The sequence below is a fragment of the Streptomyces sp. NPDC096136 genome, assembly GCF_044763325.1.
GTDB lineage: Bacteria > Actinomycetota > Actinomycetes > Streptomycetales > Streptomycetaceae > Streptomyces.
This window is the reverse complement of record NZ_JBIWFZ010000026.1, coordinates 55,804-100,202: the sequence shown is the minus strand read 5'-3', so window position 1 is coordinate 100,202 and position 44,399 is coordinate 55,804. Positions and strand designations below refer to the sequence as shown.

The following is a 44,399-nucleotide window of genomic DNA, read 5'->3' as shown; positions in this document are numbered from 1 at the left end:
CAAGGGTGGCCGAAGGCCATCGCGCAGCGACGCGACCGAAGGGAGCGCCCTTGACAGGCCGGCCCGACACGGAAGGACGATGAGACTGGCGGGAAACCCCCAACCCTCCCTGAGACCGCCCCGCCCACGTCCCGACCACCCCCGGTCCCGATCGGCTTCTGTCGACCGCCCCGCCCATGTACCGGCGACCCACCACACCCGGGGAGGCGGGGCAGAAAGCAGTCGGGGCCGGACACCCTGTGGTGTCCGGCCCCGTCTGGATGGCTGCGGCTACTTCTCCGTCACGCCCGCCGCGTCGAAGGTGGCCACCTCGTGCATCGCGCGGGCCGCGCTCTGGACCAGGGGGAGGGCCAGGAGGGCGCCCGTGCCCTCGCCGAGGCGGAGGTCCAGGTCGACCAGGGGGCGCAGGCCCAGCTTGTTCAGGGCGGCCACGTGGCCCGGTTCCGCGCTGCGGTGGCCCGCGATGCACGCCGACAGGGCCTCGGGGGCGATGGCGCGGGCCACGAGGGCGGCCGCGCCGGCGCTCACGCCGTCCAGGATGACCGGGGTCCGCAGGGAGGCGCCGCCGAGGATCAGGCCGACGATCGCGGCGTGCTCCAGGCCGCCGATGGCCGCCAGGACGCCGATCGGGTCGTTCGGGTCCGGCTGGTGGAGCTCCAGGGCGCGGCGGACCACGTCGATCTTGCGGGCGTGGGTCTCGTCGTTGATGCCCGTGCCCCGGCCGGTGACCTCCACCGGGTCGACGCCCGTGAAGACGGAGATGAGGGCTGCCGACACCGTGGTGTTGGCGATGCCCATCTCGCCCGTCAGGAGCGCCTTGTTGCCCGCGGCGACGAGGTCGCGCGCGGTCTCGATGCCGACCTCGATGGCCGCGATCGCGTCCTCGCGGGTCATCGCGGGACCCGCGGACAGGTCGTCCGTACCCGGGCGGACCTTGCGGGGCAGCAGGCCGGGGGTGGCCGGCAGTTCGCCCTTCACGCCGACGTCGACGACGCAGACCTCGGCGCCGACCTGGTTGGCGAAGGCGTTGCAGACGGCCCCGCCGCCCAGGAAGTTGGCCACCATCTGCGTGGTGACCTCCTGGGGCCAGGGGGTGACGCCCTGGGCGTGGACGCCGTGGTCGCCGGCGAAGATCGCGACGGCGGCCGGCTCCGGGATCGGCGGCGGGCAGACCCGGGAGAGGCCCGCCAGCTGTGCGGAGATGATCTCCAGCATGCCGAGGGCGCCCGCGGGCTTCGTCATGCGCTTCTGACGCTCCCAGGCCTCACCGAGGGCCTTGGCGTCGAGCGGGCGGATGCTGGCGACGGTGTCGGAGAGCAGGTCGTGCGGGGCCTCGCCGGGCAGCGCGCGGCGCCCGTACGTCTCCTCGTGGACGACCCAGGCCAGCGGGCGGCGCTGGGCCCAGCCCGCCTGCATCAGCTCCGGCTCCTCGGGGAACTCGTCGACGTAGCCGACGCACAGGTAGGCGACGACCTCCAGGTGCTCGGGGAGCCCCAGCGCGCGGACCATCTCGCGCTCGTCGAAGAAGCTGACCCAGCCCACGCCGAGGCCCTCGGCGCGCGCGGCGAGCCAGAGGTTCTCGACCGCGAGGGCGGAGGAGTACGGGGCCATCTGCGGCTGGGTGTGCCGGCCGAGGGTGTGGCGGCCGCCGCGGGTGGGGTCGGCGGTGACGACGATGTTCACCGGGGTGTCGAGGATGGCCTCGATCTTCAGTTCCTTGAACTGCTTCGCCCGGCCCTTGGGCAGCGACTTGGCGTAGGCCTCGCGCTGGCGCTGGGCGAGCTCGTGCATCGTGCGGCGGGTCTCCGCCGAGCGGATGACGACGAAGTCCCACGGCTGGGAGTGCCCGACGCTCGGGGCGTGGTGGGCGGCCTCCAGGACGCGCAGCAGCACCTCGTGCGGGATCGGGTCGGTACGGAAGCCGTTGCGGATGTCGCGGCGCTCGCGCATGACGCGCAGGACGGCCTCGCGCTCGGCGTCGGCGTAGCCGGGGGCCGGCTCGCCGACGGAGGGCTGGGGCTCCGCGGGACCCTCGGCGGCGGCTTCGCCGTCGGCGGGGGCCTCGTCGCCGGTGGCGGGCCCGGCCTCGGCGGCCGGCTGCGCGGCGGCGGGCTCCGCCGCCTGCTCGGCCGGTACGTCGGCCTGCGCGGCGGGGTCGGCCTGCTCGGCCGGGGCCTCGGCGGAGGGCTCCGCCGGGGTCTCGGAGGCGGGGGCCTGGGCGGGCTCCGGGGTCCCAGGCGCGGCCTCGACGGCCTGGGCGGCCTCGGGGGCCGGCGCGGGAGCCCCCTCGGCAGCGGCGACGGCCTCGGCGGCCGGGACGCCCTCGGGGGCGGCGGGGGTCTCGGCGGCGACGGCCTCCGGGGCCCCGGCCGCCTCGACGGCCACAGCACCCTCGGGAGCCGCGGCGGCCTCCGTGGCCGGAGCGGCCTGCTGCGCCTCGGCGCCCTCGACCACCGGCGCAGCCTGGCCTTCCACCACGGGCTGCACCGCGGCCACCGGCTGGCCCTCGACAGCGGGCTGCCCCTCGACCACCGGCTGGCCCTCGGCCACGGCCTGAGCCTCGATCACGGGCTGGCCCTCGACGCCAGGCTGGCCCTCGACCACCGGCTGAGCCTCAGCCGAAGCCTGGCCCTCGACCACGGGCTGGCCCTCTGCCACGGGCTGAGCCTCGACCCCTGCCTGGCCCTCGACCACGGGCTGGGCCTCAGCCACCGGCTGGCCCTCGACGACCGGCTGAGCTTCGACCACCGGCTGGCCCTCGACCACCGGCTGAGCCTCGGCCGCAGCCTGGCCCTCGACCACGGGCTGAGCCTCGACCACGGCCTGACCCTCGACCACGGCCTGACCCTCGACGACCGGCTGAGCCTCGACCACCGGCTGGGCCTCGGCCGCAGCCTGGCCCTCGACCACCGGCTGAGCCTCGACCACGGCCTGACCCTCGACGACCGGCTGGCCCTCGACCACGGGCTGGCCCTCGGCCACGACCTGCGCCTCGGCCGCACCCGGGGCCACCTGCTCGACACCGACACCGGCACCGGCACCGGCCTCCGCAGGCGCCGCCGCCCACGGTTCACCGGCCTGCGGCGGGATCTCACCCAGCTGCGGGGCCACCGGGGCCTCCGCGCCCGGGGCGGCGTCCAGGTACTCGGGGCCGGCGGCGGGCGCACCGGGCTGCCCCGCAACGGGCTCCGCGGCGGGCGCGGCGGCCTGCGGCTCCCCGGCGCCCGCGGGCACGGCGGCGGGCTGGGCCTCGGCGGCGGGTGCTCCGGCGGCGGCCGGGGCGGCGGCCGTGTCGGGGCCGGGCTCCGGGGCGACGGCGGGGGCGACGGCCGCGGCGGGGGCGGCGGCCGGGGCGGCGGGCGCCACGGCGACGGCGGGCGCGACCTGCACCGGCTGCGCGGCGGGCGCGGCGGCGGGGCCCCGGTCCGCGAGGGACCGTACGACTCCCCCGGTGGCCTCGGGCACGGGCGGGCCCATGTGCAGGGGCCGGCGGGACGGGTTCACGGAGGCGGCGGGCGGCATCTGCCCGGCCGCGGCGGGGGCCGCCGGCGGGACGACGAGGCCGCCGAGGTCCAGGGAGCCGGAGTCACGGCCGCCGGCCTCGTGCGCGCCCGCGCTGTACGCGGCGGGGTCGGCGAAGGGCTCGGGGAACGCGGCGTCGGGGTAGCCGGCCTCGGGGAAGACCGCTGCGGGCTGCGCGCCGAGGGGCTGGCCGGGCAGTCCCTGGCCGGCCAGGGACTGGTCGTGGAGCGGCGGTACCGCCATCGGCTGGCCCGGCATCGGCTGGCCCGGCATCGCGTAGCCCGGGTCCGGGAAGACGGGGTGCCCCTGTTCGGGGTAGGCGGCGGGCTGGGGCTGGGGGTACTCGGCGTACCCCTGTTCGACGGGGAACTCGCCGGGGAAGGCGGGGACCGCCGGGACCACCTGGGGGTCGCTCCAGGAGCCCTGGCCGTGCCCGCTCGGCATGAGGAGCAGTTCCTCGTCCTCGGCGGGGTCGTCGACGAGGTCCTGGAAGGCGTAGCCGGCCGGGGGCATCGGCGGCAGGGGGGGCATCTGCGGGACCGGAGCGGGAACGCCCTGCTGATCCACCATGCCCGCGTTGTCCGGGTGACCCTCGCCCGGGACCTGGCCGGTGTCAGTCATGCTTACCCCTCGCCCATCGGTGTTGCCTCTTCGCCTCTTCGATCGCCCGGCGCCCTTGTGGCCCGACGAGCGGGGTCCCCGCGCGGCGCCACGTCTCGCGTGCGCCCGCACGACAACTCCTGAGCATTGTCGCGCTCGTCGGCCACCGTGTCGGCCGGAAACCGGCACGGTCCCCTGTGGACTGCGCCACGTCGTGCGCCTGCCGGGCGGTACGACGATCGGCCAGCCTACCCCGGGCTCCTGTGTCAGCGGTTCACGGGGCGTTCGCCTGCCAGCAGGAACACGACGGAACGCTCCTGTTCGGCCCAGGTCCTGGTGTCGAGGCCCAGGGACTGGAGGAGCGCGCACTCGACGGCGTACCCGTGTTCGGTGAGCGTCCGCCCGATGGCCTCCGCCTCGTCGCGGGTGGAGGCGTGGCTGACGATCCGTTCGGGGCGGCGGTCGGCGACGGCGGCGACGACTTCGGCGCCGCCGCCCCCCACCCGTACGACATCGGGTTCGGGCAGGTTCTCGAGCACGTGTGGAGCGCGGCCCGCGACGACCTGGATCTGCACACCGCGCTTGCGGGCGGCGGCTGTTGCGCGTTCGCAGGCGCGCGGGTCGGCGTCGACGGCGATGACGGCGGCGCCGAAGGCGGCGGCGTCGACGGCGAGGGCTCCGTGGCCGGTGCCGATGTCCCAGACGAGGTCGCCGGGGCGGGGGCCGAGGCGGGCGAGCTGGGCGGCGCGCAGCTGCGCCGACTCCCCCTCCCCCGCGTCCGGGTCGGTGAGGGCGCGGGCCCAGCCGCGGCCGGCGGCGGGGGCCTGGGCGGGGCCCTGGCCGAGGAGCCAGGGGGCGTCGGCGGTGGCGTGTCCGGCGCCGCCGATGACGATGACGACGTTGGGGTCGCGCCAGGTGTGGTCGGCGGCGGCGTCGGAGGTGAGGACGGTGACGCGTTCGCGGTCGGTGCCGAGGGCCTCGCAGATGACGAAGGTCCGGTGCACCCCTTCGAGGAGCAGGGCGAGTTCGGCGGGTCCGGCGCCGGGCGAGGTGAGGACGGCGACCTTGCCGCGGGCGCGGCAGACGTTGACGGCGCGGCGCAGGGTGCGGGGGTGGGCGACGACGACCTGGGCGTCGTCCCAGGGCATTCCGGCGCGGGCGAAGGCGGCGGCGACGGAGGAGACGGCGGGGACGACCTCGACTTCCAGGCCGTGTTCGGGCGCGCGCAGGGTGCGTACGACGCCGAAGAAGCCGGGGTCCCCGTCGGCGAGGACGACGGCGGTGCCGCGGTGGCCGGCGATGCGGCGGGCGGCGAGGCCGAGGCTGCCGAGGCGGATGCGTTCGGCGGCGGGCGGGACTTCGGGGAGCGCGAGGTGGTGGGCGGCGCCGGCCACCAGGGTGGCCGCGGAGAGCGCGGACCGGGCGGCCGCGGTCAGGGGGGAGCCGTCCCAGCCGATCACCGTGACCCGGTCGGCCATCGTCGTCAGTCTCCTGGGGTGGGGGCAGGCGAGGTTCCGTCGGGGTCCCGCACGTCGAGACTACCTGGTGACGGCTCGGTTCCGGTCCGCGGCGAGGGCGGGGGCCGGGTGGGCGCCGCGGGCCTCCCGGGCCTCGCGGGCCTCGCGGCTGTCGTACGTGTCGTACGCGCCGTAGTCCTCGTCGTAGGCGCCGGATTCGTCGAGGTCCTCGGGGACCAGGCTCCAGACGATGAGGTCGGTGCGGGTGTCGGCCCAGCTGCCGTCGGCTGCCTGGGTGCGGACGGTCCAGGCGTTGCGCAGGACGCCCTCACTGATGCAACCGATCTTCTGGGCGACCTGCTGGGCGGCGGTGTTGTCCGCGGCCGTGCGCATTTCGAGTCTTTCGAACCGCTGCTCGCGGAAGAGCCAGCGGGCGACGGCGAGGACGGACTCGCTGGCGTAGCCCTCGCCCCGGGCCCAGGGGGCGGTGACGTAGCGGATCTCGGTGGTGCGGGTGCGCCAGTCGGCGTTGCGCAGGTGGACGCTGCCGACGAGGCGGTGGGTGAGGAACTCGGCGACGGCGAAGACGATGCCGCGGCCGCCGGTGCGCTCGGCGTGGGAGAGGGCGGTGGCCCAGGCGCGGGCGTCGGCGCGGGTGTAGGGGTGCGGGGCCGGGGTCCAGGCGGTGACCTGCTCGTCGTTCATCATCTCGGCGAGCGCGCCGGCGTCCTCCTCCTCGAAGGGGCGCAGCACCAGCCGGTCCGTGCTGATGGTGACGTCCGGGAAGGTGGTAGTCATGCGCAGCTCCATGCCTGAGGCGGACCGTTTGTGCGGGTCGTAGCCACAGCATGCAGCATCGGCCCGGGGATGTGCAGGGCCGGGTTGCCCGGAAGCGGGCAGGCCCGGGGCGGGCGCGGCCCCGCGCGCCCGGAGGGGACGCCGTAGGCCGATTCGGGGCTTCGCGTGACGTCGGCCTTCACGACCTGGTGGTGGTCTTGAAGGCCGACGTTGTCGTGCGTGGGGGGGTGCCGATGTCGATGCAGCCGAAGGTGCCGGGGGCGGACTCCGCCGGACACGGTCAGGGCAACGCGGGCGGCGGCCCCGAAGGAAAGCCTGCGGCCCGAGAGGTGGCGGGTGCGGCGGGGTCAGGTGATCGACGGGTAGGAGACGATGTCCTCTTCGACGCCGTGGGAGCAGGGGTACAGGCGCGCCTCGGCGCCCTGGGAGAGGCCGCCCCATGAGTTGACGCAGTTGGTGGAGGCGACGCGCGGCTGAATCTGCCGGCCGTTGCCCGCGTAGACGAAGTTGAACTGGGTGTCGCCTGCGGAGCCGGTGGCGCAGGGGTAGAGGCGCATGTGGTTGCCGGTGGTGTCGCCGCCCTCCCAGTTGTTCACGCACAGGAGGCGGCCCTGGGGGTCGTAGGTCTGGGCCGCCTGGATCTGGAAGTGGGTGGCGTCCTGCGCCTTCAGCCACCACTGCTGGGCGGAGGTGCCGTTGCAGCCCCAGATCTGGACCTTCTGGCCGACGACGAAGTTGCCGCCGGAGACGTCGAGGCAGAAGCCGCCGTTGAACCGGATCTCTCCCGCGCCGTATCCGGCGTGGGCGGTTCCGGCGCCGAGCGTGGCGGCGAGCAGCGGAGCTGCGGCGACGGCGGCGATTTTGGCCATGCGGTTGCGCACCGTGAGTTCCCCCTTTTGATCAACATCAACAAATTTCAATGTGGATCATAGGGGGAACTCTCCGCGGGTTCCCTAGCGGGCCGGGGTGCCGAAGGCCGGGACGACCGATCCCTGGTACTTCTCCTCGATGAACTTCTTGACCTCGTCGGAGTTCAGGAGCTTGGCGAGCTTCTGGATGCGCGCGTCGTTCTGCCTGCCGTCCTTGACCGCCAGGAAGTTGGCGTACGGGTTGCCCTCGGCCTTCTCCAGGACCAGGGCGTCCTTGGCGGGCGAGAGGTTGGCCTCGAGGGCGTAGTTGCCGTTGATGACGGCGGCGTCGACGTCGTTCAGGGCGCGCGGGACGGTGGCGGCCTCCAGCTCCTTGAACTCCAGGCCCTTCTTGTCGGTGATGTCGGAGAGCTTGGCGCTGGTCCCGACGCCTTCCTTGAGGGTGATCAGGTTGTTCGCGGCGAGCAGCTGGAGGGCGCGGCCCTCGTTGGTGGTGTCGTTGGGGACGGCGACGGTCTGGCCGGCCTTGATGTCGGTGAGGGCCTTGACCTTCTTGGAGTAGAGGCCGAGGGGCTCCAGGTGCACGTTGACGACGGGCACGATGTGGGTGCCGTTCTTCTTGTTGAAGTCGTCGAGGTACGGCTTGTGCTGGAAGTAGTTGCCGTCGACCTGGCCCTGCTCGGTGGCGGTGTTGGGCAGGACGTAGTCCGTGAACTCCTTCACCTCCAGCTTGAGGCCCTCCTTGGCCGCGAGCTTGTCCTTGACGAAGTTCAGGATGTCGGCGTGCGGGCTCGGGGAGGCCGCGATGACGAGGGGCTTGCTCTCGTCGGCCTTGCCGCCGTCGGCGCTGGTGGAGGACGGGTCCGAGGAGCTGCCGCAGGCGGTGAGGCCGAGGGCGAGCGCGGCGGAGGCGGCGGCGAAGGCGGTGAGCTTGATGTTCTTACGCACGAAGAGTGCCTTTCTTGCGGGTGCGGGTCCGGGGTGCGGACCCGCTGGTGGTGGCCCAGGCACGACAAGTGCGGGCTTTCTCCGGTGGGGAGTCTTGGGGGTGGCCCGGGAGGGGCTCAGGCGGTCCGGCCGCGGCAGGCGAGGACGCGCACCACGCCGTCGCCGATCAGCTGGATCACGGTGACGAGGGCGATCAGGACCACGACCGTGGCGACCATGAATCCGGTCTCGAAGCGCTGGAAGCCGTAGGTGATGGCCTTGGAGCCGAGTCCTTCGCCGCCGACGGCGCCGGCCATGGCCGAGTAGCCGACCAGGGTGATGACGGTGGTGGTGACGGCGGCGACCAGGGAGGGCAGGGCCTGCGGGAGCAGGACCTTGCCGACGAGGGTGGGGATGCCGCCGCCCATGGACTCGACGGCTTCGATCAGGCCGTGGTCGACCTCGCGGACGGCGGTCTCGACGAGCCGGGCGAAGAAGGGGATGGCGCCGATGGCGAGCGGGACGATCATGGCGGTGGGGCCGATGAAGGTGCCGACGACGGCGGTGGTGACCGGGATCAGGGCGATCAGCAGGATGATGAACGGCAGCGAGCGGCCTATGTTCACGATCACGCCGAGGGCCTTGTTGAGCGGCTGGTTCCGCAGGAGGCCGCCCTTGTCGGTGAGGACGAGGAGGATGCCGAGGGGCAGTCCGCCGAGAACGGTCACCACGGTGGACCACAGGACCATGTAGAGGGTGTCGTAGGTGCCCTGGGTGAGCAGGGGCTGCATCTCGGACCAGGTCACTTGGCACCATCCTTGACCAGTTCGGCCAGTTCGTTGTCGATCTCGTCCGTCCCGTCCACGACGTCGACCTGGAGGCCCTGCTCGCGCAGGAAGCCGACGGGTACGACGTTGTCCTCGTAGCGGCCGGGCAGTTCGATGCGCATGCGGCCGATCTGGCGGCCGGCGACGGTGTCCATCGCGGCGCCGAGGATCGAGATGTCGATGTTGTACGTGCGGGCCAGCTGGGAGACGACCGGCTGGGTGGCGGCCTCCCCGTGGAAGGTGACGTCGACGACCGTGCGTTCCGGGCCGGTGGCGGTGCCGCTGACCGGGAAGAGTTCGGCGGCGAGCTCGGAGCCGGGGGTGGCGAGGAGCTCGGCGACGGTGCCGGACTCGATGATGCGGCCCTTCTTCATGAGGGCGGCGGAGTCGCAGATGCTCTTGACGACGTCCATCTCGTGCGTGATGAGCAGGACGGTGAGGCCGAGCTGCCGGTTGAGGTCGCGCAGGAGCTGGAGGATGGAGCGGGTGGTCTCGGGGTCGAGGGCGCTGGTGGCCTCGTCGGAGAGGAGCACCTTGGGGTCGCCGGCCAGGGCGCGGGCGATGCCGACGCGCTGCTTCTGGCCGCCGGAGAGCTGGGTGGGGTAGGCCTTGGCCTTGTCGGCGAGGCCGACGAGGTCGAGGAGTTCCAGGGCCTTGCGGGAGCGCTCGCGGCGGTCGACGCCGAGGATCTCCAGGGGGAGCTCGATGTTGGCCTGCACGGTCCGCGAGGACAGCAGGTTGAAGTGCTGGAAGACCATGCCGATGCGGCTGCGGGCCTCGCGGAGCTCCTTGCCGGCGCGCCGGCCGCGGCCGGCGAGGGCGGTGAGCTCGACGCCGTCGACGCTCACGGTGCCGGTGGTGGGGCGTTCCAGCAGGTTCACGCAGCGGATGAGGGAGGACTTGCCGGCGCCGCTCTGGCCGATGACTCCGTAGACCTCGCCCTCGCGGACGTGGAGGTCGACGCCGTCCAGGGCGGTGACCTCGCGGCCACGGGACTGGTAGACCTTCGTGAGGCCCGATGTGGTGATCACAGGAATTCCGTCGCTGTCGAGTGCACGGCGTGCGGGACCGTGCACGGGGCAAACATCTGGGGACGCGATACGGGTCGAACCGTCACAAGGGAAGCGTGTCGACACGTGCGCGGGGCTGGAGTGGTCCGGACCGGAGGTCAGCGGTGACCTGGACGGCGGAGCGGCTCGCCTCGTCTCGCTTCGGGGCGCGAGACCGCGGGGGAAGGGGCCCTCAGAAGGCGCACATTCGACACATACAACGAGCACCGGGCGTCATCGTCGCCTCGGTCGCAAGGGTGCGGCTGCTCGTCGTGGTCATGGGCCCAGTAAAGCAGACATGCCGACTCACCGATCAACATTGTCCGCATAGCGGACGGATTCCGGTCGCATTCCGGACGGGAGCGGTCTTCCCCGACACCCCGCCCCGAGGGGTGCGGGAGCGCTCCCGGCCAGGCGCGACACGGGCGGGCGGGGTCCCGGCGGCGCCCGCGCGCGGGGCCGGCCGGGGGTGCCCGCTGTGGCCAAGGCCACGGCCGGGGCCCCGGCGGCGCCCCGTGCGCGGGCGCCCTCCGGGCCCGTAATACCCTCGCTGCATGCTCGACGCCCTGACGGCCGCCCTCGGCGTGGCCGCCCTCGCCCTCGCCGCCTGGTGCGGCCACGCCGTCTGGCGGGACCAGCCGACCAAGGACTGGCACTTCATCGGCATGGCCGTGGTGACCCTGCTGGCCCTGGCCCAGCTGGTGGTCGGCGTGGTCCAGCTGGGCCGGGGCGAGAAGCCCGAACAGGGCGCGGTGCTCTTCGTGGCCTACCTGGTGGGCGCCTTCGCGGCGGTCCCGGCCGCCGGGCTGCTCTCGCTGACCGAGCGCACCAAGTGGGGTTCGGTGACGGTGGCCGCGGGCGCGGTCGTCCTCGCCGTGCTCGAGGTGCGCCTCTACGACATCTGGGGATCCGCCGGTGCCTGACACTACGACCGAGACCGAGACCGGCGCCGGGAACGCGGCCGGCGGGCGCAAGCGGCTGGTGTCCGGGCCGGGGCTGCTGCTGGTGTGGCTCTACGGGGTCATGGTGGTGGGCGCGGTCTCGCGCTCGGCGTACCAGATCTCCAGTGAGTTCGACCGGGCGCCGCTGGCCTACTCGCTGTCGGCGGCGGCCGCCCTGGTCTACGCCTTCATCACGTACTCGCTCGTGCGCGGCGGCGACCGGGCCCGGCGGGCGGCACTGGTGTGCTGCGGCGCCGAGCTCGCGGGCGTACTGGCCGTCGGGACCTGGACGCTGATCCGGCCCGAGGCCTTCCCCGACGCGACGGTGTGGTCGGACTTCGGGATGGGCTACCTGTTCATCCCGGTGATCCTGCCGGTCACCGGGATGCTGTGGCTGCGCGCGAAGCGCTAGGCCCCGCGCGCCGGGTCGGGGCGCCTGGGATCAGGCGCTGACGGTGTAGTCGGCGGGGACCTCGGCGTCCTTCTCCAGGATCACCAGGTGCACGCCGTCGGAGGCGGTGCGGTTGCCGACCTTCGCGTAGCCGGCCTTGCGGTAGAGCCGCAGGTTCGACTCGCTCTTGTGGCCGGTGTGCAGCCGGAAGCGGGTGGTGCCGGCGTGGCCGGCGAGGGCCTCCTCGACCGCGCGCAGCAGCCGGGCGCCGAGGCCGTGGCCCTGGAGGCGGGGGTGTACGCACAGCTTGGCGATGCTGGCCGTGCCGTCCTCGCCGAGGCTGCCGCGCACCGTGCCGACGACCTCGTCGCCGAGCCGGGCCACCAGGACGGTGTCCTTGGCGAGCTCTTCCTTCAGGGAGTCCAGGGACTGGGTGAGCGGCTGGATGAGCCAGTTGCCGTACAGCTCGGCCTCCCTCTGGAACGCCAGGTACTGCAGCTTGAAGATCTGCTCGGCGTCTTCGGCGGCCGCCGCCGAAATGGTCACGCTCATGCCCATGTGCGCATGCCTCCCGCTCACCGGTAGCTCTCTGGTCTACCGCTCCTTTCCCCACGGGCCAGGAGCCGCAACCTCTCCGGCGAGCATTCTGCGCAGACATCCCAGGCAACGGGAACGTACCGGCCCTAAACTTCCTTGTGAGATACCCAACTCTCCTGCGATTTCACGGTAGGTGAGGTCCCTGGGCGAGAGAAGTGCGGCCACCAGCTCGGGGCAGCGTCCGGGCAATCGGGCGACCGCCGATCGGAGGGCGCGGTTCTGCTCCCCGTGCAGCAGGGCGCGTTCGGGTTCGTCGGCCGTGTCCGCGCGGGCGGCCCCGCACGGGATCTCGCGCCGCGCCCGCCTGCGGGCGAGCCGGGCCTCGGCCCGCACCGCCCGGCGCAGCCAGCGGGCCCGGCCGCCGGGGTCGGGGCCGGGGCCGGGCGGGCCCTGCTCCAGCAGCCTGACCCAGACGGCCTGTTCCAGGTCGGCGGCGTCCAGCCCGGCGGCGGGGGCCTCGGCGGCCGCTTCGGCGGAGAGCAGCGGGCGCAGCTCCTCGATCAGTTCCGGTTCACGTCGCAGGTCCATGCCGGGCGGGACGCGGCGGCCGGGCCGGGCGGTTTCCCCGCCGGGCCCGGCCCACCCGTACGGGGACGGGGGTCTAGCGGTTGACGCCGCGTCCGGGGCGGAAGGCCTCGGCGGCGAGGAGTCCGGTGTCGGGGTTGTCGGTGAAGACGGCGTCGATGCCGAGCTCGAAGTAGCGCTTGAAGGCGCCGAAGGCGTCCCCGTAGGCGGTGGGGTCGGTGCCCTTGCGGTACTCGGCCGGCAGGAAGCTGTTCTCGTTGCGGGCCGTGTACGGGTGCAGGACGAGGCCCCGGGCGTGGGCGTCGCGCACCAGGGTGGTCGGGGTGCCGAGCCTGCCCTCCGCGTCGCGCGGGACGATGAGGTCCAGGGTGGGGCCGATGCCCTGGGCGAAGCCGGCGATCCACTTCAGGCCCTCGGGCTTGACCAGGTCGGCGACGGTGCGGGGGTCCTTGGCCGTCTCGAAGTCCCAGGGCCGGGTGTTCGCGGCGGAGAGCAGCACCACGCGCGGGGCGGACACCAGGCGGGAGAGCCGCTGGATGCTGGAGGGCTCGAAGGACTGGAGGAAGACGGCGGCGTCCCGGCCGTCGCGGCCGTAGCGGCGCAGCAGGGCGGCCAGCGGCTCCTCCAGGCCGAGGCCGAGGCCCCGGAAGTAGGTGGGGTGCTTGGTCTCGACGTGCAGCCAGACCCGCCGGCCGCGCCGCTTGCCCTCGCGGTCGGCCCAGCGCAGCACCTCTTCGAAGGTGGGGACGGGCCAGCGGCCGTCGTAGAGGGTGTTGCGCTGCCGGATGGCCGGAATGCGCTCCTTGGCGCGCAGGGTGCGCAGCTCGGCGAGGGTGAAGTCCTCGGTGAACCAGCCGGTGACGGAGACCCCGTCGACGGTCTTGGTGGTGCGCCGGCCGGTGAACTCGGGGTGGTCGGCGACGTCGGTGGTGCCGCCGATCTCGTTCTCGTGGCGGCAGACGAGGTGGCCGTCCTTGGTGGGCACGAGGTCCTGCTCGATGACGTCGGCGCCGAGGTCGAGGGCGAGCTGGTAGGAGCCGAGGGTGTGTTCGGGCCGGTAGCCGCTGGAGCCGCGGTGGCCGATGATCAGGGGGACGGGGAGGTCCCGGTAGCCGCCCTCGCCGTGCCGGGCCTCGGCGGCGGAGGCGGTTCCGGCGGAGAGGGTCCCGATCCCGGTTCCGGCCGCGAGGACCGCGGCTCCCAGGACGGTGCGCCGGGCTGTCCCACCTTGCGTCATCAGTGCCACTCCTTGTTCGGATTCGGTTGGAAATCGCTCGGCTTCTTTTGGAAATCGGCGAGCCGATGGTAGGCAAGGGGGATGGCGGGTGGGTGGGGTCGCGCGGAACATGGCGGAAACACACGTCAACACCGCGTATCCACCTCGTGAACCCGATGTGCGATCAGGGGTGACCCGCGAGTATCGTCCTCACCTGCACTACCGCCGTGTGGTGCGAAAACCGCTTTTCGATGCCGGAGGGCTCACGTTGTTCCGTACCGCGCTCATCAAAGCCACTGTCGGATCGGCCATGCGCCTGATGTTCCGCACCAGGGTGGAGGGGCTGGAGAACATTCCGGGCACCGGCCCGGTGATCCTGGCGGGCAATCACCTGACCTTCATCGACTCGATGATCCTGCCGCTGGTGTGCGACCGCACGGTCCACTTCATCGGCAAGGACGAGTACGTGACGGGCAAGGGCGTCAAGGGCCGGCTGATGGCGTGGTTCTTCACCGGCGCCGGCATGATCCCGGTGGACCGGGACGGCGCGAACGGCGGCGTCGCCGCGCTGATGACGGGCCGCCGGATCCTGGAGGAGGGCAAGATCTTCGGGATCTACCCCGAGGGCACCCGCTCCCCCGACGGCCGGCTCTACCGCGGCCGGACCGGCATCGCCCGCCTCACCCTGATGACGGGCGCCCCCGTGGTCCCGTTCGCGATGATCGGCACGGACAAGCTCCAGCCCGGCGGCAAGGGCATGCCCCGCCCGGGCCGGGTCACCATCCGCTTCGGCGAGGCGATGGAGTTCTCCCGCTACGAGGGCATGGACCGCGACCGGTACGTGCTGCGCGCGGTCACCGACTCGGTGATGGCCGAGGTCATGCGGCTGTCGGGCCAGGAGTACGTCGACATGTACGCGACCAAGGCGAAGGCGGCCTGAGCCCCCTGCCTACTGTCGCTGGAGTGACCGGCTGACGCCCGCCGCCGTGGTGGTGGCGAGGATCCAGCCGGTCACGACCAGCAGGTACGACAGCCACTGGTACCAGCCGCCCGGCGCGAAGGCCTCCTCCTGGCCGAAGCCGATGATCGGCAGCAGCAGGTCGATGGTGTAGAAGAGCGGGTTGAAGTCGGGGGCCTCCCCCGGCTTCAGCGGCCTGGGGTGGTGCAGCCCGTACGCGATCCAGCCGGTCAGGACGAGCAGCAGGAGCCAGCCCGCCGCGCGCAGCGGCCGGAAGCCGTAGCCGACGGTGGCGTCCTGGAGCAGCCCCCACAGGCGGGCGTGCCGGGGCAGCGTGTGCCGGTGCCGGCGGAGCTTGGCGAGCTGGACGCTGCGAGCGGCCGCCTCGTCACCGACGGTGCGGTAGGCGGCGGCGAGCTGCTCGTAGGCGTGCGGGAGGTAGCCGGACTCCTCGCGTTCCAGCAGCGGCAGCCGCTGCTCGGCGGGCAGGAGCGGGTGCAGCACCCGGTAGCCGAGCCCCTCGGTGCGGACCACCGGCGGCCAGGTGTCCGGTTCGGCGTAGAGCATGTCCAGCTGGCTGCGGCGCAGGTTGACGATGCCGTCGATGGGCGGGCACTTGCGCAGCCACAGCTCCCCTATGGCGCAGCTGCTGGCGCGCAGGGCCACCCCGCCGGGGTTGGCCAGCCGGGCGCGGGTGAGCATCAGCTGGCCGGGGACGCGGGCGCCGGTGAGGTTGACCATCCCCTCGGCCTCCAGCCGGTGGCCGCGCAGGTCGGTTCCGACGGAGACCGTCTCGGCGTGCAGGGCGATCCCCCCGGGGGCGAGGAGCCTGGCCCGGTCGAGGCTGATCTGTCCGGCGATCGTGGCGCCGTTGACGCGGAGCTGGCCGTGGACGGTGAGCCCGTCGGCGACGACGTCGGCCCCTATCTCGGAGTGGTTGAGCTGGAGCGGGGGCTCGTCGTGTTCTTCGGCGTCGGCGTCGGGCTCCGCGCGGGCGGCGGGCCGGATCACCGCGTCCTGGAGGAAGAGGCCTCCCGCGATCCGGGCTCCGGCGAGGCGGACGGGCCCGGAGACGCGGCAGCCGCTCAGCCGGAGGGCGAGGTCGACGCTGACGGTGGAGGCGGTGAGTCCGGGCAGCGCCGACTGCGAGAGGCTGACGGCGCGCAGCCGGGCGCCGTACAGCTGGGGTTTGCGCTCGAACCAGCAGCCGCGCAGCCGGATCGCGTGCTCGACGGCGGCGTACTTGAGGTTGAGCTTGCCGGTGACGCGGGCGCCCTTGACGTTGAGCTCGGCGACCTGCCCGGCCGCGGCGGGGCGGCCGAGCAGGAGGGCGGCGAGCACGTCGGCGCGGACGGTCCGCTCCTCCCCCCAGCCGTGTCCGTCGGAGGCGTCCTCCCCGGGGCCCTCGCGGAAGTCGACGCCTTCGCCGCGCGGGAAGGCGTCCCATACGCGGCGTTCGGCGGGGGTCAGGTCGGTGATCTCCATCGCCGGGATGGTGTCCCGGGTGCCGACGGACTGTCAACTCCGCGCGGGGCAGCGCTCCCTGGCGCCGGGTCAGTGCTCGGCGCCGTCCTGGAGCTCCTGGCCCTTCAGCAGGAACCAGGCCGCCGCGGCGGTGGCGAGGAGGACGGCCGCGCCGACGCCGGAGGCGAGCCGCAGCCCGTCCACGAAGGCCTCCTGGGCCGCGCCGACCATGGTGTGGGCGGTCTGCGGGTCCAGGGCCTTGGCGGCTTCGACGGCCCCGCCGAGGGACTCGTGGGCCGCGTCGGCCACCGCGGCGGGGACCGTCTGCGGGGCGGTGAAGCTCTGGTAGACGCCCGTGACGATGGAGCCGAGCAGGGCGATGCCGAGGGCGGCACCCAGTTCGTAGGCGGTCTCCGAGACGGCCGAGGCCGAGCCGGCCTGCTCCTTGGGCACGCTGGAGAGGATCACGTCGGCGGTGACCGTGAAGGAGAAGCCCGCGCCGAGGCCGACGCCGAGCAGGGCCGCGCCGAGCAGCGGGTAGCCGCTGTCCGGGTGGATCAGGGTGAGGGCGGCCAGGGCCACGCCGATGGCGGCCAGACCGCCGGACACGATGACCCGCACCGAGTACCGGCGGGCGTACCGGCCGGCGACGAGGCCGGTGAAGACGGCGCCGATGGCGGCGGGCAGTTCGGCCAGGCCGGCCTCCAGGGGGTCGCGGCCCTGGACCAGCTGGAGGAACTGGGACAGGAAGAAGACCAGCCCGGAGAGGCCGAAGACGGTCAGCAGGTCGGCGAGGACGGCGCCGGAGAACCCGCGGTGCTTGAAGAGCCGCATGTCGAGCAGCGGCGAGGCCAGGGTGAACTGGCGGCGCACGAAGCCGTACAGGCAGCCGGCGCCGAGGACGGCGGCGGCTCCGACGCCCCAGGTCGGGCCGTGGGTGGCGACTTCCTTGACCGCGTAGACCACGCCGATGACGCCGACCAGGGAGAGGGCCACGCTGAACAGGTCCCAGGGGCCGGCGACGGGGTTGCGGGACTCGGGCAGCAGCTTGATGCCGACGAGGACCAGGACGGCCATCACGGGCAGGTTGATGAGGAAGACCGAGCCCCACCAGAAGTGCTGGAGCAGGGCCCCGCCGACGACCGGTCCGACGGCCGCGCCGGCGGAGGCGGTGGCGCCCCAGATGCCGATGGCGAGGCTGCGCTCCCTGGGGTCGTGGAAGATGTTGCGGATGAGCGCGAGGGTGGACGGCATCAGGGTCGCGCCGGCTACGCCGAGCAGGGCCCGGGCCACGATCATCATCTCGGGGCTGGTGGCGTAGGCGTTCAGGACGGAGACGGCGCCGAAGGCGGTGGCGCCGAGCAGCAGGAGCTTCTTGCGGCCGATGCGGTCGCCGAGGGAGCCCATGGAGACGAGCAGGCCGGCGATGACGAAGGAGTAGATGTCGCCGATCCACAGCAGCTGGGTGCCGGACGGCTTGAGGTCCTCGCTGAGGGAGGGCGTGGCGAGGCCGAGTACGGTGGCGTCGACCGCGACCAGCAGCACGGCCAGGACGAGCACGGAGAGCGCCAGCCAGCGTCCGCGGCTCTTCCCCTCCGCTCCCGTCCGGCGGTCCAGCTGTTCGGTTCCGGTCATCACTCCACGCTCCGTCGTGCGCCACCGAGCAGCAGCTCGATGATCATGTATTGGAAGTCCTTGGCCGCGACCCGGCCGTCCATGACGGCCCAGGCGCAGGTGCCGATGAGGCCGTAGAGGGCCTCGGTGAGCCAGGCCGGGCTCAGGTCGATCCGGATGTCGCCCTCCTGCTGGCCGCGCCGGAAGAGCGCGCCGACGCGCGCGTCGAGGCGGGCCCAGCCCTCGTTGACCTGGTCGCCCTCGAACAGCTGGTTCTCGGTGACGAGGAAGGCCAGCAGCTGGGCGTCGGTCTCGGTTTCGGCGACGAGGCGGCGCAGGGCCTCCACGGCCGTGCCCTCGTCGAGGCGGGCCCGGTCGAAGGCGATCTCGAACCGGCGGATGCCGAAGTCCTCGAGGGCCCGCACGAGGGCGTCGCGCCCGGCGAAGTGCCGGTGGAGGGTCGCCCGGCCGATTCCGGCGGCGCGGGCCACCTCGTCCATCGTCGCGGTCGACTTGCGGGAGAGCAGGGCCGCCGCGTCGCGCAGCACCTGGTCACGATCCATGGCCATGAGACAACCATACCTCAAATGAGACGCCAATGTCTCACTCGGAGGAAAAACAGGCTGCCGGAGGGGCGGCCGGGAAGGAAGGGTGCGCACATGAAGCCACTGCTGCTGATCGATGTCGACGGGCCCCTGAACCCGTACGCGGCCCAGCCCGAGCGCCGCCCGGAGGGCTACACCACCCACCGGATGCGGCCCACGGGCTTCACGGACGGCAAGCCGCTGCGGGTCTGGCTCCACCACGGCCACGGGGCCGAGCTGCTCGCCCTGTCGGACGCGTACGAGCTCGTCTGGGCCACCACCTGGAAGGACGAGGCCAACGACTGGATAGGGCCGCCCCTGGGCCTGCCCCGGCTGCCGTACATCGACTGGCCGGTGATGCACGGCCGGGCGCCGCGCGGCACCTTCTGGAAGACGCAGTACGTCCTGGAGTACGCGGGCGCGCGCCCCTTCGCCTGGATCGACGACGACATCACCGCCCTGGACCGCGAGTACGTCGCGCAGCACCACCCGGCGCACGCGCTGCTCATGCGCGTGGACGAGCGGATCGGTCTGGCCCGGGCGGACTTCGACGCCCTGGCGGACTGGGCCGAGGGGTTGATCGGCTGACCCCGGGCCGCCCCCGGAAGCGCCGCAGGGGCGGTACGCGCCCGAGCGGGTGCGCACCGCCCCTGCGGGCGGGTCGGCTACTGCTTGTGGATCGCCCAGGCGTGCTGGATGACCAGGTCCGCCTTGAGCTCGGTGAGCTGGACGGCCACCGCCGAGGGGGCGGTGCCGCCGCGGCCGTTGCGGGAGGCCAGGGCCCCGGGGACGTTGAGGACGGTGCGGACCTCGGGGGTCAGGTGCTCCGAGATCTTCGCGAACTGGGCGTCGGTGAGCTCGTCGAGCTCGATGCCCTCGGCCTCGCAGACCTTGACGCACTCGCCGGCGACCTCGTGCGCCACCCGGAAGGGCACGCCCTGCTTGACCAGCCACTCGGCGATGTCGGTCGCGAGGGAGAAGCCCGCCGGGGCCAGCTCCTCCATGCGCTCGCGGTTGACCGTGAGGGTGGCCATCATCCCGGTGAAGGCCGGCAGCAGGACCTCCAGGGTGTCGCAGGAGTCGAAGACGGGCTCCTTGTCCTCCTGGAGGTCCCGGTTGTAGGCCAGCGGCAGCGCCTTGAGCGTGGCCAGCAGGCCCGTCAGGTTCCCGATGAGGCGGCCCGACTTGCCGCGCGCCAGCTCCGCGATGTCCGGGTTCTTCTTCTGCGGCATGATCGAGGAGCCGGTGGAGAAGGCGTCGTGGAGGGTGACGAAGGAGAACTCCTTCGTGTTCCACAGGATGATCTCCTCGGCGATCCGGGACAGGTTGATCCCGATCATCGCGGCGACGAAGGCGAACTCGGCGACGAAGTCGCGCGAGGCCGTGCCGTCGATCGAGTTGCCGACCGAGCCTCGCTCGAAGCCCAGGTCGGCGGCGACCGCCTCCGGGTCCAGGCCGAGCGAGGAGCCGGCCAGGGCGCCCGAGCCGTACGGGGAGACGGCCGTGCGGGTGTCCCACTGCCGCAGCCGCTCGGCGTCCCGGGACAGGGACTGCACGTGGGCCAACACGTGGTGGGCGAAGAGGACCGGCTGCGCGTGCTGGAGGTGGGTCCGGCCCGGCATCGCCACGTCCGGGTGCGACTCGGCCAGGCCGACCAGCGCGTCCTGGAGGTCGGCGATCAGGCCGCCGATGGTCCGCGCGTGGTCGCGCAGGTACATCCGGAAGAGGGTGGCCACCTGGTCGTTGCGCGAGCGTCCGGCCCGCAGCTTGCCGCCGAGGTCGGGGCCGAGCCGCTCCAGCAGGCCCCGCTCCAGCGCGGTGTGGACGTCCTCGTCGGCGACGGTCCCGACGAAGGAGCCGTCGGCCACGTCGGCCTCCAGCCGGTCGAGGCCCTCCACCATGCGGTCGAGCTCCTCGGGCGTGAGCAGGCCCGCCTTGGCCAGCACGCGGGCATGGGCGCGCGAGCCGGCGATGTCGTAGGGCGCCAGGCGCCAGTCGAAGTGGACCGACGCGGACAGCTTCGCGAGGGCCTCCGAAGGGCCGTCGGCGAACCGGCCGCCCCAGAGCCGGACGTCACCGTTGTTGCTGCTCACAGCTACTGCTCCTCATGAGGGTGGAAGTGGACGGCCTCCCCGCCGCGGAGGTCGCGGGGAGGCCGTCCCGGTACAGCGTCAAACGATTCAGGCGGGGTCGCGAAGCGCGGCGGTCCACGACACGAGCAGGCATAACTATGCATTGCTCCGTATGTTTCGTCAATCGCGTGACCCGTCCACTGCGCTGACCAGGCCGTATATCGCAGGCGGGGCCCCGAGCGGCCGCCTACCATCGGGGGCGGATCCAGCCGGGGAGGGCATATGTGGAGTGCGGCCGAACACGCGGCCCGGGGGCGGAGCGCGGCCGGGGGGCTGATGCGGGGGGACACCGTCCCGGTGGCCGGCCGGCTCCTCGGGAACGGGCCGGAGGCCTGGATCGCCTTCGACGCGGAGATGCGCCGCCTCCAGCGCTTCCCGGGGGCGCCCGTCACCCGGCTGGAGGCGCGGCTGTGCCACCCCGACGGGCGGATCCGCGCGGCCGCGCTGGCCGCGTGGCGCAACCCGCCGGCCCAGCTCGTCCTGATCCGGTGCGCCGACCGGGTCCCCCAGGTACGGGAGCGCGCCCGCAGGGTGCTGGGCCGGGTGGTGGCCCACCACCCCGTCCGCACCCGGGACCGGGCCCTCAGGGCGCTGAACCGGCCGGTGGCCGACGATCCCTCCCTCGTGCTGACCGCACTCACCCCGCTCGCCCTGCGACTGGGCGGACGCGCGCACGGCGCCTGGGCGGTGGAGCAGTTGGAGGCCGCCCTCGCCGGCCGGTACTCCCTGCTCGCCGCGTGGTGGCGCCCCGGGCTGCCCTCGACGACCTGGAGCCGGAACTCGCTGACCGTCCGGCAGCGCGACGACATGCTGGAGCGCCTGGCGGGGAGCGCCGACCGGCCTACCCGCCGCTTCGCCGCCCGGGTGGCCCTCGCCGGGGGGCGGTACGGCGCGGGAGAGCTCGCCCGGCGGGCCGCCGCCGAGCGCGATACGGCGACCGGCCGGATGTGGACCGACGCCGCGCTGGCGGCGCTGGCCGCCGGCGGGCCGGACGAGGGGGCCGTCGACGCCCTCCTCGGCTCGCGCCTCCCGGCGGTGCGGGCCGCCGGGGTCACCGCCCTGCGCCGGGCCGGTCGGGCGGCGGAGGCCGACCGGTACCTCGCCGACCCGGCGGGGTCCGTACGCGCCTGCGCCCGCTGGCTGCTGCGCCAGGGCGGCGGCGACCCGTACGAGCACTACCTCGCGCTGCTCACGGGCCCCGGGCGGGTCGGCCGGTACGCGGTGACCGGCTTCGCCGAGGTGGCCGGGCCGCAGGACACCCCGCTGCTGCGCGGCCTGCTGGAGCACCCCGAGGGCCCGGTCCGGGGCGCCGCCCTGGCGGCGCTGCGCCGGCGGGGCGCCCGCGTCGAGACCCCGGTGCTGCTGGCCCTGCTGGAGGACCCGTCGGCGTCGACGGCCCGCGAGGCCGCGCTGCACCTGCTCCCGGCGGCCGAGCGGCTGGACCCCGCGGTACTGGCCGCCCTGACCGGGCCGCAGTGGCGCCCGCACACCCGCCGGGCCGCCTTCCGGCTGCTGCACGGCCGGGGCGGGAGCGCCGAACTGCGGGCGTCGGTGGCCCTGCTGACGGACCCCGACCCCGGAACGCGCCGACGTGCGCGGGAGCGGGTGGCCGCATGGAACTGGCTGTCCACCCTGGACGAGGGCGAGGCGCAGCGCGCGGAGCTGGGCGGGCTGCTGGCGCGGGCCGCGGAGCAGCTGGGCTCCCACGAGCTGCGGCTGTACCGCTCCCCCTGGGCCTGACGGTGCGGGCGGGCTCGTCGGATCGGGTGACCACGGCCCGGCCGCCCCGCTCCCGTCCCGGCCGGCCCGTACCGTCTGACGCGTGCTGCGCAACGCTCTGATCGCCGGCTCGCTGCTCCTCGCGGGGCCGTGGCCGTACGGGCCCGGTCCGCTGCCCGCCCGCCTCGCCGACACCGGCGGCGGCAGTCAGCTGATCACCGCCGTCGCGCCCGCGCCGGGCTCCACCACGGGTCTGCTGACCTGGTGGGACCGGCGGGCGGGCCGCTGGTACGAGGCCGGGCGCGCGCCCGCGCGGTTCGGCGCCAACGGCCTGACCGGGGGGACCGCCCGGGTCCAGGGCACGAACACCACCCCGACCGGCCTGTACGACCTTCCGTACGCCTTCGGCACCGCGCACGCGCCGGCCGGGACGGAGTACGCCTACCGGCGGGTGACGGACCGTTCGTGGTGGTGCCAGGACAACGCCTCCGGCAGCTACAACCGCTGGACGGAGCCGCTGCCCGCCGACTGCGCGCCGGGCGAGTCCGAGCACCTGGCGGCGTACGGGACCCAGTACGCGCACGCCCTGGTCATCGGCTTCAACTACGAGCACCCGGTGCGCGGCCGGGGCGCGGGCATCTTCCTGCACGTGGACGGCAGGGGCGCGACGGCGGGCTGCGTCTCCGTGCCGCGGGGGGCGATGCGCGAGCTGCTGCGCTGGGCGAACCCGCGCCGCTCCCCGCACATCGCCATCGGCACGCAGGACGGCCCGCTGGCCGTGACCCGGTACTAGGGACCGGGCCCGACGGCGTGCTAGCCCTCCTTCTGCGCCAGGCGCAGCATGTGGTCGGCCAGGGCCTGGCCGCCCGAGGGGTCGCGGCTGATGAGCATCAGGGTGTCGTCGCCGGCGATGGTGCCGAGGACCGCGTGCAGTTCGGCCTGGTCGATGGCCGAGGCGAGGAACTGCGCGGCTCCCGGCGGGGTGCGCAGGACCACGAGGTTCGCGGAGGCCTCGGCCGAGATCAGCAGTTCGCCGGAGAGGCGCCGCATGCGCTCCTCCTTGGCCGATTCGCCGAGGGGGGCCTGCGGGGTGCGGAAGCCGCCCTCGCTGGGGACCGCGTAGATCAGCTCGCCGCCGGTGTTGCGGATCTTCACCGCGCCCAGCTCGTCGAGGTCGCGGGAGAGCGTCGCCTGGGTGACGCTCAGCCCGTCGTCGGCGAGCAGTTTGGCCAGCTGGCTCTGGGAGCGGACCGGCTGCCGGTTGAGGATGTCCACGATCCGGCGGTGGCGGGCGGTGCGGGTCTGCGGAACGGAGGGGCCGCCGTTCTGCTCGTGTTCCTGCGCCTGGCTCATCGTCGTCTCATTCTCCGGATCGTCCCGCTTCGTCGAGGATGCCGGGAAGTGCCCGGACGAACGCGTCGACCTCGGCCTCGGTGATGACGAACGGGGGCATCAGCCGTACGACGTCGGGGGCGGGCGCGTTGACCAGGAATCCGGCCTGCTGAGCCGCCTGCTGCACCTGCGGTGCAAGGGGCTCCGTCAGCACGATACCCAGCAACAGGCCCGAGCCGCGGACGTGGGAGACCAGCCGGTGACCGGAGGATTCGATTCCGGAGCGCAGCCGCTCGCCCCGGGCCTTGACCCGGTCGAGCAGTCCGTCGGTGGCGATGGTGTCGATCACCGCGAGGCCGGCGGCGCAGGCGACCGGGTTCCCGCCGAAGGTGGTGCCGTGCTGGCCCGGCCGCAGCAGCCCGGCCGTCGGGCCGAAGGCGGCGACGGCGCCGATGGGCAGGCCGCCGCCGAGGCCCTTGGCGAGGGTGACCAGGTCGGGCTCGACGCCCTCGTGCTGCTGGTACTCGAACCAGGTGCCGCAGCGGCCGATGCCGGTCTGGACCTCGTCGAGGGCGAGCAGGGTCCCGGTGGCCCGGGTGATCTCGCGGGCGGCCGTCAGGTAGCCGGCGGGCGGGACGACGACGCCGTTCTCGCCCTGGATCGGCTCGATGAGGACGAGGGCGGTCTCCTCGGTGACGGCGGCCCGCAGGGCCTCGACGTCGCCGTAGGGGACGTGGGTGACCTCGCCGGGCAGCGGGAGGAACGGGGCCTGCTTCTTCGGCTGGCCGGTGAGCGCGAGGGCGCCCATGGTCCGGCCGTGGAAGCCGCCGTCGGTGGCGACCATGCGGGTCCGGCCGGTGAGCCGACCGATCTTGAAGACGGCCTCGACCGCCTCTGTGCCGGAGTTGCAGAAGAAGACCCGGCCCTCGCGGCCGAACAGCTGGAGCAGCCGCTCGCCGAGGGCGATGACCGGCTCGGAGGAGAAGAGGTTGGAGACGTGGCCGAGGGTCTTCACCTGCGTGGTGACGGCCTCGACGATCGCCGGGTGGGCGTGGCCGAGGGCGTTGACCGCGATGCCGCCGACGTAGTCGGTGTACTGCCTGCCGTCGGCGTCCCAGACCTGGGCCCCCTCGCCGCGCACGAGGGCCACGGCCGGGGTGCCGTAGTTGTCGGTGAGCGCGCCCTTCCAGCGGGCGGCGTACTCCTCGTTGTGCGTCACTGCGCTCCCCCTTGCCGTGTGTCGGGCTCTTGCGTCGCGGGCTGTGGATCGGGCACGACCATGGTGCCGATGCCCTGGTCGGTGAAGATCTCCAGCAGGATCGAGTGCTGGACGCGTCCGTCGAGGACGCGGGCCGTGGGGACCCCGCCCCGCACGGCGTGCAGGCAGCCCTCCATCTTGGGCACCATGCCGCTGGACAGCTCGGGCAGCAGCTTCTCCAGCTCGCCGACCGTGAGCCGGCTGATGACCTCGTCGCTGTGCGGCCAGTCCGCGTAGAGGCCCTCGACGTCGGTGAGGACCATCAGCGTCTCGGCGCCGAGCGCGGCGGCCAGGGCGGCGGCCGCGGTGTCGGCGTTGATGTTGTAGACGTGGCCGTCGTCGGCGCTGCGGGCGATGGAGGAGATGACCGGGATCCGGCCGTCCGCGAGGAGCGCCTCGATCGCGCCGGTGTCGATGGAGGTGATCTCCCCGACCCGGCCGATGTCGACGAGCTCGCCCTCGATCTCCGGCTTGTGCTGGGTGGCGGTGATGGTGTGGGCGTCCTCGCCGGTCAGGCCGACGGCGAGCGGGCCGTGCTGGTTGAGCAGCCCGACCAGTTCGCGCTGGACCTGCCCGGCCAGCACCATGCGCACGATGTCCATCGCCTCGGGCGTGGTGACGCGCAGGCCCGCCTTGAACTCGCTGACCAGGCCTTCCTTGGCGAGCTGGGCCTTGATCTGCGGGCCTCCGCCGTGGACCACGACCGGCTTGAGGCCGGCCTGGCGCAGGAAGACCACGTCCTGGGCGAAGGCCGCCTTCAGCTCCTCGTCGACCATGGCGTTGCCGCCGAACTTGATGACGACGATCTTGCCGTTGTGGCGGGTGAGCCAGGGCAGGGCCTCGATGAGGATCTCCGCCTTGGGCAGCGCGGTGTGCTTCCTCGCGGCGCTCACGACGAGTACGCGCTGTTCTCGTGGACGTACTCGGCCGTCAGGTCGTTGGCCCAGATGACGGCCGACTCGGTGCCGCTCGACAGGTCGGCGGTGATGTGCACCTCGCGCTCCTTCATCGAGACCAGGTCGCGGTCCTCGCCGACCGAGCCGTTGCGGCAGACCCAGACGCCGTTGATGGCGACGTTGAGGCGGTCCGGGTCGAAGGCCGCCTTCGTGGTGCCGATGGCGGAGAGCACCCGGCCCCAGTTCGGGTCCTCGCCGTGGATGGCGCACTTGAGCAGGTTGTTGCGGGCGATGGACCGGCCGACCTCGACCGCGTCGTCCTCGCTGGCCGCGCCGACCACCTCGATGCGGATGTCCTTGCTGGCGCCCTCGGCGTCGCCGATGAGCTGGCGGGCCAGGTCGTCGCAGACGGTCCGGACGGCCGCGGCGAAGTCCTGGTACGCCGGGACCTGCCCGGAGGCGCCGGAGGCGAGCAGCAGCACCGTGTCGTTGGTGGACATGCAGCCGTCGGAGTCGACCCGGTCGAAGGTGGTGCGGGTGGCGTCGCGCAGCGCCTTGTCCAGGGTGGCGCCGTCGAGGTCGGCGTCGGTGGTGAGGACGACGAGCATGGTGGCCAGGCCCGGGGCGAGCATGCCCGCGCCCTTGGCCATGCCGCCGACGGTCCAGCCGTCCCGGGTGGCGGTGGCCGTCTTGTGCACGGTGTCGGTGGTCTTGATGGCGATGGCCGCGGCCTCGCCGCCGTCGGCGGAGAGGGCCGCCGCGGCCGTCTCGATGCCCGGCAGCAGCTTGTCCATGGGGAGCAGGACGCCGATCAGGCCGGTGGAGGCGACGGCGATCTCGCCGGCGTTGTGCTCGCCGCCGAGACCGTGCTCGTTGAGGGTGGCCGCGACCTTCTCGGCGGTGGCGTGGGTGTCCTGGAAGCCCTTGGGGCCGGTGCAGGCGTTGGCGCCGCCGGAGTTGAGGACGACGGCGCTGACGGCGCCGCCGCGCAGGACCTGCTCGGACCAGCGGACCGGCGCGGCCTTGACGCGGTTGGAGGTGAAGACGCCGGCGGCGGCCAGTCGCGGCCCGTTGTTGACCACGAGGGCCAGGTCGGGGTTGCCGTTCGCCTTGATCCCGGCGGCGATGCCCGCCGCCGTGAATCCCTGTGCTGCCGTGACGCTCACGGTGCGACTCCGATCGTGGAAAGTCCCGTCGCCTCGGGGAGGCCGAGGGCGATGTTCATGCTCTGCACCGCGCCGCCGGCGGTGCCCTTGGTCAGGTTGTCGATCGCGCTGATGGCGACGACCCTGCGGGCCGACTCGTCGTACGCGACCTGGAGGTGGACGGAGTTGGAGCCGTACACCGCCTTGGTGGTCGGCCACACGCCCTCGGGGAGCAGCCGGACGAAGGTCTCGTCCGCGTACGCCTTCTCGTAGGCGGCGCGCAGTGATTCCGCGGTGGTGCCGGGGCGGGCCTTGGCCGAGCAGGTGGCGAGGATGCCGCGCGGCATGGGCACGAGGTTCGGGGTGAAGGAGACGCAGACCCGCTCGCCCGCGAGCGGGGAGAGGTTCTGCACCATCTCGGGGGTGTGGCGGTGGACGCCGCCGACGCCGTAGGGGGTCACGGTGCCCATGGCCTCGGAGCCCAGCAGGTGCGGCTTGAGGGCCTTGCCCGCGCCGGAGGTGCCGGTGGCGGCGACGACCACGGCCTCGGGCTCGGCGAGCCGGGCCTGGTAGGCGGGGTAGAGCGCGAGCGAGACGGCGGTGGGGAAGCAGCCCGGCACGGCGATGCGCCGGGTGCCGGCGAGTGCCGCGCGGGCGCCCGGGAGCTCGGGGAGGCCGTAGGGCCAGGTCCCGGCGTGCGGGGCGCCGTAGAAGCGGTCCCAGTCTGCGGAGTCCTTGAGCCGGTGGTCGGCGCCCATGTCGACGACGAGCACCTCGTCGCCGAGCCGGGCCGCGACGGCGGCGGACTGCCCGTGCGGCAGAGCGAGGAAGACGACGTCGTGGCCGGCGAGGGCCTCGGCCGTGGTGGGCTCCAGGGTCCGGCCCGCGAGCGGCACCAGGTGCGGCTGCAGGGAGCCGAGGAGCTGGCCGGCGTTGGAGTGTCCGGTCAGCGCGCCGATCTCCACCTCGGGGTGGGACAGGAGCAGGCGCAGGACCTCGCCGCCCGCGTACCCGCTCGCTCCGGCCACCGCTACACGTACCACCATCGGACCCTCCTCCTCGATGGCATGACTATACGTAGCTATGCAGGTTTATGCAAAGGCCTTCCGGTGTCCGCCCCCTCCACACTCCCGCTCGTATTCGACCTGTTCAAGGGGGCGCCCGTCGCCGAAGTCGCGCGGTCCGCGCGCAGCCGTTCCGGCGTCACGGCCACCAGGGCGGCCGCGACGCCGGTGCCCCAGCCGTCGGGGCGGGCGTAGAAGCCGAGGATCTCGGCATTTCCCGCCAGGGCCGGCCGTGTCGGCGGGCCGGGTGGTGCGGATCAGGCCGCGGGCGCCGGCTCCAGGGGGTGGCGGACCCAGACGTTGGGCTCGACGTAGACGGCGTAGTCGTGCTCCGGCTCGCAGCGGACGAGGCTCAGCGCGCCCGGGACGCGGACCTGGCCGGCCTCGTCGAAGGGCAGGCCGGTCCACTCCCGCCACTGGGCGAGGGAGCCGGTGACGGTCATCGACAGCGGGGCCACGGAGTCGATGACGGCCCCCGCCCGCACGTGGACCCGCAGCCACGGGTCGCAGGGGAGGCCGTCCTCGCGGGTGCGGTACGCGTACTCGGACATCGGGGTCTCGGGCTCGGCGGGCTTGCCGTTGGGCCGGACCGGGGCCACGACCTCCGTGAAGCCGGCGGCCCGGGCGCCCTCGCGCATCACGGCCAGCATCCGCCCGGAGAGCCCCTGCCCCTGCCGGCCGGCGGCGACGGAGATCTCCAGGGCGCTGACCGTGTCCGGCCGGATCCCGCGCCGCCGGTCGGAGAAGGCCCACATCAGGACCCGGTCCCAGCCCTGGGCGGGCAGCACCCCGCCGCGGTCGGCGGCGTGCAGCGCGAAGGGCACGCTGAAGGCCCGGGCCACCACCTCGTCGCCGTCGGTGGCGATGAACACGTACTCCGGGAACTCCGCGACCAGGCGCGGGTAGAGCAGCCAGGCCACGGAGTCGTGCCGGGCGAACTCCGGCCAGGAGTCCTCCATGTCCCACAGCCGGCCGGCCAGTTCGGGGCGGCGGGCGAGGGAGGTGATCTCGATCTCGGTCATGGGGGGCAGGCTAGGCGGGCGCCTCCCCCGCCTCAACGGGGTTTGGGCCGCGCCCCGCGCGAAGACGGCCTGGTCACAGCCCGCCGCGCAGCCGCTGGACGGCCTCCACCAGCTCCCCCGGCCCCGAGACCCCGGCGAAGCTCATCCGGACGTACGCGGCGGGGGGCTCGGCGCAGAAGTAGGGGCGGCCGGGGGCGACCGCGACCCCGGCGCGCAGGGCCGCCGCCGCGAACTCCGCGTCGCTGCCGCCGCCCGCCGGGCGCACCCACAGCTGGTAGCCCCCGCGCGGCAGGTGCGGCACCTCCGCTCCGGGCAGCTCCCGCCGCAGGGCTCCCGCGAGCACGTCGCGCCGGTGGCGCAGCTCGGCGGCGACGGTCCGCAGGTGGCGGGGCCAGGCGGGGGCGCCGACCAGTTCGAGGGCGGCCTCCTGGAGCGGCCGGGGCACGAAGAAGCTGTCCACGACCTGGATGGCGCGCAGCCGGTCCAGGACCGGGCCGCGGGCGGCGAGCGCGCCGACGCGCAGGCTGGGCGAGGTGGCCTTCGTCAGGGAGCGGACGTGGACGACGATCCCGTCGGCGTCCTCGGCGGCCAGGGTCGCGGGCAGCGGGCCCGCGTCCTCGTGGGCGAGGTTGCGGGCGTAGTCGTCCTCGACCACGAAGGCGCCGGCGGCCCGGGCGATCCGCAGCACCTCGGGCCGCCGCTCGGCGCAGAGCACCGCCCCGGTGGGGTTCTGGAACAGCGGCTGGCACACGAAGACCCGCGCGCCCGTGGCTTCGAAGGCGGCGGCCAGCAGCTCCGGCCGGACCCCGTCGGCGTCCACGGGGACGGGCACCGGCCGGCAGCCCGAGGCGCGGGCGATGGCCAGCAGTCCGGGGTAGGTGGGCGACTCCACCAGCACGGGCGCGCCGGGCGGGGCGAGCGCCCGCAGGGCGGTGGTCAGGGCGCTCTGCCCGCCCGCGGTGACCATCACGTCGGCGGCGCGCAGCGCCCCCACCGCGCCCCCGATCTCCCGGGCGAACCAGTCGCGCAGCTCGGGCAGCCCCTCCATCGGCGGCCGCCCCCAGGCCCCGGGCCGGCGCCCGGCCCGGGCCAGGGCGGCGGCCATGGCCCGCTCGGGCTGGAGCGAGGGGTGCAGGTAGCCGCCGTTGAGCTCGATGACCCCCGGCGGCGGCTGGGCCAGCGAGACCAGCACCCCGGAGGCGTCGACCGAGCGCGGGACCACCTCCCCGGCGCCCTCGGCGCTCAGGGCCACCTCCTGCCAGGAGGTGTCCCCGGGTGCGGGGTCGGCCGTACGGGGGTGGGCGCGGTACACGCCGGCGCCGGGACGGGTGACCACGAGCCCCTCGGCCGCGAGCTGGGCGAGGGCCCGGGAGACGGTGACGGGGCTGACGCGGTAGCGCTCGACCAGGGCCCGACTGGACGGCAGCTTTCCACCCACCGGGTAGCGGTCGAGCTCGGACCGCAGGGATTCCGCCAGTTCCGCCACACTGCTACGCTCGTACATGACAGCACAGAATAGCGCTACTCGCCCGACCCCGATAGCAGTCCAGGTGGGGGGCCGCAGCGCGGTCCAAGCGGGGGGCCGCGGCGGTACCGGCCTCGCCCTCCTCGGGGTGGTCGCCTTCTCGCTGACCTTCCCCGCCACCGCCTGGGGCCTGGAGAGCTTCGGCCCGTGGTCGTTCGTGGCCCTGCGCAGCGTCCTGGCCGCCGTCATCGCGGGCGGCTTCCTGCTCGCCGGGCGGGTGCCGCTGCCGGCCCGCAAGCACTGGGCGGGGCTGGCCGTCGTCGCCGGCGGAGTGGTCGTGGGCTTCCCGCTGCTGACCACGCTCGCCCTGCGGACCTCCACCACCTCGCACGCCGCCGTCGTGGTGGGCCTGCTCCCGCTGACCACGGCCGCCCTGTCGGCCCTGCGCACCGGCACCCGGCCCCCGCGGGCCTTCTGGGCGGCGGCCGTCGCCGGGGCCCTGGTGGTCCTCGCCTTCACCCTCGCCCAGAGCGGCGGCGCCCCCACCGCCGGGGACGCCTACCTGTTCGGGGCGCTCCTGGTCTGCGCGGCCGGCTACACCGAGGGCGGCCGGCTGGCCCGGCTGATGCCGGGCTGGCAGGTGATCGGCTGGGCCCTGGTGCTGTGCCTGCCGCTCGCGCTGGCCGGCTCCGTGCTCGGGCTGGCGGCCGAGCCGGTGCACCCGACCTGGCACGGAGCGGCCGGCCTGCTGTGGGCGGCGGCCGGCTCGACCTTCCTCGGGCTCTACGTCTGGTACCGCGGCATGGCCGCGATCGGCGCCCCGCGCGCCAGCCAGCTCCAGCTCGCCCAGCCGCTGCTCACCCTGGTCTGGTCGGTGGCCCTGCTGGGCGAGCACCTGTCCCCGGCGACCCCGCTGGCCGCCGGGGCGGTCCTGGTCTGCATCACCGTGACCCAACGGGTCAAATAGCCCCGGATCGGCCTAAACTACTGGCACCGGATCGACCTGTTCCGAGGGAGGTCAGCAGATGCGAGCGACCGAGGGCGACCAGCTGGTGCAGCACGGCAGGGTTGTGGGCCAGCACGACAGGGTGGGCGAGATCGTCGAGGTACTGGGCGAGAACGGCGCGCCCCCGTACCGGGTGCACTTCCCGGACGGGCACGACGCCGTGATGTCCCCCGGTCCCGACTGCGTGGTACGCCACCCGGACAGGCCCGAGGGGAAGTCCACCACCGCCACCTGGCACTGATCAGCCTGACACCGGATCAGCGCGGCGCCGCCACCTCCTGGTAGTGGTCGGCGACGACCCGGGCCATGGCTCCGTTGGGGTCCGCGACCACCTGCTTCGCCGAGAAGTAGACGTGGCCGCGGACCTCCGCGTACCGCTTGGCGAAGGCCAGGTGCTTCGACAGCTCCGCCGGATCGCGCCAGGCGGCCGTGGAGCTGTGGGCGTCGCAGCGGTACAGCGCCTCGCCGACGTAGAGGTCCACGCCCGTCCCCGCGACCGTCCGCGCCCACCAGGGCACGATCGCCGCGTAGTCGGCCTGCGGGTGGCCGAGCTGCCAGTACGCCTGCGGCACGATGTAGTCGATCCAGCCCTCGGTGACCCACTTGCGGGTGTCCGCGTACAGGTCGTCGTACGTCTGCACGCCCGCCCGGGTCGGCGAGCCGAGCGGGTCGGTCTCCTGGTTGCGCCACACCGCGAAGGGGCTGACCCCGAACCGTGCCGACGGGCGGACCCGGCGGAGCCGCTGCGCCATCTCCGACACGAGGGTGTCGGTGTTGTGGCGGCGCCAGGCGGCGCGGGTGCCGAAGGAGGCCCCGTAGTCCGCGTAGGCCTCGTCGTCGTCGAAGTACTCCCCCTCCACCGGGTACGGGTAGAAGTAGTCGTCCCAGTGCACCCCGTCGACCGGGTAGCGGGAGACCGCGTCGAGCATCGCCTCCTGCACGAAGGCCCGCACCTGCGGCAGCCCGGGGTTGTAGTAGAGCTTGCCGCCGTACGGGACGACCCAGCCGGGGTTGCGGCGGGCGGGGTGCGCGGCGGCCAGCCGGGAGGGGTCGGTGTGGTTGGCCACCCGGTACGGGTTGAACCAGGCGTGCAGCTCCAACCCCCGGGCGTGCGCCTCGGCGACCGCCGTGCCCAGCGGGTCCCAGCCCGGGTCCTTGCCCTGCGTCCCGGTCAGCCACTGCGACCAGGGCTCGCGCGCCGAGGGCCAGAACGAGTCGGCGGCCGGCCGGACCTGGAGGACCACGGCGTTCAGCCGGCGCCGGACGGCGGTGTCCAGGAGCGCGGTCAGCTCCGCGCGCTGCTCCCGGGCGGACAGCCCCGACGCGGAGGGCCAGTCCACGTTCTGTACGGTCGCGATCCACATCCCCCGGAACTCCCGGGCCGCCGCCCGGCCCGCTCCCCCGCCGCCCGGCCGCGGCGCCCGCGCCGGGGCGGGGGCCGCCCCCGCCGGGCCCGCGCCCGCCGCCGCGGCCAGCGCCCCCGCCGCTCCCGCCAGCAGCCCCCGCCGTCCGATGTGCGTCATGTGACGACTCCGTTCCACTCCGTGACAACGTCTCGCGAACGCCCAGCATGCACGCCCCGCCCCCTCACCGGCGGGAAGGACGGGAGTAACGTCGGGGGGCGTGGCGGGCGCCGGGGTGCAGTTACCACTGCCGAACAACGGGGGACCCGCGATGGATGAGCAGCGAAAGGCACGATGTGACGGACCTCTCTACCCTTGCGACCGACATCACCAAGGTCGGCGTGGTGGGCTGTGGCCAGATGGGCGCGGGCATCGCTGAGGTGTGCGCCCGCAGCGGTCTTGAGGTGAAGGTCGCCGAGACCACCGGCGAGGCCCTGGAGATCGGGCGCACCCGGCTGCACAACTCGCTGACCAAGGCCGCCGAACGCGGCAAGATCAGCGAGGAGGAGCGGGACGCCACCCTGGCCCGCCTCACCTTCACCACCGATCTCGGCGAGTTCCACGACCGCGACCTCGTCATCGAGGCCGTCGTCGAGAACGAGCAGGTCAAGACGGAGATCTTCCAGGTCCTCGACCAGGTGATCACCCGCCCGGACGCGATCCTGGCGTCCAACACCTCCTCGATCCCGCTGGTCAAGCTGGCCGTCGCGACCTCGCGGCCGGACCAGGTCATCGGCATCCACTTCTTCAACCCGGCGCCCGTGCAGCGGCTCGTCGAGCTGATCCCGGCGCTGACGACGGGCGAGGAGACCGTCAAGCGGGCCGAGGCCCTGGTCCGGGACGTGCTGGGCAAGCACGCCGTCCGCGCCCAGGACCGGTCCGGCTTCGTGGTCAACGCCCTCCTCGTCCCGTACCTGCTGTCGGCGATCCGGATGTTCGAGTCCGGCATCGCGAGCCGCGAGGACATCGACAACGGCATGGAGCTGGGCTGCGCCCACCCCATGGGCCCGCTGAAGCTGTCCGACCTGATCGGCCTGGACACCATCGCGTCCATCGCCGACTCGATGTACGCCGAGTACAAGGAGCCGCTGTACGCCGCTCCCCCGCTGCTGCAGCGGATGGTCGACGCGGGCCGCCTGGGCCGCAAGACGGGCTCGGGCTTCTACCCGTACGGCTGACCCTCCCTGGGGCGGCCCGCCGGGGCGGCCCGTCCGGCCGGCCCGCTACGGCCGACCCAGCCGGAGGTGGTGCAGCAGGAGCAGCCCGGCCGCCATGTTGGCGGCCGGGACCTCCCCCCGCCCGATCAGGTCCGGTACGAGCTTCAGCGGCACCCACTCGCGGCGCGAGGACTCGAAACCGTCCTCCGGTTCCCCGATGAGGGTGGCCCCGTCCGCCCAGTAGAGGTGGTGGCGGGCGTCCGTCAGCCCGTTGGAGGGCTCGACGGTCATCAGGTGGTGGAGCGGGCCGGGCCGCCAGCCCGACTCCTCCTCCATCTCCCGGGCGGCCGCCGCCTCCGGGGACTCCCCGTCCTCGACCACCCCGGCGGGCAGCTCCCAGCCCCAGCTGTCCGTGATGAACCGGTGCCGCCACAGCAGCAGCACCTCGTCGGCCTCGTTGACGGCCGTGGCCACCGCGACCGGCCGCAGCCGGATGACGAAGTGGTCCAGGTGCCGGCCGTCGGGGAGTTCCACGTCCGCGAGGTTCACGTCGAACCAGCGGTTCTTGTACACGGTCTGCTCACTCAGGTTCGTCCACTGCACGGTCGTGCCGCCTTCCGGTTCGTAGGTGGCAACATGGCAGCAGCTCGGACCGTCACAGGGGAACGCGCAGCGCCCCGTCGATGAGGTCGGCGGTCTCCTGCGCACCGGCGCAGCCGCTGGTCAGCAGGGCCTCCCGGACCGTGCGCAGCCGGTCGCGCAGCCGCAGCGACTCCATCCCCCGGGCGCGTTCGGCCATTTCGGCCGCCGAGGCCGCCGCACGGTCCGCTTCCCCCTGGCGCAGCTGGATCTCGCACAGCATGGCCAGCCGGTGCACCCGCCCGCGGTCGTGCGCCGGGGTGCCGACGGCCTCGGCCGCCTGCTCGTGCGCGCCGTCCAGGTCCCCCAGGCTCAGCAGCGCCTCCGCCACCTGGACGTTGACCAGTCCGGGCTGGACGTAGCCCGTCTCGGCGGGCTCGGTGCCGGGCCGGATCCGCTCGGCGGCGGCCTCCGCGCGCCGGATGCAGGCCAGGGCGGCCGCGGTGTCCCCGAGTTGGGCGTAGGCCTTGGCCTGCATCGCGTACAGGTCGGCGGCCAGCGCCGGGGTGATCCGGCTGCCGGCGGCCCGCAGCGCGGCCTCCGCGAAGGCCACCGCCTGGCGGAAGTCCCGCAGGTGCAGGGACTGGTTGACCAGCAGGGCGATCACGTACGCCCCGAGCCCCCGGTCCCCGCTGGCCTTGGCCAGGCGCAGGGCCTGGTGGAAGTAGCGCTGGGCGAGGCCGTGCGCGTCGGAGTCGTACGCGCAGATGCCCGCGACGGCCACCAGCGACCCGGTGGCGCGGTACAGCCGGCGGCCGAGGTCGTCGGGGTAACTGCCGCGCAGCATCGGGGCGGTCTCGCTGCCGAGGAAGCGGACGATGCGGGCCCGGGTGGCCATCCCGCCGGCCCGGCGGTACATCAGCTCGTAGTGGGCCCGCGAGGCCCGCAGGATCTCGATGTGCTCGGGGCCGATCCGGTGCGCGCCCGAGCGGGACACGTCGGCGTCCTCGGGCGGGTTCTCCCACTCCCACACGGGGATCACGGCGGGGGTTCCGGTGAGGGCGTGCGCGGTGAGCTGCGCGGGCCGGCCCAGTTCGTCGGAGCGCCACAGGGCGGTGGCCCGGTCCACGAAGCCGCTGAGCCGGGTGGCGTGCGGGGTCTGCCCGCCGGGGACGCCGAGGCCGATGTCGTCGAGGCCCACGGGGCGGTGCAGGCGTCCGCCCAGCACCTCGCAGATGAGGTCGGGCACCTGGCCGCGGGGGCGCTGCCCCTTCAACCAGCGCGAGACCGCGGTGTGTTCGTAGCGCAGCGCGAGTCCGCGGGACCGTCCCGCCTGGTTGACGTGCGCGGCGAGTCCGGCGTGTGACATGCCCGCCTCGGCGAGGAGGGCGTCGAGCAGGGCGTTGGGCTGCATGGGCCCCTCCAAGGGCTCGTCGGCTCCAGGCTAGTGGCTGAGCGGTGCCCTCGGGGTGCGGTGCGTCCAATTCACACGGGGTGTGAAACAAGAACGCGCATAAATGCGATACGCACCCTGCCGCGAGGGGGCCGCGGCGCGGTTCACTGAAGAGCCTCGCCAAGGAGGCCGCCCGGTCGTCGGCTCCCCCTCGTACAGTGCGACGACCCGGCACCGCGCCGCCCGCCCTGCTGTCTGCCCGACACTCCATGGCGGGCGGGCGGCGCACCACGGCTCCGCGGGGCCGCCCGGTTGGTCGCCGGGCCCCCGCCCGAGCCGGCCGGTTCCGCACCGGGTCCGTCCACCGGCCCGGTGCGGAGCGGCAGCTCCGGTGACACGGATCCGCCCGGGCCGTTCCACTCCCCCCGGCGGGGCGGGTCCGGTCCCCGGGGCGGAGCCGCCCGCACTCCCACCCGGACGGGTGAACCCCGTCCCGGCATGCCGGAGGGGCCCGTCCGGTGGTCCGGACGGGCCCCTCAGCGGGTCCTGCTCACGGCGGGTCAGGCGCCGCGCAGCACCGCCCCGGTCCGCTCGCCGGCGAGGGCCACCGCCGCGTCGCGCGCGGCCGTGGACTCCTCGGCGGTCAGGGTGCGGTCGGGCGCGCGGAAGCGCAGGGCGTACGCGAGGGACTTCTTGCCCTCGCCGACCTGCTCACCGGTGAACACGTCGAACAGCCGCAGCGATTCGAGGAGTTCGCCGGCGCCCTGGCGCAGCGCGGCCTCCACGGCCGCGGCCGGGACGGACGCGTCGACGATCAGCGCGACGTCCTGGGTCGCCACCGGGAAGGTGGAGATCCGGGGCGCCTGGAGGGCCTCGCCGCCGGCCGCCGCGAGGCGGTCGAGGTCGAGCTCCATGGCGCTGGTGCGCGCCGGCAGGCCGAGGGCCTTGACCACGCGCGGGTGCAGCTCGCCGGCGTGGCCGACGACCGTCTCGACGCCGTCGAGGGTCACGACCAGCTCGGCGCAGCGGCCGGGGTGCCACGGCCCGTACTGGCCCTGGCGGACGACCAGCTCGGCGCCGGCCTCGACGGCCAGCGCGCGGGCGGCCTGGACCGCGTCGGCCCAGTCGGCCGGACGGCCCTTGCCCCACCAGCCGGCCTGCTCGCGGGCGCCGGCCAGCACGACCGCGGCGTGGCGCGGCTGCGCGGGCAGGGCCGCGTCCAGGGTGGCGATCTCCTCGTCCGTGGGACGGCGGTCGACCGGCAGCCGTACGGCGGCACCCGGCTGCCCGCCGGCCCTGAAGACCGAGCCGGTCTCGAAGAGGGCCAGGTCGTGGCTGCCGCGGCTGTCGTTGCGGCGCAGCGCGCCGAGCAGGCCCGGCAGCAGCGTGGTGCGCAGCGCCGGCTCCTCGTCGGAGAGCGGGTTGACCAGCTTGACCACCCGGCGGCTCGCGTCGTCCGCGGGCAGCTGGAGCTGGTCGAAGACGCCCTCGCCGATGAACGGGTAGCTGAGCGCCTCGACGTAGCCGGCGCCGGCCAGGGCGCGGCCGACGCGGCGGTGCAGCTGCTGGCGCGGGGTCAGGCCGCGGCCGGAGGGCACCTGCGGGAGGGTGGAGGGGAGGTTCCCGTAGCCCTCCAGGCGGATGACCTCCTCGGCGAGGTCGTTGGGCGCGGCGAGGTCGGGCCGCCACGAGGGGACGGTGACGACGAGCTCGTCCTGGCCGTAGACGTCGCAGCCGATCTCCTGGAGGCGGCGCACGACGGTCTCGCGGCCGTACTCCATGCCCGCGACCCGGTCCGGGTGGTCGGCGCGCATCGCGATGGTGCGCGGGGCACCCGGGGCGATGAGCTCGGTGACCCCGGCCTCGGCGGTGCCGCCGGCGAGCAGCACGAGGAGGTCCACGGTGCGCTGGGCGGCCGCGGCGGCGGCCATCGGGTCGACGCCGCGCTCGAAGCGCTTGGAGGCCTCGGAGGACAGCTTCAGGCGGCGGGCGGTGCGCGAGATCGACACGGAGTCGAAGTGCGCGGCCTCGATGACCACGTCGGTGGTGCCCGTGACGGCGCCGGTCTCCGGGTCGGTGACGGAGTCGGCGATCTCGGTGTCGGCGCCGCCCATGACGCCGGCGAGCCCGATCGGGCCGCTGTTGTCGGTGATCACCAGGTCCTCGGCGTCGAGGGTCCGCTTGACCCCGTCGAGGGTGGTGAACTTCTCGCCCTGCTCGGCACGGCGGACGCCGATCTCGCCGTCGAGGCGGGAGCGGTCGTAGGCGTGCAGGGGCTGGCCGAGTTCGAGCATCACGTAGTTGGTGATGTCGACGGCGAGCGAGATCGGGCGCATGCCGGCCTTCTGGAGGCGGCGGGTGAGCCAGATCGGGGAGCGCGCCTCGGGGTCGAGGCCGGTCACCGTGCGGGCGGTGAAGCGGTCGCAGCCCTGCGGGTCGGAGATCTTCACCGCGTAGCCGTACGAGTTCGGCGCGGGGACGTCCAGCAGCGCCGGGTCGCGCAGCGGCAGGCCGTAGGCGGTGGCGGCCTCGCGGGCCACACCGCGCATCGACATGCAGTAGCCGCGGTCCGGGGTGATGTCGATGTCGAGGACCTCGTCGACGAGCTGGAGCAGCTCGATCGCGTCGGTGCCCGGCTCGTACTCCGGCGGCAGCACGATGATGCCGTGCGTGCCGTCGTCGCCCATGCCCAGCTCCTCGCCGGAGCAGATCATGCCGTGGGAGGTCTTGCCGTACGTCTTGCGCGAGGCGATCGCGAAGTCGCCGGGCAGGACGGCGCCGGGCAGGACCACGACGACCTTGTCGCCGACGGAGAAGTTGCGGGCGCCGCAGACGATCTCCTGCGGCTCGCCGGTGCCGTTGGCCCGGCCGACGTCGACCGTGCAGAAGCGGATGGGCTTGCGGAAGCCCTCGAGCTCCTCGATGGTCAGCACCTGGCCGACGACGAGGGGGCCCGTGAGGCCGGCGCCGAGCGTCTCGACGGTCTCGACCTCGAGGCCGGCGTCGACGAGCTTGGCGGCCACGTCGCGGCCGGTCTCACCCGCGGGGAGGTCGACGTACTCCCGCAGCCAGGAAAGCGGGACGCGCATCAGATCTCACTCCCGAACGGCCGGGTGAAGCGCACGTCACCCTCGACCATGTCTCGCATGTCTTCAACATTGTGGCGGAACATCAGCATCCGCTCGATGCCGAACCCGAAGGCGAAGCCGCTGTACTTCTCGGGGTCCACACCGCAGGCGACGAGCACCTTCGGGTTGACCATGCCGCAGCCGCCGAGCTCGATCCAGCCCTCGCTGGAGCAGGTACGGCAGGGGCGGTCGGGGTTGCCCACCGACGCGCCGCGGCAGACGTAGCACTGCATGTCCATCTCGGCGGACGGCTCGGTGAACGGGAAGAAGTGCGGGCGCAGGCGCGTGGTGGTCTGCTCCCCGAAGAGCTCCTTGACCATGTGGTCGATGGTGCCCTTGAGGTCGGCCATGGTCAGGCCCTCGTCGACGGCGAGGAGCTCGACCTGGTGGAAGACCGGGGTGTGCGTCGCGTCGAGCTCGTCGGTGCGGTACACGCGGCCCGGGCAGACGATGTAGACGGGGGGCTTGCGCTCCAGCAGCGAGCGCGCCTGCACCGGGGAGGTGTGGGTGCGCAGCACGACGCCGGACTCGTCGCCCTGGGTGCCCTCGGGGCCCTGGACGAAGAAGGTGTCCTGCATCTGGCGCGCCGGGTGGTCGGGGGTGAAGTTGAGGGCGTCGAAGTTGAACCACTCCGCCTCGACCTCGGGGCCCTCCGCGACCTCGTAGCCCATGCCGACGAAGATGTCCGCGATGCGGTCCATCAGCGTGGTCAGCGGGTGGCGGGCGCCGGCGGGCACGCGGTCGTAGGGCAGCGTGACGTCCACCGCCTCCTCGACCAGCACCCGCTCGTCGCGCTCGGCCTCCAGGGCGACCGTGCGGGCCCCGAAGGCCTTGTTCACGGCGCCGCGGGCCTGTCCGACGCGCTTGCCCGCCTCGGCCTTGGCCTGGGGCGGCAGGGCGCCGATCTCGCGGTTGGCGAGCGCGAGGGGCGAGCGGTCGCCCATGTGCGCGGTCTTCGCCTCGCGGAGCTCGTCGAGGTCGCCGGCGGACGCGAAGGCGGCGAGCGCCTCGTCCCGCATGCGCTCGATCTCTTCCGGTTTCAGTGCCTCGACCTCGACAGGGTCGTACGACTTGTTCGGTGCCGACATCTCTTCCCGTACTTCCGATGGCTGGCTGGTGGGTCCCCGCACGACTCGCGCGACTCGCACGACTCGATCGCTGATCGGCGTGATCGGCACAAGGACACAAGGGTGCCAAAGGACGAGTCTAAGGGCCGCCGGGGGTGAGGAAGCCCGTGGGCCGCCTGGCGGGACTCTCCGCAGGGTTACTGGGTGAGGTAGGCCGGCGCGCTCACGGGCAGCATAAATCGGAACTCCGCGCCGCCGCCGGGTCCGCGCCCGACGGTGATGGTGCCGCCGTGGGCCTCCACGATGCCCTTGACGATGTACAGGCCCAGGCCGGTGCCGCCGCGCTTGCTCCCCCGCCAGAAGCGGGTGAAGACGCGGCCCATCGACTCCTCGGGGATCCCGGGGCCTTCGTCGGTCACGGTGACGGCTGTTCCCTTCTCGTACGGCGCTACGTCGATGGTGACCGTTCCGTCGCCGTGCCGCACCGCATTTTCGAGGAGGTTGCCCAGGATCTGGTCGATCTTGTCCGGGTCGGCCCACAGGTCGGGCAGCGGGCGGCTGACGCGCACGAGGAACCGGTCGGGGGCCTGGCCGTTCGCGGTGAGGGCCTGGACGTGCCGACCGACGGCCGCGGCGATGTCCACCGGCTGCCGGCGCACCTCCAGGCGGCCCGAGTCGATGCGGGAGATGTCGAGGAGCTCCGCGATCAGGCGGGTGACCCGGTTGGCGTCCGCGTCGACGGTCTCCAGCATCAGCCGCTTCTGGTCGTCGGTGAACCGCTCCCACTTGGCGAGCAGGGTCGCCGTGAACCCCTTGACGGAGGTCAGCGGGGAGCGCAGCTCGTGCGCGACGGTCGCGATCAGCTCGGCGTGGCTGCGCTCGGTGCGGCGGCGGGCCTCGGTGCCGCGCAGGGTGACCACGAGGCGGCTCAGCGGGCCGGTGGGGTGGGTGCGCACGTACCGGGCGGAGACCAGCACCTCGCGGCCGCCGGGGAGCAGCAGGTTGCGCTCGGGCTGGCCGCGCCGGGTGGCGAGGCCGCCGTACGGGTCGGTCAGCGCCCACCAGCGGCGGCCTTCGAGGTCCTCCAGCGGGAGCGCCCGCTCGATGCGGGCGCCGAGGGCCTCGCCGGCCGCGATGGCGGTGATCCGGGAGGCGGCCCGGTTGAAGCAGACGACGTGCCCGGTGCGGTCCGCGACGACGAGCCCGTCGGGGAGCTCGTCGGGGTCGACGGCGAAGACCTCTCCGGGGGTGCCCCGCAGCCGTTCCGCGCCCGGCCCTGCGGCCCCCTCGGTCACCGGCGAGCTGTTCGTGCCGACGGTCATGTCCCCGTACCCCACATCTCCGGGTAGCGCAGTGGGCCCCCGGACGGCCACATTACTAGCTGGGGGTCACGGAGCGGCACCCTCCGGGCGCCCGCTGTGCACGCGCGGACGCGTAGAGGCACACGGCGGCGGCGGTGGCGAGGTTCAGGCTCTCGGCCTTGCCGTGGATCGGGACCCGTACGACGGCGTCCGCGAGCGCCCGGGTCTCCTCGGGCAGGCCCCAGGCCTCGTTGCCGAAGACCCAGGCCGACGGGCCCCCCATGGTGCCGGCGTCCAGCTCGGCGTCGAGGTCGTCCTGCCCGGCCCCGTCGGCCGCGAGGATCCGCACGCCGGCCGCCCGCAGCCCCGCCACGGCCTGCTCGACGGGGACGCCGACGGCCACCGGGAGGTGGAAGAGGGAGCCCACGGAGGCGCGGACGGACTTGGGGTTGTAGAGGTCGACCGAGGCGTCGGTCAGCACCACCGCGTCGGCGCCCGCGGCGTCCGCGCAGCGCAGGACGGTGCCGGCGTTCCCGGGGTCGCGGACGTGGGCGAGGACGGCGACGAGCTTCGGGCCGGAGCGGAGGATCTCCTCGAAGGGGGAGTCCAGGAAGTGGCAGACGCCGACGAGGCCCTGCGGGGTGACGGTCTGCGAGACCTCGGCGAGCACCTCGTCGGAGGCGTAGTGCACGCGCGCCCCGCCCAGCAGGGCGGCCTCGACGATGTCGGCGTAGCGCTCGGCGGCCTCGACGGTGGCGAACAGCTCGATCAGGGTCGCGCCCTGGGACCCGCGGTGCTCGACCGCCTCGCGGACGGCCTGGGGGCCCTCGGCGAGGAACCGGCGCTCCTTCGTGCGGAAGTTGCGCCGCGCCAGCCGCCGTGCGGCGGCCACCCGCGGGGATCGGGGGGAGATCAGCTCGGCGGGGGTGGGCATGGGTCTCAGGTTCTCTCTCGGGTGGTCCGGTGCGCGGCTGCGGCCGGGCGGGGCGGGGCGAACGCACACGGACCCGCAGGCGAGCGCCTGCGGGTCCGTGGGTGCCGGCCCCGGTATCGGGCCGGCGAATGCCTTACGCGGCGGCCTTGGGCGCGTTCACGTCGGCCGGGAGGGCCTTCTGCGCGACCTCGACGAGCGCGGCGAACGCGTTGGCGTCGTTGACGGCCAGCTCGGCCAGCATCTTGCGGTCCACCTCGACGTTGGCGGCCTTCAGACCCTGGATGAGGCGGTTGTACGTCATGCCGTTCTGGCGGGCAGCGGCGTTGATGCGCTGGATCCACAGCTGACGGAAGTCGCCCTTGCGCTTCTTGCGGTCGTTGAAGTTGTAGACCAGCGAGTGGGTGACCTGCTCCTTGGCCTTGCGGTACAGGCGCGAACGCTGACCGCGGTAGCCGGAGGCCGCCTCGAGGATCGCCCGGCGCTTCTTGTGGGCGTTTACTGCCCGCTTGACGCGTGCCACTTTTTAACTCCTTGTAGCGGGGCCGTGGTTGTCTTCACACGGCCCGAATTCGATGGGGTCCCGGTCTTGACGTCCCGCCCCCGCAGAGGGGCGGAAGGACGTCACTTGCCGAGAAGCTTCTTGATCTTCGCGGCGTCGCCGGGGGCCATCTCCGCGGTGCCGGTCAGGCGGCGGGTGACACGGGACGACTTGTGCTCGAGCAGGTGGCGCTTGCCGGCGCGCTCACGGAGCACCTTGCCGGAGCCGGTGATCTTGAAGCGCTTCTTGGAACCGCTGTGCGTCTTGTTCTTCGGCATAGCGCCGTTATCTCCTCGTCGGTGGCGCTCCCACCGGCCCGCGGGGGGCCGGCTGACGGGAGCGTCATGTTGTGTGGGTGATCCGAGACGGGCTCGCCTCGGAATCAGGCCTCGGGGTTCGCCTCGGCCTCGGCCTCGGCGGCCTCGTCAGAGACGACCTCGGCGGTCTCCGCCTCGACCGGGGCGGCCTCCTCGGAAGGGGCCTCCTCGCCGGCGGCGGCGACACCCTGGCGCTCGGCCTTGCGGGCGGCCTGCGCCTCGCGGGCTTCGGCCATCGCCTCGGTCTTCTTCTTGTGCGGACCGAGAACCATGATCATGTTCCGGCCGTCCTGCTTCGGGTTCGACTCGATGAAGCCGAGGTCCTCGACGTCCGAAGCGAGACGCTGCAGCAGTCGGTAGCCGAGCTCCGGCCGGGACTGCTCGCGACCACGGAACATGATCGTGATCTTGACCTTGTCGCCCTGCTTGAGGAACCGAACGACGTGACCCTTCTTGGTGTCGTAGTCGTGCGGGTCGATCTTCGGCCGGAGCTTCATCTCCTTGATGACCGTGTGCGCCTGGTTCTTGCGCGCCTCACGGGCCTTCATGGCCGACTCGTACTTGAACTTGCCGTAGTCCATGAGCTTGCAGACCGGCGGGCGAGCGGAGGCCGCGACCTCGACCAGGTCCAGGTCGTACTCCTGCGCGAGCTCAAGCGCCTTCGCAAGCGGAACAATGCCCACCTGTTCGCCGCTGGGACCGACGAGTCGCACCTCAGGGACGCGAATCCGATCGTTGATGCGGGGCTCGGTGCTGATGGATCCTCCTCGGTAGCACCACACGGCTGTCTGGGCAGACAACCGCTGACGTCTTCTGTCGTCAGACCTCAACCGCGGCGGAGAAAGAAAAATGCCCCGCCGGGCACAGGCAGGGGCTCCAAAACAACCGGAGCACCGCCGCGTGCGAACCGCGGGGCGCAACTCGGCGGCCTTCCATCGTCCGTACGGAACGATGGATACCGCCTGACCGGATGACCCGCCTCCCCGGAGGGTGGTCGGGTGGGAGATCGGAGCCTCCACTTGTGGGCCGGGCACACAGGTGTCCGGCCGGTCGATGTACATACTACCCCACGCGTGGCAAGGCCGCCGCACGACCTATCGTGGAGCGCATGACTGACGCGACGCCCTCCGATTCCACCACTCCCGACTACGACGAGATGACCCGCGACATCGCGGACGTCCCGGCCGTCGAGGTCATCACCACG

41 protein-coding genes (1 of these 41 running past the window's edge) are annotated in these 44,399 nt (G+C 73.7%); 10 read left to right on the top strand and 31 right to left on the bottom strand.

Features of this window, described 5'->3' with window-relative positions:
- Positions 1-270 precede the first annotated feature (270 nt).
- The 7 genes from cobT to ACIRBY_RS34675 form a co-directional block, all read right to left on the bottom strand.
- A complete protein-coding gene (gene cobT, locus ACIRBY_RS34705; protein WP_403908274.1) occupies positions 271-4,143 on the bottom strand; it encodes a nicotinate-nucleotide--dimethylbenzimidazole phosphoribosyltransferase in 3,873 nt (1,290 codons plus the stop codon).
- Positions 4,144-4,388: 245 nt separating this feature from the next.
- A complete protein-coding gene (gene cbiE / locus ACIRBY_RS34700) occupies positions 4,389-5,600 on the bottom strand; it encodes a precorrin-6y C5,15-methyltransferase (decarboxylating) subunit CbiE (protein WP_403908272.1) in 1,212 nt (403 codons plus the stop codon).
- Between the two features lie 60 nt (positions 5,601-5,660).
- Positions 5,661-6,377 (bottom strand): GNAT family N-acetyltransferase, encoded by a 717-nt coding sequence (locus ACIRBY_RS34695; RefSeq protein WP_403908270.1) that lies wholly within the window; start codon positions 6,375-6,377, stop codon positions 5,661-5,663.
- 347 nt (positions 6,378-6,724) lie between these two features.
- The gene (locus ACIRBY_RS34690; RefSeq protein ID WP_403908268.1) at positions 6,725-7,246 is read right to left on the bottom strand and encodes an RICIN domain-containing protein; all 522 of its coding nucleotides are present in this window, start codon (positions 7,244-7,246) and stop codon (positions 6,725-6,727) included.
- Between the two features lie 84 nt (positions 7,247-7,330).
- Positions 7,331-8,194 (bottom strand): MetQ/NlpA family ABC transporter substrate-binding protein, encoded by an 864-nt coding sequence (locus ACIRBY_RS34685; protein ID WP_403908266.1) that lies wholly within the window; start codon positions 8,192-8,194, stop codon positions 7,331-7,333.
- Between the two features lie 116 nt (positions 8,195-8,310).
- A complete protein-coding gene (locus ACIRBY_RS34680) occupies positions 8,311-8,979 on the bottom strand; it encodes a methionine ABC transporter permease (RefSeq protein ID WP_403908265.1) in 669 nt (222 codons plus the stop codon).
- Positions 8,976-10,031 (bottom strand): methionine ABC transporter ATP-binding protein, encoded by a 1,056-nt coding sequence (locus ACIRBY_RS34675; RefSeq protein ID WP_403908263.1) that lies wholly within the window; start codon positions 10,029-10,031, stop codon positions 8,976-8,978. The genes ACIRBY_RS34680 and ACIRBY_RS34675 overlap by 4 nt, the downstream gene beginning before the upstream one ends.
- 572 nt (positions 10,032-10,603) lie before the next feature.
- On the opposite strand from ACIRBY_RS34675, the gene ACIRBY_RS34670 reads away from it, so the two are divergent.
- Together ACIRBY_RS34670 and ACIRBY_RS34665 are read left to right on the top strand one after the other, a co-directional pair.
- Positions 10,604-10,972 carry a hypothetical protein gene (locus tag ACIRBY_RS34670; protein ID WP_366454322.1) on the top strand — a complete coding sequence of 123 codons (369 nt, stop codon included), beginning with the start codon at positions 10,604-10,606 and terminating at the stop codon, positions 10,970-10,972.
- Entirely contained in the window at positions 10,965-11,402 is a 438-nt protein-coding gene (locus ACIRBY_RS34665) for a hypothetical protein (RefSeq protein ID WP_403908260.1), read from the top strand. The genes ACIRBY_RS34670 and ACIRBY_RS34665 overlap by 8 nt, the downstream gene beginning before the upstream one ends.
- Before the next feature lie 30 nt (positions 11,403-11,432).
- Here the strand turns inward: ACIRBY_RS34665 and ACIRBY_RS34660 are convergent, their stop codons facing one another.
- The 3 genes from ACIRBY_RS34660 to ACIRBY_RS34650 form a co-directional block, all read right to left on the bottom strand.
- On the bottom strand, positions 11,433-11,939 hold the full coding sequence (locus ACIRBY_RS34660) for a GNAT family N-acetyltransferase (RefSeq protein ID WP_366454324.1): 507 nt from the start codon (positions 11,937-11,939) through the stop codon (positions 11,433-11,435).
- A gap of 36 nt (positions 11,940-11,975) precedes the next feature.
- Positions 11,976-12,506 carry a sigma-70 family RNA polymerase sigma factor gene (locus tag ACIRBY_RS34655; protein ID WP_403908258.1) on the bottom strand — a complete coding sequence of 177 codons (531 nt, stop codon included), beginning with the start codon at positions 12,504-12,506 and terminating at the stop codon, positions 11,976-11,978.
- A gap of 73 nt (positions 12,507-12,579) precedes the next feature.
- A complete protein-coding gene (locus ACIRBY_RS34650; protein ID WP_403908256.1) occupies positions 12,580-13,740 on the bottom strand; it encodes a glycerophosphodiester phosphodiesterase in 1,161 nt (386 codons plus the stop codon).
- A 289-nt stretch (positions 13,741-14,029) separates the two neighbouring features.
- Here ACIRBY_RS34650 and ACIRBY_RS34645 point away from each other — a divergent pair, with 289 nt between their 5' ends.
- A complete protein-coding gene (locus tag ACIRBY_RS34645) occupies positions 14,030-14,659 on the top strand; it encodes a lysophospholipid acyltransferase family protein (RefSeq protein ID WP_390689250.1) in 630 nt (209 codons plus the stop codon).
- Between the two features lie 9 nt (positions 14,660-14,668).
- Here the strand turns inward: ACIRBY_RS34645 and ACIRBY_RS34640 are convergent, their stop codons facing one another.
- The 3 genes from ACIRBY_RS34640 to ACIRBY_RS34630 form a co-directional block, all read right to left on the bottom strand.
- Positions 14,669-16,162 (bottom strand): membrane-associated oxidoreductase, encoded by a 1,494-nt coding sequence (locus ACIRBY_RS34640; protein WP_403908254.1) that lies wholly within the window; start codon positions 16,160-16,162, stop codon positions 14,669-14,671.
- 69 nt (positions 16,163-16,231) lie between these two features.
- Positions 16,232-17,776, bottom strand: coding sequence for an MFS transporter (locus tag ACIRBY_RS34635; protein WP_403908252.1), 1,545 nt, complete (start codon positions 17,774-17,776; stop codon positions 16,232-16,234).
- A complete protein-coding gene (locus ACIRBY_RS34630) occupies positions 17,776-18,324 on the bottom strand; it encodes a helix-turn-helix domain-containing protein (RefSeq protein WP_366454330.1) in 549 nt (182 codons plus the stop codon). The genes ACIRBY_RS34635 and ACIRBY_RS34630 overlap by 1 nt, the downstream gene beginning before the upstream one ends.
- 90 nt (positions 18,325-18,414) lie before the next feature.
- Between ACIRBY_RS34630 and ACIRBY_RS34625 the strand changes: the two genes are divergently transcribed.
- Positions 18,415-18,927 carry a hypothetical protein gene (locus tag ACIRBY_RS34625; protein ID WP_403908250.1) on the top strand — a complete coding sequence of 171 codons (513 nt, stop codon included), beginning with the start codon at positions 18,415-18,417 and terminating at the stop codon, positions 18,925-18,927.
- 77 nt (positions 18,928-19,004) lie between these two features.
- On the opposite strand, the gene argH is transcribed toward ACIRBY_RS34625, so the two are convergent.
- Complete coding sequence (gene argH / locus ACIRBY_RS34620) at positions 19,005-20,432, bottom strand: argininosuccinate lyase (protein WP_403908248.1); 1,428 nt, start codon at positions 20,430-20,432, stop codon at positions 19,005-19,007.
- 261 nt (positions 20,433-20,693) lie between these two features.
- Here argH and ACIRBY_RS34615 point away from each other — a divergent pair, with 261 nt between their 5' ends.
- Both ACIRBY_RS34615 and ACIRBY_RS34610 read left to right on the top strand, forming a co-directional pair.
- Positions 20,694-22,211 (top strand): HEAT repeat domain-containing protein, encoded by a 1,518-nt coding sequence (locus ACIRBY_RS34615; protein WP_403908246.1) that lies wholly within the window; start codon positions 20,694-20,696, stop codon positions 22,209-22,211.
- A gap of 85 nt (positions 22,212-22,296) precedes the next feature.
- Positions 22,297-22,983, top strand: coding sequence for a L,D-transpeptidase (locus ACIRBY_RS34610; RefSeq protein WP_403908284.1), 687 nt, complete (start codon positions 22,297-22,299; stop codon positions 22,981-22,983).
- A gap of 20 nt (positions 22,984-23,003) precedes the next feature.
- On the opposite strand, the gene ACIRBY_RS34605 is transcribed toward ACIRBY_RS34610, so the two are convergent.
- The 7 genes from ACIRBY_RS34605 to ACIRBY_RS34575 form a co-directional block, all read right to left on the bottom strand.
- Positions 23,004-23,543: an arginine repressor gene (locus ACIRBY_RS34605; protein WP_079425174.1), complete on the bottom strand. Its 540-nt coding sequence runs from the start codon at positions 23,541-23,543 to the stop codon at positions 23,004-23,006.
- A gap of 7 nt (positions 23,544-23,550) precedes the next feature.
- Positions 23,551-24,741, bottom strand: coding sequence for an acetylornithine transaminase (locus ACIRBY_RS34600; RefSeq protein WP_403908244.1), 1,191 nt, complete (start codon positions 24,739-24,741; stop codon positions 23,551-23,553).
- The gene (argB, locus tag ACIRBY_RS34595) at positions 24,738-25,673 is read right to left on the bottom strand and encodes an acetylglutamate kinase (protein WP_403908242.1); all 936 of its coding nucleotides are present in this window, start codon (positions 25,671-25,673) and stop codon (positions 24,738-24,740) included. Before argB ends, ACIRBY_RS34600 begins: the two co-directional genes overlap by 4 nt.
- The gene (gene argJ, locus ACIRBY_RS34590) at positions 25,670-26,842 is read right to left on the bottom strand and encodes a bifunctional glutamate N-acetyltransferase/amino-acid acetyltransferase ArgJ (protein ID WP_403908240.1); all 1,173 of its coding nucleotides are present in this window, start codon (positions 26,840-26,842) and stop codon (positions 25,670-25,672) included. The genes argB and argJ overlap by 4 nt, the downstream gene beginning before the upstream one ends.
- Positions 26,839-27,867 (bottom strand): N-acetyl-gamma-glutamyl-phosphate reductase, encoded by a 1,029-nt coding sequence (gene argC, locus ACIRBY_RS34585; RefSeq protein WP_403908238.1) that lies wholly within the window; start codon positions 27,865-27,867, stop codon positions 26,839-26,841. Before argC ends, argJ begins: the two co-directional genes overlap by 4 nt.
- Positions 27,868-28,142: 275 nt before the next feature.
- Complete coding sequence (locus tag ACIRBY_RS34580) at positions 28,143-28,907, bottom strand: N-acetyltransferase (RefSeq protein WP_403908236.1); 765 nt, start codon at positions 28,905-28,907, stop codon at positions 28,143-28,145.
- 73 nt (positions 28,908-28,980) lie between these two features.
- On the bottom strand, positions 28,981-30,411 hold the full coding sequence (locus ACIRBY_RS34575; protein ID WP_403908234.1) for a PLP-dependent aminotransferase family protein: 1,431 nt from the start codon (positions 30,409-30,411) through the stop codon (positions 28,981-28,983).
- Here ACIRBY_RS34575 and ACIRBY_RS34570 point away from each other — a divergent pair.
- Together ACIRBY_RS34570 and ACIRBY_RS34565 are read left to right on the top strand one after the other, a co-directional pair.
- On the top strand, positions 30,410-31,339 hold the full coding sequence (locus ACIRBY_RS34570; protein WP_403908232.1) for a DMT family transporter: 930 nt from the start codon (positions 30,410-30,412) through the stop codon (positions 31,337-31,339). The two genes, ACIRBY_RS34575 and ACIRBY_RS34570, sit on opposite strands and share 2 nt — an antisense overlap.
- 58 nt (positions 31,340-31,397) lie before the next feature.
- Complete coding sequence (locus tag ACIRBY_RS34565; protein ID WP_403908230.1) at positions 31,398-31,619, top strand: DUF1918 domain-containing protein; 222 nt, start codon at positions 31,398-31,400, stop codon at positions 31,617-31,619.
- Between the two features lie 16 nt (positions 31,620-31,635).
- Here the strand turns inward: ACIRBY_RS34565 and ACIRBY_RS34560 are convergent, their stop codons facing one another.
- Positions 31,636-32,901 carry a glycoside hydrolase family 10 protein gene (locus ACIRBY_RS34560; RefSeq protein ID WP_403908228.1) on the bottom strand — a complete coding sequence of 422 codons (1,266 nt, stop codon included), beginning with the start codon at positions 32,899-32,901 and terminating at the stop codon, positions 31,636-31,638.
- 155 nt (positions 32,902-33,056) lie between these two features.
- Between ACIRBY_RS34560 and ACIRBY_RS34555 the strand changes: the two genes are divergently transcribed.
- Positions 33,057-33,959 (top strand): 3-hydroxybutyryl-CoA dehydrogenase, encoded by a 903-nt coding sequence (locus tag ACIRBY_RS34555; protein WP_403908226.1) that lies wholly within the window; start codon positions 33,057-33,059, stop codon positions 33,957-33,959.
- Between the two features lie 45 nt (positions 33,960-34,004).
- Here ACIRBY_RS34555 and ACIRBY_RS34550 read toward each other — a convergent pair whose 3' ends face one another.
- From ACIRBY_RS34550 to infC, 9 genes are all read right to left on the bottom strand, one after another.
- Complete coding sequence (locus tag ACIRBY_RS34550; RefSeq protein ID WP_403908224.1) at positions 34,005-34,541, bottom strand: NUDIX domain-containing protein; 537 nt, start codon at positions 34,539-34,541, stop codon at positions 34,005-34,007.
- Between the two features lie 52 nt (positions 34,542-34,593).
- A complete protein-coding gene (locus ACIRBY_RS34545) occupies positions 34,594-35,931 on the bottom strand; it encodes a transcriptional regulator (protein ID WP_403908222.1) in 1,338 nt (445 codons plus the stop codon).
- A 539-nt stretch (positions 35,932-36,470) separates the two neighbouring features.
- On the bottom strand, positions 36,471-38,999 hold the full coding sequence (pheT, locus tag ACIRBY_RS34540; RefSeq protein ID WP_403908220.1) for a phenylalanine--tRNA ligase subunit beta: 2,529 nt from the start codon (positions 38,997-38,999) through the stop codon (positions 36,471-36,473).
- Positions 38,999-40,126, bottom strand: coding sequence for a phenylalanine--tRNA ligase subunit alpha (gene pheS / locus ACIRBY_RS34535; RefSeq protein WP_042819419.1), 1,128 nt, complete (start codon positions 40,124-40,126; stop codon positions 38,999-39,001). Before pheS ends, pheT begins: the two co-directional genes overlap by 1 nt.
- A gap of 176 nt (positions 40,127-40,302) precedes the next feature.
- The gene (locus ACIRBY_RS34530; RefSeq protein ID WP_403908217.1) at positions 40,303-41,427 is read right to left on the bottom strand and encodes an ATP-binding protein; all 1,125 of its coding nucleotides are present in this window, start codon (positions 41,425-41,427) and stop codon (positions 40,303-40,305) included.
- 55 nt (positions 41,428-41,482) lie between these two features.
- Positions 41,483-42,340 (bottom strand): TrmH family RNA methyltransferase, encoded by an 858-nt coding sequence (locus tag ACIRBY_RS34525; protein WP_403908215.1) that lies wholly within the window; start codon positions 42,338-42,340, stop codon positions 41,483-41,485.
- Positions 42,341-42,473: 133 nt separating this feature from the next.
- Complete coding sequence (rplT, locus tag ACIRBY_RS34520) at positions 42,474-42,860, bottom strand: 50S ribosomal protein L20 (protein ID WP_403908213.1); 387 nt, start codon at positions 42,858-42,860, stop codon at positions 42,474-42,476.
- Positions 42,861-42,961: 101 nt separating this feature from the next.
- Positions 42,962-43,156 (bottom strand): 50S ribosomal protein L35, encoded by a 195-nt coding sequence (rpmI, locus tag ACIRBY_RS34515; protein ID WP_030387121.1) that lies wholly within the window; start codon positions 43,154-43,156, stop codon positions 42,962-42,964.
- A gap of 104 nt (positions 43,157-43,260) precedes the next feature.
- On the bottom strand, positions 43,261-43,977 hold the full coding sequence (gene infC, locus ACIRBY_RS34510; protein WP_365148078.1) for a translation initiation factor IF-3: 717 nt from the start codon (positions 43,975-43,977) through the stop codon (positions 43,261-43,263).
- A 326-nt stretch (positions 43,978-44,303) separates the two neighbouring features.
- On the opposite strand from infC, the gene ACIRBY_RS34505 reads away from it, so the two are divergent.
- Positions 44,304-44,399 carry the start of a DUF1844 domain-containing protein gene (locus ACIRBY_RS34505; protein ID WP_403908211.1) on the top strand. It continues 270 nt past the right edge of the window, so only the first 96 of its 366 coding nucleotides appear in the window; its start codon is at positions 44,304-44,306; the stop codon falls past the right edge of the window.

What these genes read in the sequence shown, in the direction of transcription:
- cobT (WP_403908274.1), bottom strand. Translation starts at nt 4,143, where the DNA reads ATGACTGACACCGGCCAGGTCCCGGGCGAGGGTCACCCGGACAACGCG.
- cbiE (WP_403908272.1), bottom strand. Translation starts at nt 5,600, where the DNA reads ATGGCCGACCGGGTCACGGTGATCGGCTGGGACGGCTCCCCCCTGACC.
- ACIRBY_RS34695 (WP_403908270.1), bottom strand. Translation starts at nt 6,377, where the DNA reads ATGACTACCACCTTCCCGGACGTCACCATCAGCACGGACCGGCTGGTG.
- ACIRBY_RS34690 (WP_403908268.1), bottom strand. Translation starts at nt 7,246, where the DNA reads ATGGCCAAAATCGCCGCCGTCGCCGCAGCTCCGCTGCTCGCCGCCACG.
- ACIRBY_RS34670 (WP_366454322.1), top strand. Translation starts at nt 10,604, where the DNA reads ATGCTCGACGCCCTGACGGCCGCCCTCGGCGTGGCCGCCCTCGCCCTC.
- ACIRBY_RS34660 (WP_366454324.1), bottom strand. Translation starts at nt 11,939, where the DNA reads ATGGGCATGAGCGTGACCATTTCGGCGGCGGCCGCCGAAGACGCCGAG.
- ACIRBY_RS34655 (WP_403908258.1), bottom strand. Translation starts at nt 12,506, where the DNA reads ATGGACCTGCGACGTGAACCGGAACTGATCGAGGAGCTGCGCCCGCTG.
- ACIRBY_RS34650 (WP_403908256.1), bottom strand. Translation starts at nt 13,740, where the DNA reads ATGACGCAAGGTGGGACAGCCCGGCGCACCGTCCTGGGAGCCGCGGTC.
- ACIRBY_RS34645 (WP_390689250.1), top strand. Translation starts at nt 14,030, where the DNA reads ATGCGCCTGATGTTCCGCACCAGGGTGGAGGGGCTGGAGAACATTCCG.
- ACIRBY_RS34640 (WP_403908254.1), bottom strand. Translation starts at nt 16,162, where the DNA reads ATGGAGATCACCGACCTGACCCCCGCCGAACGCCGCGTATGGGACGCC.
- ACIRBY_RS34635 (WP_403908252.1), bottom strand. Translation starts at nt 17,776, where the DNA reads ATGACCGGAACCGAACAGCTGGACCGCCGGACGGGAGCGGAGGGGAAG.
- ACIRBY_RS34630 (WP_366454330.1), bottom strand. Translation starts at nt 18,324, where the DNA reads ATGGCCATGGATCGTGACCAGGTGCTGCGCGACGCGGCGGCCCTGCTC.
- ACIRBY_RS34625 (WP_403908250.1), top strand. Translation starts at nt 18,415, where the DNA reads ATGAAGCCACTGCTGCTGATCGATGTCGACGGGCCCCTGAACCCGTAC.
- ACIRBY_RS34615 (WP_403908246.1), top strand. Translation starts at nt 20,694, where the DNA reads ATGTGGAGTGCGGCCGAACACGCGGCCCGGGGGCGGAGCGCGGCCGGG.
- ACIRBY_RS34605 (WP_079425174.1), bottom strand. Translation starts at nt 23,543, where the DNA reads ATGAGCCAGGCGCAGGAACACGAGCAGAACGGCGGCCCCTCCGTTCCG.
- argC (WP_403908238.1), bottom strand. Translation starts at nt 27,867, where the DNA reads ATGGTGGTACGTGTAGCGGTGGCCGGAGCGAGCGGGTACGCGGGCGGC.
- ACIRBY_RS34580 (WP_403908236.1), bottom strand. Translation starts at nt 28,907, where the DNA reads ATGACCGAGATCGAGATCACCTCCCTCGCCCGCCGCCCCGAACTGGCC.
- ACIRBY_RS34570 (WP_403908232.1), top strand. Translation starts at nt 30,410, where the DNA reads ATGACAGCACAGAATAGCGCTACTCGCCCGACCCCGATAGCAGTCCAG.
- ACIRBY_RS34575 (WP_403908234.1), bottom strand. Translation starts at nt 30,411, where the DNA reads ATGTACGAGCGTAGCAGTGTGGCGGAACTGGCGGAATCCCTGCGGTCC.
- ACIRBY_RS34565 (WP_403908230.1), top strand. Translation starts at nt 31,398, where the DNA reads ATGCGAGCGACCGAGGGCGACCAGCTGGTGCAGCACGGCAGGGTTGTG.
- ACIRBY_RS34560 (WP_403908228.1), bottom strand. Translation starts at nt 32,901, where the DNA reads ATGACGCACATCGGACGGCGGGGGCTGCTGGCGGGAGCGGCGGGGGCG.
- ACIRBY_RS34555 (WP_403908226.1), top strand. Translation starts at nt 33,057, where the DNA reads ATGAGCAGCGAAAGGCACGATGTGACGGACCTCTCTACCCTTGCGACC.
- ACIRBY_RS34545 (WP_403908222.1), bottom strand. Translation starts at nt 35,931, where the DNA reads ATGCAGCCCAACGCCCTGCTCGACGCCCTCCTCGCCGAGGCGGGCATG.
- pheT (WP_403908220.1), bottom strand. Translation starts at nt 38,999, where the DNA reads ATGCGCGTCCCGCTTTCCTGGCTGCGGGAGTACGTCGACCTCCCCGCG.
- pheS (WP_042819419.1), bottom strand. Translation starts at nt 40,126, where the DNA reads ATGTCGGCACCGAACAAGTCGTACGACCCTGTCGAGGTCGAGGCACTG.
- ACIRBY_RS34530 (WP_403908217.1), bottom strand. Translation starts at nt 41,427, where the DNA reads ATGACCGTCGGCACGAACAGCTCGCCGGTGACCGAGGGGGCCGCAGGG.
- ACIRBY_RS34525 (WP_403908215.1), bottom strand. Translation starts at nt 42,340, where the DNA reads ATGCCCACCCCCGCCGAGCTGATCTCCCCCCGATCCCCGCGGGTGGCC.
- rpmI (WP_030387121.1), bottom strand. Translation starts at nt 43,156, where the DNA reads ATGCCGAAGAACAAGACGCACAGCGGTTCCAAGAAGCGCTTCAAGATC.